This is a genomic window from Aliivibrio fischeri, from assembly GCA_038993745.2.
Classification (GTDB): domain Bacteria; phylum Pseudomonadota; class Gammaproteobacteria; order Enterobacterales; family Vibrionaceae; genus Aliivibrio; species Aliivibrio fischeri_B.
The window spans coordinates 1,958,352-2,016,022 of the sequence record CP160629.1; the positions used below are offsets into that span (position 1 = coordinate 1,958,352).

The 57,671-nt window shown below is 38.9% G+C and carries 51 protein-coding genes and 2 pseudogenes (2 of these 53 cut by a window edge); 16 read left to right on the forward strand and 37 right to left on the reverse strand.

Going from position 1 to position 57,671, the window contains the following annotated elements; all coding sequences use genetic code 11:
* From AAFX60_009500 to fabB, 9 genes and pseudogenes are all read right to left on the reverse strand, one after another.
* On the reverse strand, positions 1 to 468 hold the 5' portion of the coding sequence (locus AAFX60_009500) for an SPOR domain-containing protein (GenBank protein ID XDF76963.1). It extends 90 nt beyond the left edge of the window; the window shows 468 of its 558 coding nt (coding positions 1-468); it begins with the start codon at positions 466 to 468; its stop codon lies beyond the left edge, outside the window.
* Positions 469 to 477: 9 nt separating this feature from the next.
* Positions 478 to 1,758, reverse strand: coding sequence for a bifunctional tetrahydrofolate synthase/dihydrofolate synthase (gene folC, locus AAFX60_009505; protein XDF76964.1), 1,281 nt, complete (start codon positions 1,756 to 1,758; stop codon positions 478 to 480).
* Between the two features lie 100 nt (positions 1,759 to 1,858).
* Positions 1,859 to 2,742 (reverse strand): annotated as a pseudogene (gene accD / locus AAFX60_009510) (acetyl-CoA carboxylase, carboxyltransferase subunit beta).
* Positions 2,743 to 2,894: 152 nt separating this feature from the next.
* Positions 2,895 to 3,683 (reverse strand): tRNA pseudouridine(38-40) synthase TruA, encoded by a 789-nt coding sequence (truA, locus tag AAFX60_009515; protein ID XDF76965.1) that lies wholly within the window; start codon positions 3,681 to 3,683, stop codon positions 2,895 to 2,897.
* Positions 3,684 to 3,769: 86 nt separating this feature from the next.
* Complete coding sequence (locus AAFX60_009520; GenBank protein ID XDF76966.1) at positions 3,770 to 4,441, reverse strand: FimV/HubP family polar landmark protein; 672 nt, start codon at positions 4,439 to 4,441, stop codon at positions 3,770 to 3,772.
* Positions 4,432 to 7,875, reverse strand: a complete 3,444-nt coding sequence (locus AAFX60_009525) for a FimV/HubP family polar landmark protein (GenBank protein XDF76967.1) — start codon at positions 7,873 to 7,875, stop codon at positions 4,432 to 4,434. Before AAFX60_009525 ends, AAFX60_009520 begins: the two co-directional genes overlap by 10 nt.
* Before the next feature lie 190 nt (positions 7,876 to 8,065).
* The gene (locus AAFX60_009530; protein XDF76968.1) at positions 8,066 to 9,079 is read right to left on the reverse strand and encodes an aspartate-semialdehyde dehydrogenase; all 1,014 of its coding nucleotides are present in this window, start codon (positions 9,077 to 9,079) and stop codon (positions 8,066 to 8,068) included.
* A pseudogene (locus AAFX60_009535) lies at positions 9,079 to 10,208 on the reverse strand (4-phosphoerythronate dehydrogenase). The gene AAFX60_009530 and the pseudogene AAFX60_009535 overlap by 1 nt, the downstream one beginning before the upstream one ends.
* A 159-nt stretch (positions 10,209 to 10,367) precedes the next feature.
* Entirely contained in the window at positions 10,368 to 11,579 is a 1,212-nt protein-coding gene (fabB, locus tag AAFX60_009540) for a beta-ketoacyl-ACP synthase I (GenBank protein XDF76969.1), read from the reverse strand.
* 120 nt (positions 11,580 to 11,699) lie between these two features.
* On the opposite strand from fabB, the gene mnmC reads away from it, so the two are divergent.
* A complete protein-coding gene (gene mnmC / locus AAFX60_009545; GenBank protein XDF76970.1) occupies positions 11,700 to 13,742 on the forward strand; it encodes a bifunctional tRNA (5-methylaminomethyl-2-thiouridine)(34)-methyltransferase MnmD/FAD-dependent 5-carboxymethylaminomethyl-2-thiouridine(34) oxidoreductase MnmC in 2,043 nt (680 codons plus the stop codon).
* 128 nt (positions 13,743 to 13,870) lie between these two features.
* Here mnmC and AAFX60_009550 read toward each other — a convergent pair whose 3' ends face one another.
* Both AAFX60_009550 and AAFX60_009555 read right to left on the reverse strand, forming a co-directional pair.
* A complete protein-coding gene (locus tag AAFX60_009550) occupies positions 13,871 to 14,842 on the reverse strand; it encodes a lytic murein transglycosylase (protein XDF76971.1) in 972 nt (323 codons plus the stop codon).
* Positions 14,843 to 14,846: 4 nt separating this feature from the next.
* Positions 14,847 to 15,128, reverse strand: a complete 282-nt coding sequence (locus tag AAFX60_009555; GenBank protein ID XDF76972.1) for a YcgL domain-containing protein — start codon at positions 15,126 to 15,128, stop codon at positions 14,847 to 14,849.
* A gap of 184 nt (positions 15,129 to 15,312) precedes the next feature.
* Between AAFX60_009555 and minC the strand changes: the two genes are divergently transcribed.
* The 3 genes from minC to minE are packed head-to-tail and all read left to right on the forward strand — an operon-like array spanning position 15,313 to position 17,082.
* Positions 15,313 to 15,978, forward strand: coding sequence for a septum site-determining protein MinC (minC, locus tag AAFX60_009560; protein XDF76973.1), 666 nt, complete (start codon positions 15,313 to 15,315; stop codon positions 15,976 to 15,978).
* A gap of 25 nt (positions 15,979 to 16,003) precedes the next feature.
* Positions 16,004 to 16,816 carry a septum site-determining protein MinD gene (gene minD, locus AAFX60_009565; GenBank protein XDF76974.1) on the forward strand — a complete coding sequence of 271 codons (813 nt, stop codon included), beginning with the start codon at positions 16,004 to 16,006 and terminating at the stop codon, positions 16,814 to 16,816.
* A gap of 2 nt (positions 16,817 to 16,818) precedes the next feature.
* Entirely contained in the window at positions 16,819 to 17,082 is a 264-nt protein-coding gene (gene minE / locus AAFX60_009570; GenBank protein ID XDF76975.1) for a cell division topological specificity factor MinE, read from the forward strand.
* A 70-nt stretch (positions 17,083 to 17,152) separates the two neighbouring features.
* Here the strand turns inward: minE and rnd are convergent, their stop codons facing one another.
* The 7 genes from rnd to AAFX60_009605 all read right to left on the reverse strand — a co-directional run bounded on the left by rnd (position 17,153) and on the right by AAFX60_009605 (position 24,796).
* Positions 17,153 to 18,274: a ribonuclease D gene (rnd, locus tag AAFX60_009575; GenBank protein XDF76976.1), complete on the reverse strand. Its 1,122-nt coding sequence runs from the start codon at positions 18,272 to 18,274 to the stop codon at positions 17,153 to 17,155.
* A gap of 128 nt (positions 18,275 to 18,402) precedes the next feature.
* Positions 18,403 to 20,085 carry a long-chain-fatty-acid--CoA ligase FadD gene (gene fadD / locus AAFX60_009580; protein XDF76977.1) on the reverse strand — a complete coding sequence of 561 codons (1,683 nt, stop codon included), beginning with the start codon at positions 20,083 to 20,085 and terminating at the stop codon, positions 18,403 to 18,405.
* A 185-nt stretch (positions 20,086 to 20,270) separates the two neighbouring features.
* Positions 20,271 to 21,140, reverse strand: coding sequence for an alpha/beta hydrolase (locus tag AAFX60_009585; GenBank protein XDF76978.1), 870 nt, complete (start codon positions 21,138 to 21,140; stop codon positions 20,271 to 20,273).
* 6 nt (positions 21,141 to 21,146) lie between these two features.
* The gene (locus AAFX60_009590) at positions 21,147 to 21,698 is read right to left on the reverse strand and encodes a Slp family lipoprotein (GenBank protein ID XDF76979.1); all 552 of its coding nucleotides are present in this window, start codon (positions 21,696 to 21,698) and stop codon (positions 21,147 to 21,149) included.
* A 71-nt stretch (positions 21,699 to 21,769) separates the two neighbouring features.
* Positions 21,770 to 22,069 carry a chromosome partitioning protein ParA gene (locus tag AAFX60_009595; protein XDF76980.1) on the reverse strand — a complete coding sequence of 100 codons (300 nt, stop codon included), beginning with the start codon at positions 22,067 to 22,069 and terminating at the stop codon, positions 21,770 to 21,772.
* Between the two features lie 59 nt (positions 22,070 to 22,128).
* Positions 22,129 to 22,830, reverse strand: a complete 702-nt coding sequence (gene tsaB, locus AAFX60_009600; protein XDF76981.1) for a tRNA (adenosine(37)-N6)-threonylcarbamoyltransferase complex dimerization subunit type 1 TsaB — start codon at positions 22,828 to 22,830, stop codon at positions 22,129 to 22,131.
* 7 nt (positions 22,831 to 22,837) lie between these two features.
* Positions 22,838 to 24,796: an ATP-dependent DNA helicase gene (locus AAFX60_009605; GenBank protein ID XDF76982.1), complete on the reverse strand. Its 1,959-nt coding sequence runs from the start codon at positions 24,794 to 24,796 to the stop codon at positions 22,838 to 22,840.
* A 235-nt stretch (positions 24,797 to 25,031) separates the two neighbouring features.
* On the opposite strand from AAFX60_009605, the gene purU reads away from it, so the two are divergent.
* Positions 25,032 to 25,865 (forward strand): formyltetrahydrofolate deformylase, encoded by an 834-nt coding sequence (gene purU, locus AAFX60_009610; protein ID XDF76983.1) that lies wholly within the window; start codon positions 25,032 to 25,034, stop codon positions 25,863 to 25,865.
* A gap of 57 nt (positions 25,866 to 25,922) precedes the next feature.
* On the opposite strand, the gene AAFX60_009615 is transcribed toward purU, so the two are convergent.
* Both AAFX60_009615 and AAFX60_009620 read right to left on the reverse strand, forming a co-directional pair.
* Complete coding sequence (locus AAFX60_009615; GenBank protein ID XDF76984.1) at positions 25,923 to 26,720, reverse strand: alpha/beta hydrolase; 798 nt, start codon at positions 26,718 to 26,720, stop codon at positions 25,923 to 25,925.
* 164 nt (positions 26,721 to 26,884) lie between these two features.
* The gene (locus tag AAFX60_009620; protein XDF76985.1) at positions 26,885 to 27,670 is read right to left on the reverse strand and encodes a helix-turn-helix transcriptional regulator; all 786 of its coding nucleotides are present in this window, start codon (positions 27,668 to 27,670) and stop codon (positions 26,885 to 26,887) included.
* A gap of 88 nt (positions 27,671 to 27,758) precedes the next feature.
* Here AAFX60_009620 and AAFX60_009625 point away from each other — a divergent pair, with 88 nt between their 5' ends.
* Positions 27,759 to 28,652, forward strand: a complete 894-nt coding sequence (locus AAFX60_009625) for a DMT family transporter (GenBank protein XDF76986.1) — start codon at positions 27,759 to 27,761, stop codon at positions 28,650 to 28,652.
* A 63-nt stretch (positions 28,653 to 28,715) separates the two neighbouring features.
* On the opposite strand, the gene AAFX60_009630 is transcribed toward AAFX60_009625, so the two are convergent.
* Both AAFX60_009630 and malX read right to left on the reverse strand, forming a co-directional pair.
* Complete coding sequence (locus AAFX60_009630; protein ID XDF76987.1) at positions 28,716 to 29,888, reverse strand: MalY/PatB family protein; 1,173 nt, start codon at positions 29,886 to 29,888, stop codon at positions 28,716 to 28,718.
* 122 nt (positions 29,889 to 30,010) lie between these two features.
* Positions 30,011 to 31,588: a maltose/glucose-specific PTS transporter subunit IIBC gene (malX, locus tag AAFX60_009635; protein XDF76988.1), complete on the reverse strand. Its 1,578-nt coding sequence runs from the start codon at positions 31,586 to 31,588 to the stop codon at positions 30,011 to 30,013.
* 248 nt (positions 31,589 to 31,836) lie between these two features.
* Here malX and AAFX60_009640 point away from each other — a divergent pair, with 248 nt between their 5' ends.
* Together AAFX60_009640 and AAFX60_009645 are read left to right on the forward strand one after the other, a co-directional pair.
* A complete protein-coding gene (locus AAFX60_009640) occupies positions 31,837 to 32,859 on the forward strand; it encodes a Mal regulon transcriptional regulator MalI (protein ID XDF76989.1) in 1,023 nt (340 codons plus the stop codon).
* A gap of 118 nt (positions 32,860 to 32,977) precedes the next feature.
* Complete coding sequence (locus tag AAFX60_009645; GenBank protein XDF76990.1) at positions 32,978 to 33,136, forward strand: YqaE/Pmp3 family membrane protein; 159 nt, start codon at positions 32,978 to 32,980, stop codon at positions 33,134 to 33,136.
* A gap of 63 nt (positions 33,137 to 33,199) precedes the next feature.
* On the opposite strand, the gene metE is transcribed toward AAFX60_009645, so the two are convergent.
* On the reverse strand, positions 33,200 to 35,524 hold the full coding sequence (metE, locus tag AAFX60_009650; GenBank protein ID XDF76991.1) for a 5-methyltetrahydropteroyltriglutamate--homocysteine S-methyltransferase: 2,325 nt from the start codon (positions 35,522 to 35,524) through the stop codon (positions 33,200 to 33,202).
* A 220-nt stretch (positions 35,525 to 35,744) separates the two neighbouring features.
* On the opposite strand from metE, the gene AAFX60_009655 reads away from it, so the two are divergent.
* Positions 35,745 to 36,656 carry a LysR substrate-binding domain-containing protein gene (locus tag AAFX60_009655; GenBank protein ID XDF76992.1) on the forward strand — a complete coding sequence of 304 codons (912 nt, stop codon included), beginning with the start codon at positions 35,745 to 35,747 and terminating at the stop codon, positions 36,654 to 36,656.
* On the opposite strand, the gene AAFX60_009660 is transcribed toward AAFX60_009655, so the two are convergent.
* Together AAFX60_009660 and AAFX60_009665 are read right to left on the reverse strand one after the other, a co-directional pair.
* A complete protein-coding gene (locus tag AAFX60_009660) occupies positions 36,643 to 36,837 on the reverse strand; it encodes a DUF4250 domain-containing protein (GenBank protein ID XDF76993.1) in 195 nt (64 codons plus the stop codon). The genes AAFX60_009655 and AAFX60_009660 overlap by 14 nt on opposite strands.
* A gap of 67 nt (positions 36,838 to 36,904) precedes the next feature.
* Positions 36,905 to 37,612, reverse strand: coding sequence for a hypothetical protein (locus tag AAFX60_009665; GenBank protein XDF76994.1), 708 nt, complete (start codon positions 37,610 to 37,612; stop codon positions 36,905 to 36,907).
* Positions 37,613 to 37,942: 330 nt separating this feature from the next.
* On the opposite strand from AAFX60_009665, the gene dcuC reads away from it, so the two are divergent.
* Together dcuC and AAFX60_009675 are read left to right on the forward strand one after the other, a co-directional pair.
* Entirely contained in the window at positions 37,943 to 39,310 is a 1,368-nt protein-coding gene (gene dcuC, locus AAFX60_009670) for an anaerobic C4-dicarboxylate transporter DcuC (protein ID XDF76995.1), read from the forward strand.
* 368 nt (positions 39,311 to 39,678) lie between these two features.
* Positions 39,679 to 42,009, forward strand: a complete 2,331-nt coding sequence (locus AAFX60_009675) for a YgiQ family radical SAM protein (GenBank protein XDF76996.1) — start codon at positions 39,679 to 39,681, stop codon at positions 42,007 to 42,009.
* 128 nt (positions 42,010 to 42,137) lie between these two features.
* Here the strand turns inward: AAFX60_009675 and tyrS are convergent, their stop codons facing one another.
* A complete protein-coding gene (gene tyrS, locus AAFX60_009680; protein XDF76997.1) occupies positions 42,138 to 43,418 on the reverse strand; it encodes a tyrosine--tRNA ligase in 1,281 nt (426 codons plus the stop codon).
* Positions 43,419 to 43,695: 277 nt separating this feature from the next.
* Here tyrS and AAFX60_009685 point away from each other — a divergent pair, with 277 nt between their 5' ends.
* A complete protein-coding gene (locus AAFX60_009685) occupies positions 43,696 to 44,466 on the forward strand; it encodes a phosphoribosylglycinamide formyltransferase (protein XDF76998.1) in 771 nt (256 codons plus the stop codon).
* Positions 44,467 to 44,539: 73 nt separating this feature from the next.
* Here AAFX60_009685 and AAFX60_009690 read toward each other — a convergent pair whose 3' ends face one another.
* A complete protein-coding gene (locus AAFX60_009690) occupies positions 44,540 to 44,620 on the reverse strand; it encodes a YnhF family membrane protein (GenBank protein ID XDF78917.1) in 81 nt (26 codons plus the stop codon).
* 194 nt (positions 44,621 to 44,814) lie between these two features.
* On the opposite strand from AAFX60_009690, the gene AAFX60_009695 reads away from it, so the two are divergent.
* The 4 genes from AAFX60_009695 to AAFX60_009710 all read left to right on the forward strand — a co-directional run bounded on the left by AAFX60_009695 (position 44,815) and on the right by AAFX60_009710 (position 48,098).
* A complete protein-coding gene (locus AAFX60_009695; protein ID XDF76999.1) occupies positions 44,815 to 45,396 on the forward strand; it encodes a porin family protein in 582 nt (193 codons plus the stop codon).
* Positions 45,397 to 45,767: 371 nt separating this feature from the next.
* Positions 45,768 to 47,234, forward strand: coding sequence for a sodium-dependent transporter (locus AAFX60_009700; GenBank protein XDF77000.1), 1,467 nt, complete (start codon positions 45,768 to 45,770; stop codon positions 47,232 to 47,234).
* 1 nt (position 47,235) lies between these two features.
* Positions 47,236 to 47,331, forward strand: a complete 96-nt coding sequence (locus AAFX60_009705) for a MetS family NSS transporter small subunit (GenBank protein ID XDF77001.1) — start codon at positions 47,236 to 47,238, stop codon at positions 47,329 to 47,331.
* 137 nt (positions 47,332 to 47,468) lie between these two features.
* The gene (locus AAFX60_009710) at positions 47,469 to 48,098 is read left to right on the forward strand and encodes a glutathione S-transferase (GenBank protein ID XDF77002.1); all 630 of its coding nucleotides are present in this window, start codon (positions 47,469 to 47,471) and stop codon (positions 48,096 to 48,098) included.
* A 46-nt stretch (positions 48,099 to 48,144) separates the two neighbouring features.
* Here AAFX60_009710 and ptsG read toward each other — a convergent pair whose 3' ends face one another.
* The 10 genes from ptsG to fabD form a co-directional block, all read right to left on the reverse strand.
* Positions 48,145 to 49,572, reverse strand: coding sequence for a PTS glucose transporter subunit IIBC (gene ptsG / locus AAFX60_009715; GenBank protein XDF77003.1), 1,428 nt, complete (start codon positions 49,570 to 49,572; stop codon positions 48,145 to 48,147).
* A gap of 449 nt (positions 49,573 to 50,021) precedes the next feature.
* The gene (locus AAFX60_009720; protein XDF77004.1) at positions 50,022 to 50,792 is read right to left on the reverse strand and encodes a YchF/TatD family DNA exonuclease; all 771 of its coding nucleotides are present in this window, start codon (positions 50,790 to 50,792) and stop codon (positions 50,022 to 50,024) included.
* Positions 50,782 to 51,765 carry a DNA polymerase III subunit delta' gene (holB, locus tag AAFX60_009725; protein ID XDF77005.1) on the reverse strand — a complete coding sequence of 328 codons (984 nt, stop codon included), beginning with the start codon at positions 51,763 to 51,765 and terminating at the stop codon, positions 50,782 to 50,784. The genes AAFX60_009720 and holB overlap by 11 nt, the downstream gene beginning before the upstream one ends.
* Positions 51,755 to 52,387, reverse strand: a complete 633-nt coding sequence (tmk, locus tag AAFX60_009730) for a dTMP kinase (GenBank protein XDF77006.1) — start codon at positions 52,385 to 52,387, stop codon at positions 51,755 to 51,757. Before tmk ends, holB begins: the two co-directional genes overlap by 11 nt.
* A gap of 2 nt (positions 52,388 to 52,389) precedes the next feature.
* A complete protein-coding gene (gene mltG / locus AAFX60_009735; GenBank protein XDF77007.1) occupies positions 52,390 to 53,400 on the reverse strand; it encodes an endolytic transglycosylase MltG in 1,011 nt (336 codons plus the stop codon).
* The gene (gene pabC / locus AAFX60_009740) at positions 53,394 to 54,200 is read right to left on the reverse strand and encodes an aminodeoxychorismate lyase (protein ID XDF77008.1); all 807 of its coding nucleotides are present in this window, start codon (positions 54,198 to 54,200) and stop codon (positions 53,394 to 53,396) included. The genes mltG and pabC overlap by 7 nt, the downstream gene beginning before the upstream one ends.
* 112 nt (positions 54,201 to 54,312) lie before the next feature.
* On the reverse strand, positions 54,313 to 55,557 hold the full coding sequence (fabF, locus tag AAFX60_009745) for a beta-ketoacyl-ACP synthase II (protein ID XDF77009.1): 1,245 nt from the start codon (positions 55,555 to 55,557) through the stop codon (positions 54,313 to 54,315).
* A 91-nt stretch (positions 55,558 to 55,648) separates the two neighbouring features.
* Positions 55,649 to 55,882: an acyl carrier protein gene (gene acpP / locus AAFX60_009750; protein XDF77010.1), complete on the reverse strand. Its 234-nt coding sequence runs from the start codon at positions 55,880 to 55,882 to the stop codon at positions 55,649 to 55,651.
* 169 nt (positions 55,883 to 56,051) lie between these two features.
* Positions 56,052 to 56,786 (reverse strand): 3-oxoacyl-ACP reductase FabG, encoded by a 735-nt coding sequence (gene fabG / locus AAFX60_009755; GenBank protein ID XDF78918.1) that lies wholly within the window; start codon positions 56,784 to 56,786, stop codon positions 56,052 to 56,054.
* A 19-nt stretch (positions 56,787 to 56,805) separates the two neighbouring features.
* Positions 56,806 to 57,671: the 3' portion of an ACP S-malonyltransferase gene (gene fabD, locus AAFX60_009760; GenBank protein XDF77011.1), read on the reverse strand. It continues 58 nt past the right edge of the window; the window shows 866 of its 924 coding nt (coding positions 59-924); its start codon lies off the right edge, out of view; its stop codon occupies positions 56,806 to 56,808.

Here is a 57,671-nt window from a genome sequence, read left to right on the forward strand (position 1 = left end):
AGAAACATCTGGACCAACTGCAACTCGAACTAAATCACCTGGTTTCGGATCTTTAGGGAAAGTATGCGCTTGATAACCTTGTTTACGCAGTTTAAGAGCAAGATTTTTTGCGTTATCTGCGTTTCTAAATACACCTAATTGAATGATCCATGCACTTTTTGCATAATCAACTTTCGAAGGTTGCGGCTGTTTTTTCTCAACAATCGTTAACGTCTCTTTTTCAGGCTCTGCTGGTGACGATTTAATTGTAACTTCAACTGGCTCTCCAGGAAGTTCAGCATCAAAATCCACAGGTTCTTGGATTTCGAATTGCTCTACATCTTTAGAAAGTTCAGGCTTAATTGGAATACTTGCAAACTCTTCTTGATAATGTTTCTTCTTACCATCAAATACATCAGGTAAAACAATTACCCCAATAGCAACCAATATTATGGTTCCGACTAAACGTCGTTGAAATGGACTAGACACTCATGTTCCTCATGCTTCTTTTTTCCAATAATCCCATACTTCACCGACAGTGTGGAATGATCCGAAGACTAAAATTAAATCATCATTTTCAGCCTGCTGTAATGCTACTTTAAAAGCATCAACAGGTGATGAATATTCTGTTATTTCTTTTGATAAAACAGCAGTTAACTCACTTGCGTTAGCCGCTCTTGGACCTGATAACGATGCAGGATACCAAACATCAATCACTCCCGTGAACTCACTCAGGGTCGATTTAATGTCTTTATCATGCAACATACCTACTACCGCATGTATTTTCTTATTTGGGAAACGCTGTCTTACTTGCTGTACAAGATAGTGCGCTGAATGTGGGTTATGCGCAACATCAAGAATAATCGTAGGCTCAAGTTCAGAGTTACCACGAGTTAATCGCTGCATTCTTCCTGGTAACGTTGCTAATGTTAGGCCTTCAACAATATTAACATCACTCAATTCTAATCCAGAAGCCCCTAATGCCATAATCGCTGTTGCTGCATTAGCTAATGGTAGATTTGGTAATGGTAAATTATCTAAATCAAATGCTCCACTCTTCCATGACCATGTTTGAGTTTCTGCATCGACTTTATAATCAAATTGATAACCAACTTGATATAATTCAGCATTAATATCATCAGCATGAGCAGCGACACTTGAAGGAGGATTAGGTTGACCACAAATAGCTGGTTTTTCTGAACGGAAAATGCCAGCCTTTTCAAAACCAATCACTTCAATATCGTCACCCAACCAATCAACGTGATCAACGGCTAGGCTTGTAATAATTGATACATCATGATCAACAACATTAGTTGCATCTAAGCGTCCACCAAGACCAACTTCAAGTAAAACCACGTCAACTTGATGCGCTTTAAAAGCCCAAAGAGCTGAAAGAGTTCCAAATTCGAAAAGGCTAAGTGAAATATCTTTACGCCACGCTTCAATTGCAGCAAAAGATTGAGTGATAAGAGAATCAGATAAATCGTTACCATTAATACGAATACGTTCATTGTAACGAATAAGGTGGGGAGAACTATAGACACCAACGCGGTAGCCGGCATTAATTAAAATAGATTCCATTAATGCACACGTTGAGCCTTTACCGTTTGTTCCTGCAACAGTAATTACCGTAGGTGCTGGTTTAGTTAATTTTGCTCGTTGTGCAACACGCTGAACACGGTCTAAACCCAAATCTATTGCACTAGTATGAATGCTTTCTAAATAACGAAGCCACACCGATAAATCAGATGTGGCTTTCGGAGAATCAAATGTTGTCATAATTCAACTACTTCACTAACGAATATAGTGACAGTATATATGACTTAGGTTGCTGTTTTAAAGTAAGAACTAACAACCTTGGTCCCATTTGATTTAATTCTTAGTGTGAACCATCAACAGGAACAACTAATGGTGACTCTTGATTCGTCATTTTAGCCATTAACCCACCGATACGTTGACGCATTTCACGACGGTCAACAATCATGTCAATCGCACCATGCTCAAGCAAGAATTCACTACGTTGGAAACCTTCAGGAAGATCTTCACGCACAGTTTGCTCAATAACACGACGACCAGCAAAGCCGATTAACGCTTTTGGTTCACCGATATTGATATCACCTAGCATTGCTAAACTTGCTGATACACCACCCATTGTTGGGTCAGTTAGTACAGAGAAAAATGGTAGGCCTTTACGAGACAAACGAGCTAGAGCTGCACTTGTTTTTGCCATTTGCATTAGAGACATAAGCGCCTCTTGCATACGTGCACCACCACTTGCAGAGAAACATACAAGAGGACAATTATTTTCAATTGCTGCATCTACCGCTTTAACAAAGCGAGCGCCAACAACAGAACCCATTGAACCACCATAAATGAGAATTCAAATGCACATGCAACAACCGGTAATTCTAATAGAGTACCTTTCATTACCACTAGAGCATCTGTTTCTTCACTTGATTTTTGTGCAGCAGAGATACGATCTTTATAACGTTTTGAATCTTTAAACTTTAAAACATCTTTTGGTTCTAATTCAGCACCAATTTCAACACGACCTTCTGCATCTAAGAATGTTTCAAGACGCTTACGAGCTTTCATTCGCATATGGTGGTCACATTTTGGACACACTTCTAGGTTACGCTCTAATTCTGCAGAATAAAGAACTTGTTCACATGACGTACATTTCGTCCAAACCCCTTCAGGGATCGATGCTTTACGTGAACTAACAATATTGCTTGTATTAAAAATCTTTTCAAGCCAACTCATGGACGACCTTTCTATTAGTGATCTCTCGCACCATCGCAAGAGAATAAAATTCAATTAAATAGATTAAACCATAAATATCCGCCAGTGTAGATAAAAAACTGGTTGTACCTATTTTCAATATTGAATCCATCTCTACTTTTCGTAGTGATAAATCAATCATTATCCAGAAATAAAGGACCTAGTGGTACTCGCGGTAATTCCCATTCTAGCGGGTAATCTACATCCACAAGATACAAACCTTCGGCTTTAGCCGTAGCTCCAGCCAATTTTCGGTCTTTAGCTTCTAATAACCATTTAATCCATTCTGGTTTTTGCTTTCCTTTGCCTACTTCGATTAAGCTGCCGGTAATATTACGCACCATATGGTGAACAAAAGCGTTTGCTTTAATATCAATAACAATAAAATCACCATGACGAGTGACTTTTAAGTGCGTTAAGTTGCGCCATGGTGAACGTGATTGACAGTGAACGGCACGAAATGACGTAAAATCATTTTCGCCTAATAAATATTGACCAGCTTCATGCATTAAATTCGCATCTAACGCATCATGATAATGGCTTACACCATGCCCTAAAATTGCAGGACGTAAACGGTTATTATAGATGATATAGCGATAACGACGAGCTGTAGCGGTAAAACGAGCATGAAAATCCTCATTTACCTCTTTGGCCCAACGAACGGCGATGTTCTTTGGTAAGTTCGCATTCGCCCCCATCATCCACGCTGCTAATTTGCGAGAACTTGTTGTATCAAAGTGCACGACTTGTCCTGTACCGTGAACACCAGCATCCGTTCGACCTGCACAATGAACTTCAATAGGCTCATTAGCAACAATCGTTAATGCTTTTTCCAGTTCTTCTTGGACACTGTTTACATCTCTTTGACGTTGCCAACCGTAATATTCGGCACCATCATATTCAATACATAGAGCTATTCGCATGATTTCTTTTCTTTTAATTCAATTAGACATCATTATAAAAAAAGGCGGAGCTCACTGCCACCGCCTTTTTAATATTGTTTCTTAAGTTAGCCGATTTGTTTCATTAATTTTTCAGCTTCGATTTTTAAGGAAACATCATCACTACGAAGAACGTCCTCAAGCAACTCTAAAGCGCCTTTATCATCAGACATTTCAATGTATGCTTTTGCTAAATCTAGTTTACTTTGAGCATCGCTGTTTACATCAACATCATGTTCCGCAACGTTGCCTAGCATGTCTGGAAATTCATCCAAACCTACATCTAGATTTAAATCTTCTTCTTCAAAGTCATTTTTATCACCCTTTTCAGTTTCAGCAATCAATGCTTCAATACTTAAAAAACGATTCTCGCCATGAGGGTCATTTTCAACATTAGGTTGCTCTGACCAATCTTCATCTTCAAGAGCTGATTCTGTATTAGAGTGCCCATCAAGACTGAAACCACTCCAATCACTACCACCATCCTCAAGCATACTGTCGATATCTAAGCCAGCGCTATCTAGATGAGTTAATGCTTCTTTCTCTTCATCAGATACTTGCGAAGTAAAATTAAACTCTTCACGAGATGGAGCGATTTCTGTTTCTTCCTCAGTTGAATCAAGGTTAAACGCAGAATCATCGATTTCATTGTCATCATCACCTAGAGCCGCTAATGCATCTTCAATAGATAATCCATCAAACTTTGTATCTTGCTCTTCTTCGTCGCTATCTAAATCCAATTCAGATACAGAACTTTTTCTTCACTCTTTTGGCTAAAGTCCGTTGCGTTTTGTTCTACAAAATCATCTAGAGAGAAATCATTATCATCTTCATCGTCAGTTAATTCTGTAAGTTCAACTGGATCTTCCTCTAAATCAAGCAGGCTTTCATCATCAGCTAGCAGTGAATCAAGATCATCTTCATCAAGCGTAGCTTCTTCAAGAACTTCTGTATTTTCAACGTCAGATGCCACTGCTTCTTCAACAGTATCTTCTGCGGTTACTTCAGATTCTGTTGGCTCTGCAAGTTCAGAAACTTCCGTCTCTTCTGCTTCTGACTCAAGCTCTTCATCAAATGAGAATTCGTCTTCACTGTTTTCATTTAGCGCTTCAAGATCAACTGACTCTTCGTCTAAATCAAGTAGGCTTTCATCACCAGCTAATAGCGAATCAAGCGTTGCTTCATCAAGATCGTCTTCTTCAAGAGCTTCTGTGCTTTCAACTTCAGGAGTTACTGTTTCTTCAGTAACATCTTCTGCCATCACTTCAGGTTCTGTTGGCTCTGCAAGTTCAGAAACGTCTGTTTCTTCTATTTCAGGCTCAAGTTCTTCGTCGAATGAGAATGCATCTTCACTTTCTTCATTCAGCGCTTCATCTTCATTTAATGCGTCAAGATCAGCAGACTCTTCGTCTAAATCAAGTAGGCTTTCATCACCAGCTAATAGCGAATCAAGCGTTGCTTCATCAAGATCGTCTTCTTCAAGAGCTTCTGTGCTTTCAACTTCAGGAGTTACTGTTTCTTCAGTAACATCTTCTGCCATCACTTCAGGTTCTGTTGGCTCTGCAAGTTCAGAAACTTCTGTTTCTTCTATTTCAGGCTCAAGTTCTTCGTCAAATGAGAATGCATCTTCACTTTCTTCATTCAGCGCTTCATCTTCATTTAATGCTTCAAGATCAGCAGACTCTTCCTCTAAATCAAGCAAGCTTTCATCATCACCTAGCAGTGAATCAAGATCGTCTTCTTCAAACTCTTTTAAAATGTCAGATTCAGAAACAGGTTCAACTGATTCCTCTTCCTGCATTTGAGTCTCTGTTGATTCTAATAAATCAGTTTCAGATGTAATTTCATCCTCTTCTGAATCTAGCTCAGAAACGTGCTCATTTTCTGGCTCTGATTCAAACAAAGGAATGTCATCTTCGTCTTCTTCATCATCTTCAATTAACCAATCTTCATCTCTAGGGGTGTCTTCAGAAAGCGCTTCTGATGCTGCTACACCGTCAACTTCAGCATCAACGCCAGTCTTTCCCAGAGTTTCATTTTCCTCATCAGCATCATCACCAATAAGTTCATCTAAAAGAGCTGTACTGTCTTCATCTAACTCAAAGTTATCGTTCTTTTCATCATCATCAGCTAATAACTCATCAAGTAGAGCTGTGCTATCTTCTTCTAATGTGATGTCATCTTCATCATCAAGTTCTTCATCATCTAGCAGCTCATCAAGTAAAGCCGTGCTATCAGCATCAATATCTAGATCATCGTCTTGCTCTTCATCAGATTCATCAATTAACTCATCTAATAAAGCAGTGCTGTTATCTTCTAAATCAAACTCGTCTTCTGTTTCATCATCTGACTCATCTAATAGTTCATCAAGTAATGCCGTACTTTCATCTTCAGAATCTAAATCAAGCTCATCTTCAAGATCTGATTCTTTTTCTGATTCTTCGTCTGCCATACCAGAAAGTAATTCATCAAAATCCAATTCATCTTCAAGTGAATCTGTTTTTGCTTCTACTTCTTCTGTTTCTGGTACAAGCTTAGTCTCTTCATTTTCATCAAGATCCCACCCTTGATCTAGAACGGATTCGTCTTCATCTTCATCGTCAACTGAAGCGAATAGATCATCTAGCATCGATTGATCAAGTTCACCACCTTCCAGCTCTTCAGTTTCTTCAAGTTCTGGAATTGATGATGCTTTTTCTGAATCTGAATCATCAATTAACGATAAGTCAAAATCATCATCTTCTGCTTCTAAATCACTTTCTGAGAATAGGTCACTATCAAAGTCATTCAGTGCTTTTTCCATCTCTTCAAGACCAAGCGCTTTCTCTTCTGCACCTACGGTCAAAGCACTTGATGACATATCTAAATCATCATCAAGATCATCTAATCCGCCAAGTTCTAAATCAAGTTCACTCTCATCTTCTAAACTCAGAGAATCCAAATCAGAATCTGATTCTAACTCAGCAAATGGGTCTTCATCTGTATTGTCGTTATCTGTTTCAAACTCAGCAAATAGGTCATCATTTGAATCTGACTGTTCATCAAAAATGAATTCATCATTATTTAAATCGCTAAGAATATCATCATCGTCATCTAAGCTAATTTCAGGGATATCATCATCCATTTTGAAATTATCTTCAGGCATAACTAGTGGTGCTGGTTGTTGCTCTGCTTGAGCTTCGCCTTCACCTTCTTCTTCCTCTTTTTTACGACGGAATAAGAAGAATGCAATCAAGCCAGCAATAAGAGCTCCTGGGATTAATGCCAAAGAGGCAATTAAACCTGGGCTAGATGCCAACTTATCCATCGCTGTCGGTTCAACTTTTTTCTCAGCGGCTGCAAGTTGTTTTTGTTCATTAATGAATTTTTCTACTTCATTACGAATACGGTCTTCATCACCAAGTTCACTCTTTAAATTATCAACTTCATTTTGAACTTGTGCTAATCGCACTCGTAATTGGTGATTGTTTTCTTGAAGTGCGGTGAACTCTTGCTCAGTGGTATCTAATTCTGACTTTAGAGCAACCACAGTAGAGTTTTGCTCAGCAACTGGCGCAACTGATTTAACCACTTCTTTTTTAACTGGTTTTTTCTCTTGAACCTTAGCTTCAGTCTTAACTGGAGTTACCGCAGGTTTTGGTGTAGGTGCTGGTTTTTCAGTCTTAACAGTTCTTTTAACTTGAGCTTCAGACGCTTTTTGAGCTGCTAGTTTTTTATTATGCGCAAGCAATAACTGTTTTGCATCATCAGTATTTTCACGTCGAACTTGCTCTAGTGTCGGTAAACGTAATCGGCTATTTGGCTCTAACCCATGAATGTTGTTATTTTCAAATGCTTGTGGGTTCAAACGATAAATAGCGAGCAGCGTTTGCTGCACAGATGTTGTATTTGATGGATTTACACGGCTAGCAATTGACCATAATGTTTCGTCTTCTCTAGTCGGCCCATAAATTTTAGTTGATGCTTTTGCTTGTGGTGCTTTTTCAGCGGGTACTGATTTAGTATATACCTTAGCTGGCTGTGGTTCAGTTACAACCTGTGAGCTAACGGTTTGGTCCTTACCTTCAGGACCAACGATTTGAATAGTGCTAGCCTGCGCTTGTGAGCACTGTGCGGCAACGAATAACGCTAAAGGTGTCAGCGTTTTAAATATTTTTTGTGATGCGTCAGACACTAGAGATGCCTCTTAATAAAATGAAAAATCAATACCTGTGTAACTATATCGGATAATAATAAAAAAACTGTAGTTTTTAAGCAAAAACTGTGTGCTTTATGGAAGAAAAAAGCCTTAGTTTTCACTAAGGCTTTTAATTTAAAGTAAATAACGCTCTTTATTTTATAAAAAACAAGTTAACGCATTATTATTAGTAGTAATCACGGATTAACACTTCAGCAATTTGAACTGCGTTTGTTGCAGCGCCTTTACGTACATTATCCGCAACTACCCACATATTTAAGCCCATTGAATGGCTAATATCTTCACGAATACGAGCCACCATTACGTGGTCTTTACCCGTAGCGTCGCTTACTTGTGTTGGGTAATCATTACCGTGGAAGACTTCGATACCATCAGTTTCTTCAAGTAGACGTGTTGCTTCTGCAGCATCGATTGGGGCACGAGTTTCAATATGAACGGCTTCTGCGTGACCGTAGAATACTGGTACACGTACACATGTTGGGTTTACTGTAATCGTATCATCAGCAAAGATTTTTTGCGTTTCCCACACCATTTTCATTTCTTCTTTGGTGTAGCCGTTATCCATAAACTCATCAATGTGAGGTAAACAGTTAAACGCAATTTGCTTATCGTAAGCTTTGTTCTCTGCTGGTAAGCCATTTAGTAATTTAGCTGTTTGACCCGCTAGCTCATCAATACCCGCTTTACCTGAACCAGACACTGATTGGTATGTTGATACGTTGATACGTTCAATACCTACGGCATCGTGAATCGGTTTTAAAGCAACTAGCATTTGAATCGTTGAACAGTTAGGGTTCGCAATGATATTACGATTACGGAAATCAGCTAACGCTTCAGGGTTTACTTCAGGAATCACCAATGGAATATCGTGATCGTAACGGAAGTGTGATGTGTTATCGATAACAACGACACCTGAATCCGCTGCGATTGGCGCCCATTTAGCGGATAATTCACCACCTGCTGAAAATAAACCAATTTGTACTTGGCTCCAATCAAACTCTTCTACGTTCTCAACGGTTAATGTTTTACCATTAAAACGAACTGTTTTACCTTCACTGCGCTCTGACGCTAAAAGGTATAAATTGCGAACCGGAAAGTTACGATCTTGTAATACTTCTACGATTGCTTCGCCAACGGCACCAGTTGCGCCAAGAATGGCAACATCAAATTCTTGAGTCATTAGACTTCCTCGATTGTAAATCCAAGTTGTTGTAACGGAGTAAGATCACAGCATTGAGTCCCTGTGATCGTGATAGCACTGTACTCTCTTCTATCCCAATAGTCTTTGCGCATTTTATCAAATGCTCCGACGGTTGCGATTTCTTTTCGAAATACGGCATCATCTTTTCGCACATCATAGACTAACTGAATCAAATTGTGCAGTGTTGAATGATCCCATTGTTGATTTAATGTCACATTCGGAATGGGTGCTATCGGTAATAATGTTTGAGGGTCAGCTCTTTCACTGCGCTTTAAAAACTCACAATAAAAGTTAAATATCATTGTGGTTCCACGAGCCTTTCCTTCTAATCCATATCCTGCAATATGCGGAGTAGCAAAAGAAAGTAATGGCAATAATTCCATATCAACGTCTGGTTCAAACTCAAAAACATCCAGTACCGCTTTAAAGCCGTCTTGTTTTAGCAAACGTTGTTTTAAGGCTTGATTATCTACCACAGGGCCACGGGCAGCATTAATTAATATTTGGTCATTACGTAATTTTGATAATGTCTTTTGCCCAATGAGATGGTGCGTAGGATATTCACCATCACGAGTAATCGGTGTATGAAGAGTGATTACATCTGATTTTTCCAATAATTCATCTAATGCTACAAATGAGCGAGAGTCGCCCTCTTGCTCTTTAATTGGGTCATTCAAAAGATAAGAAATATTCAAAGCATCTAAACATTGAGCTAAATAAGACCCAACCTGCCCAGCACCAACAATACCAAAGGTTTTATCGAAAATAGAAAAACCATGTTGTTGAGCTAATACCATTAAACAGCTTAGTACATACTCTGCCACCCTACTTTGTTACAACCCGGAGCCGCGGTAAAAAAGATGCCTTTCTCTTTCAACAATGCTTGATCAACATGATCCATACCCGCTGTTGCCGTACCAACAAATTTAAGTTTATTGGCTTTTTCAATCAATTCAGCATTCACTTTCGTTACTGAACGAATCATTAATGCATCAACATCAATCAGATCGTCAGCGGTTAATGTTCTGCCTGATTTAGCAATAACTTCGCCTAATCCACTAAACAGTTCAGCAGCATAAGGCATATTTTCATCAATCAGTATTTTCATCTCTTACTCATCTATCCTTTTGACTTATGGCTTGAGTTTATACCAATGTAACTAATTAATGGAATTGGTATCATCACTTCCATAACAGAAAATAGGTATAAAAAACCCAGTCAATTTAAGTGACTGGGTTTTTACTATTTGTTTTCAGTGATGACGCTATTACGCTTCGTATTTCTTAATAACTAGCGTTGCGTTTGTACCACCAAAACCGAAGCTGTTTGACATTACTGTGTTCAGTGCTTGATCACGTTTTTCAGTTACGATATCAAGACCTTCAGCTGCTGGATCTAGCGTTTCAACGTTGATGCTTGGTGCAATGAAACCGTGCTCTAACATTAATGTTGAGTAAATAGCTTCATGAACACCAGCCGCGCCTAGTGCGTGACCTGTCATTGCTTTAGTTGCAGAAATTGCAGGGCTGTTAGCACCAAATACTTCTTGGATTGCACCTAGCTCTTTTGCATCACCTACAGGTGTTGATGTGCCGTGAGTGTTCACGTAATCAACGCTGTCTACGTTTTGCATTGCCATTTTCATACAACGAACTGCACCTTCGCCTGATGGAGCTACCATGTCGTAACCATCAGATGTTGCACCATAACCTACGATTTCACCGTAAATTTTAGCGCCACGAGCAAGTGCGTGCTCAAGTTCTTCGATAACTAGCATACCGCCACCACCAGAAATTACGAAACCATCGCGGTCTGCATCATAAGTACGTGATGCTTTTTCTGGAGTATCGTTATACTTAGATGATAATGCTCCCATTGCATCAAACATCATAGTAAGAGACCAATCTAGCTCTTCACCACCACCAGCAAACATTACGTCTTGTTTACCTAGTTGGATAAGCTCTACTGCGTGGCCAATACAGTGTGCAGATGTTGCACAAGCTGAACTCATTGAGTAGTTCACGCCTTTAATTTTAAACGGTGTTGCAAGACATGCAGAAACCGTTGACGCCATTGTACGTGGAACCATGTAAGGACCAACACGCTTAACGCCTTTCTCACGCAAGATATCAACTGCGTTTACTTGGTTTAGTGATGATGCACCACCAGAACCCGCAACAATACCTGTACGTTCATTTGAAACTTGATCTTCTGTTAAGCCAGAATCCGCTACTGCTTGCTCCATTGAGATGTAAGCAAATGCAGCCGCATCACCCATGAAACGCATTTTTTTGCGGTCAATGTGATCAGCAGGGTTCATTTTCAAATCGCCCCAAACATTACTGCGCAGACCTTTTTCAGCAAACTGCTCAGAGAAGTTAATGCCTGATTTACCTGCTTTCAGAGACTCTAATACTTCTTCTGCATTGTTACCGATACTTGAAACAATGCCCATGCCTGTAATTACGGCTCTTTTCATGATTCTTTCCTAATAAGTCATAAATCTTGGTAGATAATAGCGAAGATAGCACAACAAAGTGGTCAGCTTTCCTATAAGTCGTTAAAATCCGACGTAGATTATCTTTAATGGTACAAATTTATGTCACAAAACCACATTTTACCACAAAACAGCATCACTAATGCAGTCCTTGAATGGAATGAGTCTGGAACACCCGTCTCAAATGATTTTGATGACGTGTATTTTTCTAACGATAATGGGTTAGAAGAAACACGTTATGTTTTCTTACAACAAAATCATCTTCCACAAAGATGGCAAGAATATGACCAGCGTCGTTTTGTGATTGGTGAAACAGGATTTGGGACTGGATTAAACTTTCTTGCTGTATGGCAATGGTTCAAAGAATTCCGCTCACAATATCCTGATGCTCCTTTAAAAGAGCTTCACTTTGTTAGCTTTGAAAAATTCCCAGTTACTAAATCTGATTTAATTAAAGCTCATCAAGCGTGGCCAGAATTGGCTCAATTTGCTGAACAGTTACAAGAACACTATCCAGCTGCCGTACCTGATTGCCATCGTTTAGTACTAGAAGACGGCATGATAACACTTGATCTCTGGTTTGGTGACATAAAAGATTGCATGCCTCAGATCTGGATGGACGATAAAGGGTTAATTGATGCATGGTTCCTCGATGGTTTTGCACCAAGTAAAAACCCTGAGATGTGGAATCAAACTCTGTTTAATAACATGGCAAGCCTAGCTAAAAAAAGCTGCACCTGTGCAACGTTTACTGCAGCGGGATTTGTTCGTAGAGGCCTAATTGAAGCTGGCTTTGATATGAAGAAAGTCAAAGGCTTTGGGCATAAACGCGAAATGATTGCAGGCACATTAACGGAGCGTACAACCAAAGCAAACCACGAAGTATGGTATGCCCGCTCAACCAAAGAAAACATCACTGACGTTGCTATTATCGGAGGAGGTGTTGCTAGTGCTGCATTAGCGACAACCTTAATTAGACGTGGTGTAAAAGTGAGTGTTTACTGCAAAGATGAGAAATCAGCACAAGGGGCATCAGGTAACAAACAAGGTGCCGTATATCCACTGCTTAATGAGAAATTCAATTCCCTTTCTCGTTTTTTTGCTCCAGGATTTATTTTTGCTCGTCAATTCATCGACCAAGCGGCCAAACACGTAGAATTTGATCATGATTGGTGTGGAGTTACCCAGTTAAAATGGGATGAAAAATCCGCCAATAAGCTAAATAAAATGCTTGAGGGAAATTTCCCTAATGAACTTGTTTCTTCTTTTGATATTGATAAAACCAATCAAATGGTTGGATTACCGATTAATATGGAAAGTGTCCACTACCCATTAGGTGGCTGGTTATGTCCAAAGCAATTAACTCGCGGATTATTTGAACATTTATCAAATAACCCACTGTTCACTCTACATTGTGACTCAGAAATAACCGCATTAACACAGAACGAAGAACAACAATGGCTTCTATCAACAAATAGCAATACTTACCAACATCAAGCCGTTGTGGTTGCAAATGGGCACAGATTTACTGATTTTGAGCAAACTAAAGACATTCCAGCAACGCCTGTTCGTGGACAAGTCAGTCATATTCCAACGACAGAATCACTAAAAAATCTGAAAACCGTATTATGTTATGACGGTTACTTAACGCCTGAAAATAGCAAACATCAGACTCATTGTATTGGTGCTAGTTATGATCGTCGTGATTTGGATCTTGCATTTAAAGAGTCAGATCAAATCGAAAATGGCGAGAGATTACGAAAATGTATTCCAAACGAGGTATGGCCAAACGACGTTGATACTAGCGATAACCAAGCTCGTGTAGGCATTCGATGTGCTAGTCGTGATCACCTACCATTTATCGGAAACGTGGTACGTTTTGAAGAGATGCAAGAAAAATACAAAAACATCTATAAGAAACGCCACTGGTTACGTGAAGCTAAAGATATCCCTGTTTATGAAGGTTTGTTCTGCATGTTAACGCTGGGGTCAAGAGGATTAAGCTCTGCACCATTATTGGCTGAAGCCTTAGCATCACAAATTATGGGTGACCCAATTCCACTACCAAATTCAGTGCTTGAAGGATTGCATCCAGGAAGATTATGGGTGAGAAGATTACTGAAAGGAAAACCGTTGGATATTTAAGGAAAGTAAGAGCAGGGACTAGGCCGGTCGCTAGCTCCCTTTCTGGTTTCAGGGGGCTAGTTGTAAGCGATGAACTCACAGCAAACTCCCCTGAATCCTTTGAGCGAAGCGATCTGAACCCTGCTCTGTTACTTAATCGAATCAGCCAAGTGACTTACCGCTAACGCAAAATAATGCGAACGGTTCCAATCCATTAATACTTGGTAGTTGTTATATACAAGGTACGCTCGACCATCTTTATCATCCGGTTGAACTAGCCATGCTTTAATATCTGCATCAGGTAATGCTTTACCTGTTAAACGACGAACACCTAGCTCTTGCCATTGTGCTAACGTCTTACCTTTTTCTTCAGACAACCCTTTTAGGCTCTCTGCATCCAAAGATTCAGGCAATTGCACTTGACGTCCCCACGTATAAGTATCGTCCCAACCTACTTGTTTTAAGTAATTAGCGGCGGAAGCAAATACATCGGCATGTGTATTCCAAATGTCTTTTTTTCCATCACCATTTCCATCAACAGCATAAGATAAAAATGATGTTGGCATAAATTGGCATTGACCCATTGCACCAGCCCATGAGCCTTTCATGTTTTCAGGTGTAATGTGGCCTTGCTGTAAAATGGTCAATGCAGCCATGGTTTGTTTTTTGAAGAACGCTTCACGACGACCGTCATAAGCCAACGTCGTTAATGCTTCAATAACGTTATAACCACCCGTTAATTTACCAAAGTTACTTTCAACACCCCATAATGCAACAATAAATCGAGGTTGAACGCCATACTCTTCACCAATTCGATTTAACACTTTGTAGTGTTTTTTATATAAATCGTTCGCTTGCTTAATTTTCCATTTTGGCACAGCTCGTGGAATATATTCATCCAGAGTTAACTTCTTCTCTGGTTGATTGCGATCTGATTTTACTGCTTTCTCTTTAAATGCAACGTTTTTAAATGCACGTTCTAAAATCGGTTCTGAGATCCCAATTTCCCGTGCTTCATTTTTCAACCCAACAATGTAATCTTGAAAGTCGCCTTCAGGTGTTGCTGATGCTGATGTTGCCAAAAATAAACTGACTATCCCTAGCAGTAATTTTTTCTTCATATAATTAACTCTCTTCTCTTGCTGCTTTATCTTTTTTGTATTTTTCAAGCAGGTTTTCTGGTGGTGGTGGTAACTGCAAAAAGAATCCATTTTCTTTTATTGTTGCTTTTACTTTTTCTACATCAACTGAAGCCAGTTTTCTGCCTTCTAAATTTACCACCATTACCATGGTTGGTGTACCAAACATCGCCATGAGTTCTTGCGGTACAGGAGCAAAATCATCTTTTTTCTCAATATAAAGATAAGCACCTTGTTTTTTCGTACTTTTATAAATAGAACAGAACATTTTATAACCTATTTTTTGAAAGGGTTGCTCTTGCTCTCAACTTATTTCAAATGATTAATGTCTATTTGGTGAGAGGCTTGCTAAAAAGTAGACTTCTGACAATAAGATAACTTGCTGTACAGTCGAAGTGACTATAACATGGTATCAGATTTGTGGTATTAAAATTATCAAGATACAGAATAGTATGACAAAAACAGCCGATTTAAAGGGCAGTAATTTCACCCTTTCAGTATTACATTTGCCTAATGATGACGTTGCCTTAGCATTAAGTATGCTTGAGCAAAAAGTGGCACAAGCGCCTTCTTTTTTTGCTTCTGCACCCGTTGTCGTTAACATTGAAAATGTATCGAATGAAATTAACTTTGTTGAGCTAAAATCTGGAGTCGAACGTACCGGCATGATTCCTGTTGGAATTACAGGCTGTAAAGATAAACAAAAGCAAGCTCAAGCGACGGCTGCAGGCTTTGCGGTAATGACGTCTTTTACACCTCAACAAGTAACGCAAAAAGCAAATATGCAACCAACGAAAGTCGTAAAAACACCGATTCGTTCAGGTCAGCAAATTTATGCGAAAGATGCCGATCTTGTGATCTTAAATCACGTAAGCCCAGGCGCTGAAGTGATAGCAGATGGCAGTATACATATTCACGGTACATTACGCGGCAGAGCAATCGCTGGTGCGAGTGGCCAAGCAGAAGCAAAAGTCTTCTGTAAAAACTTACAAGCTGAGCTAATTTCCATTGCGGGTAATTATTGGCTAAGCGATCAAATTGACAAAGAGTATTGGCATCAAAATGTCATGATCACTATGGTTGAAGACCGTATTCAGATCGATACCCTAACGTTATAGCACAATAGAAAAAGGAATAATAAAAATGGCACGTATTGTCGTTGTGACTTCAGGCAAAGGTGGCGTAGGTAAAACTACTTCTAGCTCTGCAATTGCATCGGGTCTTGCATTGGCTGGCAAAAAAACTGCGGTAATCGATTTTGATATTGGTTTACGTAACCTTGACCTAATTATGGGTTGTGAGCGTCGTGTTGTTTACGATTTTGTAAACGTTATTAACGGTGAAGCAACTCTAAATCAAGCGTTAATTAAAGATAAGCGTGTAGGGAATTTATTTATCCTTCCAGCTTCTCAAACTCGTGATAAAGATGCATTAACCAAAGATGGTGTTCGTCGTGTTCTTGATGAACTGATCGAAATGAACTTTGATTTCATTATTTGTGATTCTCCTGCGGGTATCGAAGCGGGTGCTTTAATGGCACTTTACTTTGCAGATGAAGCGATTATTACCACGAACCCTGAAGTCTCTTCTGTTCGTGACTCTGACCGTATTCTTGGCATCTTAGATTCAAAATCACGCCGAGCTGAAGACTCACTAGAACCTGTAAAACAACACCTACTACTAACACGCTACTGCCCTGCTCGTGTAAACCAAGGCGAAATGTTAAGTGTGGGTGATGTTGAAGAAATTTTAAACATCCCACTTTTAGGTGTAATTCCAGAGAGTCAATCAGTACTAAACGCATCAAACAAAGGTGTTCCAGTAATTTTTGATGAAGAGTCTAACGCTGGTGCAGCATATCAAGATGCTGTCGATCGCTTATTAGGTAAAGAAGTATCATTCCGTTTCTTAGAAGAAGAGAAAAAAGGCATCTTTAAACGACTATTTGGAGGTTAAGCATGGCATTGCTTGAGTTTTTTAGACCACAGAAAAAAGCCACTGCTAACATAGCTAAGGAAAGGCTACAGATTATTGTTGCAGAACGTCGAAATGGCGGCCCTGCACCATCATATTTACCTCAACTTAAAGAAGATATTCTTAAAGTGATCAGTAAATATGTTGAAGTAAATCCTGATATGGTTACTGTTTCTTTAGAACAAAAAGAAGAAGATTTATCGGTTTTAGAATTGAATGTTACTCTTCCTGACGAAGACGATCATTAAACTGACAATACAGTTTTAAACGTGCATTAAAAAGGTGACTCATGAGTCACCTTTTTTTATTTTTGAACTGCTACTTTTCAATCACAGACATAAAGCGCGCTTCTAATAATTCACCACGCCACCCTTTTAATACATCAGGTTTTAACTCTGGTGCTGCGTTCTTTTTCCATTTCCAAGACAATAATTGATTTAGCTGTTTTTTCGATGCTAAAAACTCAGGCATTAAACCCGATTTATCCGAAGCTATTTTCACTTCATCTTTTAGTAATTTAAAGATTTGCTTATAGCCTGGGTAATCCATTAAACGTGTTACTGGTTCAGGGTATTCATTGGGATTCAAATCATCGGCTAAGTAAGTAAAACGTAATAATTTACCACCATGACGTTGAACTTCTCTTGGATCAAATTCTTCTTTAAGCATTTGATCTTTACTACGAAGCCCAAATCGAGCCAGTTTCCAAAGACTCAGCTCTTTTACAACAAAGTTAACCGCTAAATCACGCTTTCTCGCTTCTTCTAAACGCCACTTTGCAGCCATTTTTAAAATAGCTAACTGTTTAGGGTTGAGCTGCCACGCATTTTTAATATCTAAATAGGCCTTCTCTGCATCAGGTTGCTTTTCACGTTTTTTAACTGCAAGTGTTGATTCCTGATAAGCCGCATCTTCCCATTGAGTTTGAGATAACTCAGCTTGAAGCTTTTCAAATAATGGCAATAAATAATGCACATCTGCCGCTGCATAGTGAAGTTGCTTATCGGATAATGGACGAGCCATCCAATCCGTTCTTGCTTCGCCTTTATCTAATTCAATACCTAAGTAGTCAGAAACCAGCTTAGCGAATCCCGTAGAAAGTCCATAACCTAAAAATGCCGCCATGATTTGTGTATCAATCATAGGTGTTGGCATACAACCAGCGTAATGTTGGAATACCTCTAAATCTTCACCACAAGCATGAAGTACTTTTGTCACTGATTCGTTTTTCAATAAATCCCAAAGAGGCGTTAAATCATCAATCTCAACCGGATCAACAAGCGCTAATGTCTCACCATCAAACATTTGAATTAAACCTAAACGTGCATATAACGTTCGGGTTCTTACAAACTCGGTATCCAACATTAAAAATGGTTTAGTGCTTGCCTGCTGACAGATCTCAGCTAAACGCTGGCTCTGGGTAACGATTTCAAATTCCACAGTATTTCCTTAATAGATGCCAAGGCAAGATAGCTTAATTTCAGTAAAACTAAGCTATCTTGTCTCTATAAATAAAAATAATGCCAGCGATTAGGCTGGCATTATCGTATTTCTATATTGTACCTAAATTATGCGTTTTCTTCTGCTTTATATTCATCACGCAGTTCACGACGCAAAATCTTACCTACGTTTGTTTTTGGTAGATCATCTCTGAACTCAACAATACGAGGGATTTTGTAACCAGTAAGGTGTTTACGACAGTGTGCCACTAACTCATCTTTAGTCAGGCTAGGGTCGCGTTTAACTACACAAATGCGAACCACTTCACCTGAAGTTGGATGCGGTTTACCAACTGCTGCCACTTCTAGAACTTTTCCATGAAGCGCTACAACATCTTCAATTTCATTTGGATAAACGTTAAAGCCAGATACTAAAATCATGTCTTTTTTACGGTCAACAATATGTAAGAAACCTTCATCGTCAAATTTAACGATATCACCAGTACTCACCCAACCGTCTTCACAAATCATATCTTTTGTTGCTTCTGCACGGTTCCAGTAACCTTTCATTACTTGTGGTCCACGAACTTGAAGCTCACCAACTTGATCGTTAGTTAGTACGTTACCTTCATCATCAATCATACGAACTTCTGTTGATGGTACAGGTAGACCAATTGAACCATTGTATGACGTTAAATCATGTGGGTATGCCGCTACCAGTGGTGAACACTCAGTTAAACCGTAGCCTTCTAATAAGTAACAACCTGTGTGTTGTTGCCATTTTTCTGCAACAGCACGTTGCACAGCCATACCACCACCAACAGCCAGACGTAAATTACTAAAGTCTAACTCATGGAAATCTTCATTATTTACTAATGCATTGAATAATGTATTTACACCAGTAATCGCCGTGAATGGGTACTTTTGAAGCTCTTTAATGAAACCTGGGATATCACGAGGGTTAGTGATAAGCAGGTTACGACCACCCATTTCAATAAACAGTAAACAGTTAACCGTTAACGCAAATACATGATAAAGAGGAAGTGCAGTAACAATCAGTTCACGGCCTTCAGTCAATACAGGGCCATAAGCGCCTTTTGCTTGCATTACGTTTGCGATCATATTGCGGTGAGTTAGCATCGCGCCTTTTGCAACGCCCGTAGTACCACCAGTGTATTGTAGGAAGGCTAAGTCTTCACTTTCAATAAATGGCTTAATGTACTGCATTCTACGACCTTTACGCAGAGCATTACGCATAGATGTCGCATGTGGAAGATCGTATTTTGGTACCATCTTCTTCACGTACTTAACAACGAAGTTAACGATAGTGCCTTTCGCTCGAGGAAGTTGCTCACCTAAATTCGTTAAAATAACGTGTTTAACAGGTGTGTTATCAACCACTTCTTCTAGCGTACTAGCGAAGTTTGAAACGATAACAATAGCAGCTGCGCCTGAATCATTCAGTTGATGCTCTAATTCACGTGGTGTGTAAAGTGGGTTAACGTTCACCGCAACCATACCGGCACGAAGTACACCAAATAATGCAATTGGGTATTGCAGTAAGTTTGGCATCATTAACGCAACACGATCACCTTTTTTAAGCTTCAGTTCATTTTGTAAGTAAGCTGCAAAAGCACGGCTACGCTCTTCTAGCTTACGGAATGTCATTACTGAGCCCATATTAATGAATGCTGGTTGATCGGCATATTTATGAACCGACTTTTCAAACATGTCCACTAATGAGGTGTATTCATCTGGGTTAATTTCTGCTGGTACGTCTTTTGGGTAACGTGAAAGCCAAACTTTATCCACGCTTTTCTCCTATTCTTATATGTGACTTATTGCTAGTACGACAATAACTCTATGACAGTGATCACTATCACTTTTGTGGTGTAGACTATTTACTCTACAATTTTAGTCAACTATTTTTATTCACAATTATTCATTCGATGTTTTTTTAAACAAGAATGAGGGCTTTTTTTAAAGATGTGAAGTATTTATGTAGTAATAGTGTTAATTAATGTGGTTAAGTGCTCACTTATTAAATTTGGGTTTTCCAAATGACAATGGTGACCACCTTTAATGTGATAACAGGTAAAATCCGCAATAAATTTATATCTGTGTTCTTTCTGTTTTAAATGACCATAGCCATTCTGCCCAACTACGGCAAACACTGGACATTCAATTTTATCCAATAGTGCTAAAGCGTGTGTTTCCGACATTCGATATAAAGAATCACACTTTACTTTCGCATCTGTGGTCCATTGAACATATTCAGATTCTACTCTTAATGAACGTAAAACCATCGGCTCAATAAGAGACTGAGGTAACTGATTAACTTTAGCTCTTAACTCTAAAGCCGATTGAGCGTCTTTTAATCTTCTTTGCGGTTTATTTCGGTAACGCTGACGACTTAATATACCTTGACGCAATCTATCTGTTATTTGGCTCTCATCTTCACTCAAAGGCCCTAGTGCTTCTATCATCATTAGAGCTGATACTTTCTCTGGAAAAGCAGCACAATAAGCACTAGCAATTAAGCCACCTAAAGAATGTCCAACCAAAATAACGGATTGTTGATTTAAATGTAGGATAACTTGGTGAAGATCATCAATATAATCAAAAAAGTGATAAAAATTATCCCCACCTTTATGAGAGGACAATCCATGCCCAAACCAGTCAAACGCAATCAAATGGTGGGTTGGATTCGTCTTTGCGTACGATTCCATTGTGGTAAGAAACGTCGCCGCATTATCTTGCCAACCATGTAAAAACAGAATCGTTTGATCGACCTGTTCAGGTTTAACTTCAAGTAAGGCTATTTCACCATGGTAAAGAGGCAGTGATCTTTCGTGAAACAATGACATCAGCGTTTACTTCACTTCCTGTACCACTTTGCCACGACGGGTTTCAAGGTGACTTCTTTGATGAAAACAACGAGCACCAGCGCATGGCATATAGTCCATATCCAAATCATTAGTCACTACATACTCTTGTATTTGCCATAGATGAATGGCCGATGCTTGAATGACTGGAAAAGGATAAACAAATTCACCTACGTTGGCCTGCTCAATACCATCAGCCTGACCAATCACCGTAATTAATCGCCCTTTAGCGTAAGTAACAGGATCAATAAATCCATTTACATACACAACAAAACGACCATTAGGTTCTTCGGAAATATCTGGCTTTCCAACAGAAGAAATTGGAAGGTTTACAATTTCAATTCGAGTTTGATCCGACAAGTTATCAAGGCGAGCAATCACACCACCTAATCGTACTTCCACTTTTTCCCCAGCATTTGCAGCATCAGAGAAAGCATTATATTCAACCAGAGTCGTTGCTTGAGTTGATTTAAGTTCTTGAGGAAGAGAGCTACACCCTACAAGTAATAATACAGAAAGAAAATAAATAACTTGTTTCATATTGAACCTCTCACGATTGAAGTCATACCAATTAACATAAGATCTGAGTTACATAAAGGTATGGGCTAGCGTTATATATAGAGATCGACACCGACTAATTGAGCAAGTTCCTCTCTTCGCTTTTGAAGCATGACTTCCATATATTCTTCCATGGCATGACGATTACGCCCTTCAGGTAAGTCATATTGAACACGAGAGTTCGCATATTCAGATGCATTCAGTTGTTTAACTTGTGTCGTTACAGCAGTCGCCACTTTTGATGGCTGCGCAACTAGAGATTTACTTCCAGTCGCCTTTTTAACTTGGCTCTTTTTTCCTACTGCTTGCTGTTTTTGTATCAGCGCAGGCGGCAACCCTTGAATCGATACCATAATGACCTTTTGAATAAACAACTAAGCGAGGTTTTCACTCCTCGCTTGGATATTAAAACCTATTCGCGTCCCGGTAATTTTTTCCACGTCACCGTATCACGAACATAAACAGGACTTGATTCTTCTGCAGGAAGTGCTAATCCTTGTTCAAATTTTTGCTGTGCAAGTAATGCCATATCTTCAGCATCAGGATAAAGCACATCAGAAGCTTTACACTCTAGAGGCAATGTTGCCAATGCTTCTGTATATGCGTCCCAGCCCGTACCAACCGTTAACCATTCACCTGATTGTTCTGGTAAATACGTTGATAATGCCTCTGGTGCAGACACAGTTTCAGCAACGTCATAAGTCCAAGTACCATCTTGATTACGCTGGTACATACCAAAGTACACTTCGCCCATGCGCGCATCAATTGAGGCTGCAACTTGAGTAGCACCATGTAATCGGTAACCCGCTTGTGCCATTGCTTCTAATGTTGAAATGCCTACCATAGGTAAATCGGCACCAAACGCTAAACCTTGAGCAATACCAATACCAATACGTACACCAGTAAAACTACCAGGTCCTTGGCCAAATGCTAATGCATCTAAATCTTGTAAGCGCACACCCGCTTCTTTTAATACTTCATCCACAAAAGGAAGAATTTTAATGGTGTGTTCACGCGGTGCCACTGCACGTCGAGAATAGACTTTTCCGTCAACAATTAGTGCGACAGAACAGTTTTCAGTGGCGGTATCAACCGCTAAAATTTTTGCGCTCATTAATGCCTCAATTTTCTAAAATGGCTTTTTGTTCTACTTGTTCTATTTCTGTCTGATTCGTTTGTGCTAAAAATTCAGACACTTTCTTCAAATCTCGTGTTCTTGGTATTGGTGGCAAACTTTGTAAAAAAGTCGAGCCATAAGGACGAGTCACTAAACGATTGTCACAAATCACCAATACCCCTTTATCTTTGGTGTCTCGAATAAGACGCCCAACACCCTGCTTTAAAGTTATCACTGCATCAGGGATCTGCACTTGAGAAAAGGCATCCCCACCGCTTAATTGACAATCTTCAATACGCGCTTTTAATAGCGGATCGTCAGGTGCCGTAAAAGGTAATTTATCAATGATAACACAGCTTAAGGCATCACCTCTAACATCAATACCTTCCCAGAAAGCTCCAGTTGCAACCAACAATGCATTACCCAATTCCATAAACTCTGTAAGTAACTTTTGCTTAGTGGTTTCACCTTGAACTAATACTGGTAAATCAAGTGTTTGCCTAAAGAGTTCAGCTAAATCTCTCATCATTTGATGTGATGTACATAAAAAGAAACAGCGACCTTGGTTTTGCTTAATAACGGGTTCCAGTAATTCAACCAACTTAGGAGCAACACCATAGCTATTTGGCTCAGGTAAAAATCGAGGTACGCACAATAAAGCCTGAGATTGATAATCAAACGGACTTGGTAGTGAAAACTGTTTTGTCGGCTCTAACCCCAAACGTTGCGTAAAATGCGAGAAATCATCATTAACCGCTAACGTTGCCGACGTAAAAATCCACGCCCCCTCTTTTTCTGCCACTTGCTCTTTAAACTTATCAGCAACCGACAATGGTGTTATATGTAAACTAAAATGTCTTGGAGTACATTCATACCAATATGAGTAACCACTTATTGTCGTATCACATACTCGCTCTAAACGATTTTTCAATAACGTGCATCGCTCAAAAGCGGCATCTAATAATTGACTGCGACCTAAGGCCAATTTTAATACATCATAAGCAAGTTCAAAGGCATCATTGATGCGCAAAATTTCACGTTGAACAGCCTGTGATTTTATCGCCTCTCGCCAATTACCTCTAAAACTGGTATCCCCTAAAATAATACGCAAATCCATTGCGGCACCAGCTAAGCGTTCTGCCACTTTTTGCAATTGACGCATATCTCTTGCTTCAGTGCGATAACCTATTTCAATGTCTTTTGCTAATTCGGTTAATTGGCGACTGGATAAACTTTGCCCAAAATATTGGCTCGCAATATCAGGTAGCTGATGGGCCTCATCAAAAATAAAAATATCGGCCTCAGGGATTAATTCACCAAATCCCGTTTCTTTAATCGCCAAATCAGCAAGAAATAAGTGATGGTTAACAACCACAACATCCGCATCAAGTGCTTTTTTACGCGCCTTAACAACAAAGCACTCTTCAAAGCTTGGGCACTCTTTACCTAAACAATTATCGTTAGTTGATGTGATAGAAGGAATGATTGGACTATCTTCAGCAATCGCTTCACAGTCACCTAAATCTCCCGTTTTGGTTTCAGAAGACCAGGTTCTCACTTTAACTAATTGCGTCAGTAATTCAGGATCCGCTTGAGGGGTATGACTTTCAATTAATTGGCGATTCAATCGTTCAGGACACAAATAATTTGAGCGACCTTTTAGCAAAGCCACTTGGCCATAAAAACCAAGAGATGACACCATTAAGGGTAAATCACGATGGAAAAGTTGTTCTTGAAGGTTTTTGGATCCAGTACTAATGATGGTTTTTTTACCACTAACCAGAGCAGGCGCAAGATAAGCGAACGTTTTACCCGTACCAGTTCCGGCTTCAACGACTAATTGAGTACCATTTTTAATTGCATCATGAACAGCATGAGCCATATCCAACTGGGGTTGACGAGGTTGAAAACCGGGAATGGCTTTACCTAATGCACCTGATGACGAAAAAATCTTGGCAATCATATCAACCGATATCCATCGTGAATAAAAAAGAGAAAGAGATTATGCCAAGAAACCAGAAGAAACTAAACGGGAAGTTTGTACTGAATCGAAGCTAATTTACCCCTCCTAATAATACTAAATTCACTTAGCGTTTTGATTTGATATGGTAAAAACTCCTTTACGCTCCCTTCTTTTATCGGTAAAAGAATAAGGTGAATAAAATTAATAATTACACTATGTAAGCACGAGAGATAAAATGGAAAAGAAAATACTATTAACGGATTGCCCTGATTCTCGTGGGCTAATAGCAAAAATAACCAACATTTGTTACAAACATCAGCTTAACATTGTTCATAACAATGAATACGTTGATAACGTAACAGGTCAGTTTTTTATGAGAACAGAGCTAGAGGGCATTTTTAATGATGTCACTTTCCTAGCAGATATTGATGAAGCACTCCCATCAGGAAGTCATCGTAAATTGGTGACTGAGCCACGAAAAAAAGTGGTTATTCTCGTCACTAAAGAAGCACACTGTATTGGTGATATTCTAATTAAAGCCTATTCTGGTGCGATGAATATCGATATTGCTGCAGTTGTGGGAAATCACGATGTATTAGGCGGCCTCATTGAAAAGTTCGATATCCCTTTTCACTATGTTTCTCATGAAGGGCTATCACGCGAAGAGCATGAAGAGAAAATGCTTGAAGTGATTAACTCTTATGAACCAGAATACGTTGTATTAGCAAAATATATGCGTGTATTAACACCAAACTTTGTTGCTCAATTCCCTAAAAAAATCATTAACATCCATCACAGTTTCTTACCTGCTTTCATTGGAGCAAAACCTTATCAGCAAGCTTATGATCGCGGTGTAAAAATCATTGGTGCCACCGCACACTTTGTGACGAATGATTTAGATGAAGGTCCAATCATTAAACAAGATGTTATCCCTGTGGATCACAACTTTAGTGCTGAAGATATGGCAATGGCTGGTCGTGACGTAGAGAAATCAGTATTGAGTAAAGCGCTAACAAAAGTATTGAACGATCACGTTTTTGTTTACGGCAATAAAACCGTTATTCTTTAAAGACTGAAATAAGAAACGGCGATCATTATGATCGCCGTTTTTATTTTTAATTCATTGTTATTGAGCCGCAATAAACTCTATTGCGTATTTATTAAATTCTTTTGGTCTATCAATATTACACACATGCCCACATTCAGGGATTTGTAATAGCTGACTGTGTTGGTGTACTGCCACCATCTCTTCCACTGGTTTCATAAACAAATAATCATTTGCACCCATCAAGTAAAGCGTTGGAATCGCTAATTCTTTATCTTTAAAGTAACGCATTAACGGATTCACATCAGCAGCTAATTTAAACCAACGCTTAAACTCTTTTTGGCACAATTTTTTAGCCTCACGAGTGAACACGTGTCGAGATTCTTTTTGGCTTTTTTGCGGCATCACCACATAAGAAAACAACTTATAAAGCCACATATAAGGCATGATATTCTTTGTCATATCGCCCATTTTAATCAAAAACTGAGAGCGAAAATTAAAACGAGTAATCGCTCCAGCTAATACCATTGAGCTCACACGATCTTGTGCTAATTCAGCTAAGTTTCGAATAATAATCGTACCAAGAGACATACCAACAAAGTGCGCAGATTTAATATTAAGATGATCAAGTACATCTAAAATATCCTGACTTACTACTTTAAAAGAATACTGTTTATTGATGAATTCTTTGATTTGGGAGAAATGGTTCGAACGTCCATGACCACGTAAATCAATGAGCAATACATTAAAATTCTTTCTAAAAGCAGAGATTTGCTTAAACCATGTTGTTGAGCTTCCACCCGCACCATGGACAAACACTACCCACTTAGAGCTCGATTCATGCTCATAGGTTCTATGGAATAATAAAGACTCAGACATCCTTTCAACTTCATTCAAAATTTACGTTAACATTGACTATAGCATTTCAAATAGAAGATGAATACTTCACACTGCATTTCCCATCACAGCATTAATATATTCATACAAAAATAATCTAACTATCTGATTATAAAAATCAATAAGAGTGATTACTCTATAGTTATCTATTTTCCCTGCTGCTCTTTTCTAAACTGTTCAGGAGTTACTCCCGTATGTTTACGAAACATCTTAATAAAAGAGGAACCTTGGCTATAGCCTAATTGATATGCAATTTCATTGATTGATATAGCATCTTTTAACAACACCATAGCCTTCGCTAATTTAGCCCTCTGACGCCAATCATTAAAACTCATTTTCAACTCTTTTTGAAAGCGCCTTGCCAAAGTTCTTTCAGTACTAAACACCCGCTTTGCCCATATTTCTAAACTTGAATCATCAGCTGGGTTTTCTTGTAGTTGCATTAAAATAGGCGCTAATAATTTATCATCCGTAAAAGGAAGATAGTTTTCTATTGGATTGGTTTTTGATAAACGCTCTATCAGAACATGACTTAAATATTTATCTTCTGTGCTAAGAACTTCTGTGGTTTGACGCTCAACAAGATCATCTACTATAGCCCTTAATAATGGCGTTAAAGGAAACATACAAGCGCTAGTAGGCAACTTCTGACTCAATTCAAATTCAATATTAATCGCACAATATTCAACATCATTATGATTAAACGCACGATGCAATAAATGCGCTGGCGTCCAAATCGCATAATTGGCAGGACAAAACATTTTTTGCTTATCCACTTCCATTTCAAGTCGCCCTTGCTTAATCAAATGTAACTGACCCCAAGGATGTGAATGCGATAACGTTTCTGTTTTTGCCTCAAGAAAAAAATAATGAAAAAACACATCCGTTGGCAGGCTTTCATCTAATTGAGGCAAGAATTTTTTATCTGTCATGTTCGCTATGTTAGGTGTCCTAAATGGCATACAACTCTGCTCGCTATTGATGTGACAATTCTATCAACTATTTCTGATAGAGGTTTTTATGACTATCTTCTTTCCTATTACAGCCGTATTTATCTGGGCAACGAATGCCGTGATAAGTAAACTCGCAACAGAGGCAATCGAACCTGGTGCTATCGCATTCTATCGCTGGTTTTTTGCTATATTTATCTTGCTGCCTTTTTGTATAAAACCTGTATGGCAACAAAGGCAACAGATTAAAGCTCACTTAGGTAAGTTAACCATACTGGCTTCATTAGGTATGGTGCTAAACCAATGCCTTGCTTACTACGCCGCTCATACAACAAGCGCAACCAACATTGCTGTCTTTTTATCACTGATGCCTTTATTTGGATTATTCCTAGCCGTTCCTTTATTAGGTAATAAACTTAAAAAACAAGCGTTAATTGGCGCTATCATTTCGTTTTCAGGGCTTATTTATATGCTAAGTGAAGGAAACCCAATGAGCTTATTATCAAATGGAATAAAACAAGGTGATGGCTTAATGTTTATCTCAAGTTTGGCTTATGCTTTATATTCCGTTTTACTTAATAAATGGAAACTTCCGTTGGCACCTTGGACTTCCGTTTTTTGCCAAGTCGTTATTGGCGCTGCACTTCAGTTACCTTTATTATTAACAAGTGACTCTTATATGATCAACCATACCGCACTACCTATGGTTCTATTTGCTGCCGCTTTTGCTTCTGTTATTGCACCATGGTGTTGGCTGCAAGGCGTCCAAAGAATTGGATCTTCACAAGCTACGCTATTTATGAATTTAGTGCCTGTATTTACTGTAATAGTCAGCTTTATTTTTCTGGGTAAAGTTCCAACTTGGTATCACTTAATTGGAGGAAGTGCTGTACTTATTGGCTTACTCTTGGCTCAAGTAAAAATCACATCAATGCAAACTGCACTCTCAGAAAAAGTTGTTTAATTTCAGGCAGCACAAGCAATTATCAAAGAATATGCACCTCTAATATAAAGAGGTGCATCACTTTTATTCAGTCAACTCTTTAACCGCAGAAATCAGCGCCATAAGCCCTTTTTCTACTTTTTCTCTTGGACAACCTAAATTCAAACGGACAAAATATTTCCCAACCTCACCATAGGTACTCCCTTGCATTATCGCTACCTTATGTTTCTTAATAAGACACTGATTTAGTTTATTCATATCAATAGAAAGCGAAGAGAGATCAATCCAAGCAAGATAAGTTGCATCTGGAATTTGGTAACCAACGCTCGGTAACTGTTCTGCTAAGGTTTGTGCAACATAATGATGATTTTCATAAAGATAGGTTTTTAATTCGTCTAACCAAGGCGCTCCTTTTTGATACGCCGCCATTAAACCAATAACACCAAGGATCGATGGTGATGATAAGCCATCCACTTGCTTAAGATTAAACAGGTAGTTATCTCGTGCAGATTCTTCTGCAATAAATGCATAAGCTCCATTTAGTGCAGGGATATTAAATGATTTTGATGCTGAACTGACTAACGCCCAACGTTCCCCTGTACCAAAACCCTGCCAAGGCGTATGAGGCTTAAATGAAACATCCATGTGGATCTCATCACTAATCACTGCCACATTATGCTTTTGACACAACGAAGCCATACGAGTTAATTCTGCAGATGTCCAAACCCTTCCCGTTGGATTATGCGGGCTACATAGAAGCAAAATCGTATTATTTGGATCCGCTAACTGTGTTTCAAATTGCTCCCAATTAATCTGATAACCAGAGTCCGTTGCTTCTAACTTATTGGCGACGATTGTACGTCCTAACCCTAAAATCATTTTGTCAAAAGCATCATAAGCAGGAGTATGGATAATCACCCCTTGATTCGGTTGACTCCATTCACGTATTAATTGAGAGACTATATAAATAACGGAAGGGCCATACACTAAATGCTCATCATTAAATTCAGCATCAAAACGGCTCTTAAACCAATAGGTAACCGCATTTTTAAAATCACTGTGATTCCATCGACTATAGCCAAACACAGGGTGATTGATACGAGAGTTTAAGGCTTCAATCACAGCAGGTGGTGCTGCAAAATCCATATCCGAAATAGTAAATGGAAGCAAATCCGCCTCCCCAAATCGGTCCTCAACATAGTCCCATTGAGTGCAGTAACTGCCTTTACGATTAATTTGTTCAGAGAAATTGAACATAGATAAATACTCCCAAAAAACAAACCAGAAATAGAAACAAAAAGAAAAAGCGGAGTTAAATAAACTCCGCAATGAATACCAATCTAAACATAGATTAACAACTGATTTAGATTAGCATCGTACTAAGCTGGCGTTGCCATTAATGATTGAATTTCATTTTTAACCATATGAACTTGAGTACCAATAACCACTTGTAAACTGTGTTCATCAAGCTTCACAACACCAAGAGCACCGTAAGCCTTTAGTTCTGCATCATTTACCAGTCTCATATCAGCAACGGTTAAACGTAAACGTGTAATACAGTTATCAAGTGAAGTAATATTTTCTGCACCACCAAGAGCCGAAAGGATTAACGCCCCTTTCCCGCCTTCAGTCGCTAGAATCGTTTCAGCTTCAGCCGATACAGGAACTTCGTTTGTTTCACGTCCAGGTGTTTTCAAGTTGAACTTAAGAATCGCAAACTTAAATACGAAGTAGTAAATAGTAAACCAAACACCAGCAACAACAGGAACCAAGTACCATTTCGTTGCAGTACCTTGAAGCACACCAAAGACTAAGAAATCAATAATGTTGCCATCAGTATTACCGATAGTGACATCTAACATCCCCATTACCATGAAACCTAAACCCGTTAGCATCGCATGAATAAAGTACAGAACAGGAGCAACAAATAGGAATAAGAATTCAAGAGGTTCGGTGATACCACCAACGACACAAGCCACAACACCAGAGATCAATAATGCTTTAATCTTGCTTCGGTTTTCAACTTTAGAACAGTGGTACATAGCCAGAGCTGCACCAGGAAGACCACCTAAGAAAGCAGGCATCTTACCTTGAGATAAGAAGGCAGTCACAGACGGTGTAAAACCTTGTGTGTCTGGACAAGATAATTCTGAGTAGAAAATATTAAGAGCACCAGATACCGTGTCACCACACACTTCCATCGTGCCGCCAGCTTCAGTGAATCGAATCAGCGCAACTAGAATATGATGAAGACCGATAGGAAGCAGTAAACGTTCACCAGCACCAAATAAGAAAGGTCCGAAATCTCCTGCACCTGCTATCGCATAACCAATACCGTTAATGCCAGCTGCAAAATAAGGCCAAATAAAAGGAACAAGCAGACCAACAACGCCAAGTGTAATTGAAGAGATAATTGGAACAAAACGAGCGCCACCAAAGAAAGCTAACGCATCTGGCATCTTAAATGTGTAGAAACGAGTATGCAGTTTCGCAACAATAATACCAACGATAACAGCACCCAAAATACCCGTATCAATGGATTCTGTACCCAAAATAGAAGTTACACCATATGACTGACGCAGAGCTTCACTATCTAGTGCACCTGTTACGGTTAAATAGAAATTGATTGAAAGGTTAAGCGCGGCGTAACCAACTAAACCTGAAAATGCTGCAACCCCTTTTTCTTCACGAGCTAATCCCATTGGAATCGCAATCGCAAACATCACTGGTAAGTAGATAAAGGCCACTAAACCAATTTTTGTCATCCAGATGAAGATATATTGAAGAATCACATTATCAAAAAAAGGCATTGCCTCTTTTAAGGCTGCACTAGAAAAAGAGCTCCCGATACCAAGAAGAATACCCGAAAAAGCGAGCAAAGCGACAGGAACCATAAAGGTTTTACCTAAGCTCTGTAAGAACTCCCACAGAGTAGTTTTATTAGCTTTTTGTTGCATAGGATTTCTCCATTAAATAAATCAAATAGACAACAGGAGGTAATTCAACAGCTTTAAATTTGTTGAGTACGCTTTCGTATTTATCGACACAATACACATGATAAAGACATGGTAAAACGTTTTACCACTTTTCCTGTGATCACGATCGATATAATTTTTCAATTTATATATAAATGCTATAGAATGGGGAATATAAAGAAGGTTTTGTTAGGTGAAACGTTTTATCAAAGACAACTAAAAGAAGAATCATGATAAATAAAAAAGCAAATATAAAGGATGTCGCTGAACGTGCTGGGGTTTCTGTAACCACGGTTTCGATGGTGCTAAGCGAAAAAGGACGTATATCTTCTGATACGATTGATAAAGTGAATCAAGCCGTACAAGATTTGGGTTATATAAAAAACCGCACAGCCTCTAACCTACGCTCACAAAAGTCGACTTTAATAGGCTTAATCTTACGCGACATCAGTGACCCTTATTATGCTGAAGTTGCCGCTGGAATAAGTGAAGTATTAGAAGAAAAAGGCTATATGCTTTTTCTTGCTCAATCAGGCACAAGCCAAGAAAAATTTGACCAATGTTTAGCAACCATGATTGCTCAAGATATTGGTGGGATCATTTTCTGTCCTATTCGTGATTCAGAGCTCCCTAACCTTGATAAAGTGAAAAACGTAGGCCTTCCCATTGTTTGTGTTGCTCGAGCCAAAATAAATCAACCCATCGATTTTGTTGGTCCTGATAACATGCAAGCAGCTAAAATTGCCACTGAATATCTCATTAAACAAGGACATCGACAAATTGCTTATGTTGGTGGACAAAGTGACTCTTTAAGTCGAGCTGAGCGTTTAGGCGGCTATTGCAGCACCCTAATGCAGTTTGGCTTGCCATTTAAATCTGAATGGGTTGTTGAGTGCGACAAAAACCAAACTGCATCGGCAGAAGCGGTAAGTCAATTAATTAATAAAAACCCTAAGATTACTGCGATTCTTTGTCACTATTCATCGACAGCTTTTGGTGCAGTATACGGCGTAAATCGAGCTAATCGCAGTGTAGGTAAAGATAACTACATTGGCCAACAAGTTGCTATTATTGGATTTGATGATGTACCTGAGGCTGAACTTATTCAACCATCACTTACTTTTGTATCTTCACCGATACGAGACATTGGTCGCCAAGCAGGTCATCGATTAATAAATCAAATCAATGATAAAGGCAGTGTGCCTCAAAGCTTAATCTTAAGCCCTGAGCTAATTGCTCGTAATTCTGCATAAATAAAAAAGATAACTGAGTTATTAGTGGGAATAATATTAATAACCAAACAAATACATTGATATTAATCTAATAACAAACTAACGTGAAATCTCAACTTCATTTTATTAAGGATAATATATGAACAAGCTGGTTTTAATTATTTTATGTGTGTTACTGCCACCACTTGGGGTTTTCTTTGCCAAAGGTGTAGGTAAAGATCTACTCATCAATATCATATTGACACTTTTATTTTGGATCCCAGGAATGGTCCACGCTCTTTGGGTTACGACTCGATAGCAGAAATAAAAAAGCGAAGCTGATGACGGGCTTCGCTCTTGTTTAAAAATATATTATTGCAAATTAAGCCGCGTTTGATTGCCACTTCTTACGCAGTGCCTTTGCTGCTTTTACCATATTTTCAAGCGCCGCTTCTGTTTCTTTCCAATTTCGAGTTTTCAGACCACAATCTGGATTCACCCATAAACGCTCTACTGGCACTCTTGCTGCTGCCGTTTCAATGAGGTCAACAATCCACTCTTGGCTTGGAATATTCGGGGAGTGGATATCATACACACCCGGTCCAATTTCATTTGGATAGTTGAAGTCTTCAAACGCTTTCAATAACTCCATATTTGAACGAGACGTTTCAATGGTAATCACATCTGCATCTAGGGCTGCCACCGATTCAATAATTTCATTAAACTCGCTATAACACATATGAGTATGAATTTGTGTTTCCGATTTAGCACTTGCCGCTGAAATCTTAAAGGCCTCAACTGCCCAATCTAAATACGCTTTTTGATCGCTCTTTTTAATTGGTAGTCCTTCACGAATAGCTGGCTCATCAATTTGAATAATATTAATGCCCGCTTGCTGAAGATCTGAAACCTCATCACGCAATACCAAAGCTAACTGCTGTGCGATTTCTTTACGTGTAATGTCTTCACGTGGGAACGTCCATCCAAGAATAGTGACAGGCCCTGTTAGCATTCCTTTCATTTGTTTGGTTGTTAACGACTGAGCGTATTGTGTCCAGCTCACTGTAATAGGTGCTTCACGTTCAATATCAGCCACTACAATTGCCGGTTTTACACAACGAGAGCCATAACTTTGTACCCAGCCAAATCGTGTTGCTTGAAATCCATTTAGATTTTCCGCAAAGTATTCAACCATGTCATTACGCTCTGCCTCACCATGCACGAGTACATCCAAATCTAAACGTTCTTGACGCTCTACTGCATCAGCAATATGCCCTTTCATTGCAGTAACATAATCTTGCTCGTTCAATTTACCTGTACGGTAGGCACTGCGTTGTTGACGAATATCAGAGGTTTGTGGGAATGAACCAATTGTTGTTGTTGGTAATAATGGTAAGCCCAACTTTTCAGCTTGATGCTGTGCTCGAACAGAATACGCTTCTGCACGCTCTGCTAATGCTGGCGTAATAGCAGCTAAACGTTGCTGTACTGCTGGCTTATTAATATGCTCCGCACTCTCACGCTCACGCAGTGGTTGACTGTATTGATGACATGCTAAAATCGCATTTTGATTACCATCTAAAGCATCAGCTAGCAGCGTCACCTCTCTTAATTTTTGCTTAGCAAACGCAAACCATTGCAGCGTTTCTTTTGATAGTTCCGTCTCTTGTTCTAAATCGACTGGACTATGTAGCAATGAACATGAACTTGCGATCCATAATTTATCACCCAACGCTTCTTTTACTGGTTGCAGCCTTTCATGCAAACGTTCTAAATCGGCACGCCATACATTACGGCCATTAACGGCACCAACGGATAATACCCACTCTTTTGGTAACGCACTCACAATCGCATCTAACTGGTCAGGGGCCGCAGAAACATCAATATGTAAACCATTTACTGCAAGTTTTGTAATTTTATCTAAATGATGCTCTACGCCATCAAAATAGGTGGTTAAGAGTAATTTCACATCACTTTGAATCACTTGATAAGCTAATTTAAAAGAATCCGCCCATGCTTTTGGTAATTCTAATGCGAGAATTGGCTCATCAATTTGAACCCATTCAACACCTAACGCACTAAGCTTAGAGAAAATAGCTTGATAAGCGGTCAATAGACGAGGCAATAATGATAAACGATCAAACCCTTGTTCAACCTCTTCATCATTCACTTCTTTACCTAACCAAAGGTAGCTAAGTGGGCCTAATAAAACAGGCTTAACATTATGTCCTTGCTTTTGTGCCTCTGCAATCTCATCAAAAAGTTGTGACCAACTGACATTAAATTTATCGTTTTTAGAAAATTCCGGCACGATGTAGTGATAATTGGTATTAAACCACTTGGTCATATCCGATGCGGCTTCACCACAACCACAGCTGTTTTGAGATTGACCACGCCCTACTTTAAATAACGTATCTAAATCAGGGAAACCGTTATTATGACGAGCTGGCACATGTCCTAAGAGTAAACTTGTGGTTAATACATGATCGTACCAAGCAAAATCACCTGCAGTCACAAAATCCAGTCCTGAAGCGGATTGATCTTTCCAGTGACGTTGGCGTAATTCACTGCCTACAGCCAATAGTTCTTTCTGTTCTATCTCACCGCGCCAATATTTTTCCTGAGCAAATTTTAATTCTCTCTGAGCACCAACGCGCGGATAACCTAAAATATGAGTTACTGTCTTTGTCTTCGATTCTGTCGTCATTTGTCTAATTCCTTTAGCCGTTTGGATGGCTAAACAATGACGTTTTTTTTCTCACTGTACAATTTCTAATCTTTCACTTTGATTATGAATTATATTCAACTAAACCAAATTTCATTTAAATCGATTAACTTCATTTAGCCGTCTAGATGTTTACTTTGTTGTCTTTTCACTTTACTGTGAAGATAATTAAACTTACTCAAACGGAACTTGAGGATCAGTAATGATTGAATTAAAACATCTAAAAACCTTAACTACGCTGCGTGATACGGGATCGTTAACCGCAACAGCAAACGCACTTCATCTCACTCAATCGGCGTTATCGCATCAACTTAAAGATTTTGAAACACGTTTAGGCAGCAGCGTATTTTTACGAAAAACACGCCCAGTAAAGTTCACCTCTGAAGGTGAGATCCTATTAAAACTCGCCGATGATCTTTTACCTAAGTTAGCAAAAGCGGAATACGAAATTGCCAGTTTGAAAGAAGATCTACATGGAAGATTACACATGGCGATTGAATGCCACTCCTGCTTTCAATGGCTAATGCCAGCAATTAAAGAATATCAAATCAGTTGGCCTGAAGTGGAATTAGATTTCTCATCGGGTTTTGGGTTTGAGCCTTTACCTGCTTTGGTTAATGGTGATTTAGATCTTGTTATTACCTCTGATATTCAGCCACGCAGTGAAGTGCATTATGAACCTCTCTTTGATTTTGAAATGCGCTTAATCATGGCAACCAATCACCCACTTGCTAATAAAGACAGCATTGAACCAAAAGACTTATTAGATCAAACCATGTTGACTTATCCGGTACAAAAGCAACGATTGGATGTCGTTAAGCATTTCTTATCACCGAATCATGTAGAGCCAGCAAAATGGAAACAAGCCGAAAACACATTGATGTTAGTACAAATGGTATCAGCAGGTTTAGGAGTAGCAGCTCTACCAAATTGGGCTATCAGTGAGTTTTCACGACAAGGACTAATTGAGAGTAAACCGTTAGGGAAAGGATTGTGGCGAAGATTGTTCGCTGCCGTTAGAGACAGCGAACATGATAAAAAATATTTACAAGCATTTTTCTCTACTGCGAAACAGCAGAGCCAGAGTCATTTAGTTGGGATTAAAATGACTTAAATTGATTTGTTAATGGGTCATATTGGTAACCCAAACTACTGAGCTTGTCTTGAACTCCTTGTGTATCAAGCTCATACATGCTGGATAACTCTTCTAGACTGTGGCATTCCAAGCGCAATTTTTCATTTATGATGCCGAGTAGAATTCCACTTTCTAGGCCATGTGCATTGCTTAAATCCAATCTATACCCTCCATGTTGCTTAAGAGACAAACTTAGAGTAGACCAATTTTCGAACAGAATGTTTGCTCTATCTCACAAAAAACAACTGAAACTGATAATAACCAGAAATAGCCATAATAACGTTCGCTATTAGCAAAAATTGCCACTTGATCGCCTGTTGTTTAAATAAGTGATAAGTCCAAAAACCAATACTTAATAGCATCAAACCTAAAGCAATCGCTAACTTCACTGCCATACGATCTAGAAAGATCTCATGAACACTTAATGTTTGGCAAAGTAAAATCACAGCCATAATGATACCGCCAACGATACCACTAATTGGTAAAATCTTATGGAAGGCTTGCAGACGAGTACGAGCAAGAGTTAAGAGCAAATGAGCAAGTAGAGCACCAAAAATAAATGGACCAATCAACGCATAAAATAATTGAGTAAAGGAACCTGAACCAAGCGCTAAATTAACAAAACTTGCTGCTGCAAAACCATTGGCCAATGCCAAAACAATTAATGGTCCTTTATCTCGTGTTTTACCCGTTTTTACACTTAAATAAAAGCCAGTAATTGCGATTGCAGGAATAAAATTCATTGCAAATATCGGCGCGTAAGTCATACCAAAACCAGCAATCGCACACCAACCTAAAATTAGTGCAGGCAACCACTTATGTACGCGACCACGTTGACCTGGGCAAATATCCCCTTTATGCAAAATGATGGTCAAAATAATTTGAGCACCAAGCAAAGCAGGAATAAGGATATATTGCATAGTTTGAAATAACATAATGAAGTTCTATTTACGGAATTTGAATCAGGCTAGTATAAACGCTATTTTCCCTTCGTCTAGTCACGGTTAAAAAACAACCTATTCTTATTAAGATCTCAAAAATACCTTGCTTAATTTCAAGTTCTTATCCTTTTTTAACAATAAAAATAACAATTATTCATCGCGCTATTAACAGAATTGTTTTTTGTTTGTTTTAGATCATATAGATGCAAAGTATCAGATGTGCCACAGATAAAACTTAGGTAAATTTGTGTGATGAAATGTGTAAGAAGATGTTTGTAAATTATACAATTTTTGAATATTTGAAATTTAATAGAGGGAAATTCCATGTTGGAGTTATTAATTGGTTTAGTAATCACCATATTTGTTGGTTACTTTATCGTAAAAGGATATAAAGCTGCAGGCGTATTACTGACAGCGGGTTTAGCACTGCTAATTATTGCAGGTCTTTTAGGCCATTCAGTTCTTCCTGCAAAAGTAACGGCTACAGGTAGCCTACTAACAGATGCGCTTGAGTATGTAAAATACATGCTTCAATACCGTGGCGGCGGCTTAGGTATGCAAATCATGCTACTTTGTGGTTTTGCCTCTTACATGACTCACATCGGTGCAAACAATGTGGTTGTTAAGCAATTTTCAAAACCACTGGCATTCATTAAGTCACCTTACATTCTATTAGTTGCTGCTTATATCGTAGCATGTCTAATGTCTCTTGCTGTAAGTTCAGCTACGGGCCTTGGTGTTCTATTAATGGCAACCCTATTCCCGATGATGACGGCAATGGGTATCTCACGCCCTGCAGCGGTTGCAGTGTGTGCATCACCAGCAGCAATCATTCTTTCACCTACATCAGGTGACGTCATTGTTGCTGCAGAGAAATCAGGTTTACCTCTTCATGTTTTCGCCGTTGAAACCGTACTTCCTGTATCAATTTGTGCAATCATCGTTATGGCAGCAGCCGCGTTCTTCTGGAATAAATACCTTGATAAGAAAGAAAACACACCAATGGAGAAAGTCGATATTTCTGCAATGGAGGTGAACGCACCATCTTACTATGCGATTCTTCCTTTCTTACCAATCGTAGGTGTTTTCCTGTTTAACGGCGAGACAATCCCTGGTCTATCTTTAGATATTTACACTATCGTTGTTGGTTCTATCTTTATTGGTGCGTTAGTTAACTTTACGACTAATAAACTGAACGGTAAAAAAACATTAGAAGATTTAGAATCTTGTTATGAAGGTATGGCTGATGCATTTAAAGGCGTAGTTATGCTATTAGTTGCTGCGGGTGTATTTGCTCAAGGCCTAATGTCTGTTGGTGCAATTGATAACCTACTTCACTTAGCTGATAAAGCGGGTGCGGGTGGTATGGCTCTAATGCTTCTACTAACCGGTTTAACCGTTGCGGCTGCTATCGCAACAGGTTCTGGTAATGCGCCTTTCTACGCATTTGTAGAGCTTGCTCCTCAGCTTGCTGGTAAAATGGGTCTTAGCCCAGCATTCCTTATCATTCCAATGCTGCAAGCATCTAACCTTGGTCGTACTATTTCACCAGTATCTGGCGTTATCGTTGCGACATCTGGTATGGCAAAAATCAGCCCATTTGAAGTGGTAAAACGTACATCTGTTCCAGTTATCTGTGGCTTAATTACAGTAATCATCGGTACTATGGTTCTTGTTCCAATGTACACGTAATACGTTAAATCGATAACTTATTGAAACGCCAGTAATTCAACGTTACTGGCGTTTTTTATCTTTAAGAATAAATAGGCTGGTAGGCATTTTCCTTACAAACAATTTACCTAATGCTCACGCAAATCTTATAAATTAACGATACATTTAGCTTATCAATATTTATAACCATACGGACACATACTAATGATTAAAGATACGGCTATCATTTTCGCACTTTCCTTTTTAGCCATTTCTATCACCTATTTATGTCGTTTATATATGTAGTTCAACGACCACGAGAACTCCCTTACTCATAATGAGGGCTTTCTTTTCTGGTTAATCCCACCTCAAATCGGTATAATTCGGCCTCCAAATTCTGAGGTGAACTAATGCACAACGTAACTCCAATTAATCAATACCCGAAATTCTGGGCAGAATGCTATGGAACGGCTCCGTTTCTACCAACCTCTCGTAAAGAGATGGAACAATTAGGATGGGATAGCTGCGACATCATTATTGTTACCGGAGATGCGTATGTTGACCATCCAAGTTTTGGTATGGCGATTATTGGACGTTTACTTGAATCTCAAGGTTTCCGTGTTGGTATTATTGCTCAGCCTAAATGGGACAATAAAGATGCGTTCATGAAGCTAGGAAAACCAAATTTATTTTTTGGTATTACTGCTGGAAACATGGATTCAATGATCAACCGCTATACATCAGATAAAAAACTTCGCCACGATGACGCCTATACGCCAAATAATGAAGGCGGAAAGCGGCCTGATCGTGCTGTTCTTGTGTACTCGCAGCGTTGTCGTGAAGCTTTCAAAGACACACCGATTGTTTTAGGTGGTATTGAAGCAAGCTTACGCCGTTTAGCACACTACGATTACTGGTCTGATAAAGTTCGCCGCTCAGTATTATTTGATGCAAAGGGTGACATCCTTCTTTTTGGTAATGCTGAACGTGCATTAGTGGAAGTTGCTCATCGTCTTGCTAATGGCGAAGACGTAAAAACAATGACAAACATTCGTGGTACCGCAGTGAATTTACCTGCTGAACCTGAAGGCTTTAAGATCATTGATTCATCCCGCATTGAAAAACCGAGCCAAGCCGTCTTTATTCCTCAAAACCCTTACGAAACTGAAGAACAATGTGAGAGCAATAAAGCGGATGCTAAAGAAGACAAGCCGCAAGTTATTACCGTTCGTCCATCACGACATGACGCAAAAACGACGGCAGTTCGACTTCCTCCATTTGAGAAGTTAAATAATGACCGTATTCTTTATGCTCATGCTAGCCGTGTTATGCATTTAGAAACCAATCCATACTCTGGACGTGCGCTAATTCAACGCCACGGTGACCGTGAATTATGGGTAAACCAAGCGCCTATTCCACTCACGACAGAAGAAATGGATTTTGTGTTTGATTTACCTTTTGCTCGTGTTCCTCATCCAATGTACGGCAAAGCGAAAATCCCTGCATATGACATGATTAAAACATCGGTCAATATTATGCGTGGCTGTTTTGGTGGTTGTTCATTCTGTAGTATCACAGAACACGAAGGTCGCATCATTCAAAACCGTTCAAAAGAATCAATTTTGAACGAGTTAGAAGAAATTCGCGACAAAGTACCAGGATTTACCGGTACGATTTCAGATCTTGGTGGTCCAACAGCCAACATGTATCGTTTAGGTTGCTCAGTACCTAAAGCAGAGGCGACATGTCGTCGTCCATCATGCGTATTCCCTAAGATCTGTGAAAAGCTAAATACTGATCATAAACATACGATTGATTTATATCGTGAAGCACGAAAAGTAAAAGGCGTGAAAAAAGTCCTAATCGCATCAGGTGTACGTTATGATTTAGCAATTGAATCTCCTGAATACGTTCGTGAATTAGTGACGCATCACGTTGGTGGTTATTTAAAAATTGCCCCAGAACATACTGAAAAAGGCCCATTAGATTTAATGATGAAGCCGGGTATGGGGACGTACGATCGCTTCAAGTCTATGTTTGAAAAATACAGCCAAGAAGCAGGCAAAAAACAATATTTAATTCCTTACTTCATCTCAGCGCACCCGGGAACAGAAGATGAGGATATGCTTAATCTTGCTCTTTGGCTTAAGAAGAATAATTTTGAATGTGACCAAGTTCAGAACTTCTATCCATCGCCTATGTGTAATGCAACATCCATGTATTATTCAGAAACGAACCCATTAAAACGCGTAAAATACAAAAAGCGTGAAGATGTACCAGTAGCTAAAGGTGAACGTCAACGCCGATTACATAAAGCGTTACTTCGTTATCATGATCCTAAAAACTGGAAGTTGATCCGTGAAGCGCTTATCAACATGGGTAAGAAACATTTAATTGGCGATAAGCCGAACTGTCTTGTTCCTGAAGAAGATTTAGATGCTCAAACACCAGCAGAACGTCGTCAAACTGGACGTCATGGTGCCAAACGCTTTGCGACTAAACATACGAAAGGCCAATTTGATGGTGATCCGCGTACGAGCAATAATAACCATCGTAACGGAAATAATAATCGTAACGGGAATGCACATTCAGAAAAGCCGACATCAAGTGGTAAGAAAAATGGCGTTCGCAACGGTTACTCTAATGGAAAGCCTAATAATAATGGCAAACCAAACGGCAATAAACCGTCAGCAAATAAGCCTTCAGGTTCAGGTCCTAAACGTAAGCCAAAACATCGTTAACGGATAATACCAATCGTAGTAAATATAAAAAAAGCGAACCCAATAATGAGGTTCGCTTTTTATTATCTCAAATAATCATACTATGATGGACTAGAGAATTATTTCCCTACTCCACCACAATGGAATGATTATTTCCAGATGTATAGGTTAAATAGCTTCTTACCGCGTTTGATTACGCTGTATTTACCAAAAAGTGCATCTTCTTTCTTAAGTACCGCTTCGGTATCAGCAACTTTCTCGCCGTTTACCGATACTGCACCGTTACCGATGAATTCACGCGCCATTTTGTTTGATTTAGCTAATTCAGATTGAGTTAGAACTTCAACAATCGTTTGTTCAGATGCTTCTAATTCTGTTGATGGCAGGCCATCTAAAGCAAGTTGTGCTAAGTCAGTTTCTGTTAATGAAGAAAGATCACCAGAGAAAAGCGCTTTCGTGATACGTTCAGCAGACGCTAAACCTTCTTCACCGTGAACTAAACGAGTTACTTCACGAGCTAGGATGCCTTGACCTTCAGGACGGCCCTGAACACTCTTATCACTCTCTTCAACAGCTGCAATCTCTTCTACTGTTAAGAAAGTGAAGAAACGTAGGAAGTTATATACGTCAGCATCCGCAGTACCTAACCAGAATTGGTAGAAAGCGTATGGTGATGTTTTATTTGAATCTAACCAAATTGTACCTGATTCAGTTTTACCAAACTTAGTACCATCTGATTTTGTAACTAGAGGAAGTGTTAAACCAAATACTTTATTGCGGTTCATACGACGAGTAAGGTCGATACCACCAGTGATGTTACCCCACTGATCTGAGCCACCAATTTGTAATGTACACTCTTTTGCTTTGTTCAATGCTGCAAAATCGTATGATTGAAGTAGCATGTAGCTGAATTCAGTAAATGAAATACCAGAACCTTCACGATCGATACGTTGTTTTACTGATTCTTTTTGGATCATTGCATTTACGCTGAAGTGTTTACCCACATCACGCATAAATTCAATTACGTTAATTTGACCGATCCAATCTAAGTTGTTTACTACTTCAGCACCATTTTTCTCTTCTGTAAAATCAACAAAAGCTGAAACTTGTGCTTTAATTTTGTTAACCCAATCGCCAACCACTTCATTCGTGTTTAGTTGACGCTCAGCAGCTTTAAAACTTGGGTCACCGATTAAGCCTGTAGCACCACCAACAAGAGCTAATGGTTTATGACCAGCTTGTTGGAAACGCTTAAGAACTAATAGTGGTACTAGGCTACCAATATGTAAGCTGTCTGCTGTCGGATCGAAGCCACAATAGAGAGTACGACAGTCAGTTGAAAGGTGCTCAGCTAATTCTTCGTCTGCTGTGCACTGTGCAATAAGCCCACGAGCTTTTAAGTCTTGCAATAATTCGTTTGTTGCTGTCATAGATAACCTACTTGTACTCTAAATTTAGGTATAAAAAAGAATACTCGATTTTACACATTTAGCGGCTAAATAACAGAGTTTACGAGTAAAAATACTTCAATAAGTAAATTATCAAATTATTGTCAGGAAAACGCCTTTTGTGACCGTTAGCGCAAACTCGAACAACATTAAATTTCCTCACTTGAAACTGCTATCTATGCCCATATTTCTTAAGTAGGTGTTGCTAAGATATAGTTCTCTTAGTTGCTATTTCTTTCTACTTCATAAAGGAAACAGAATGAAAAAGTTTGCCCGTGCTGCAGTCTTAATGGTTTTAGTCTTTGGACGACCTCAAGCACAAGCGGCCTCTTTACTTGAACATATAGAGCCAGATTACCAAGAATCCAATCAATCTGAGATCGATCACCACCATGTACTTCACAGCTTAAATGGTCTTCTGTCCATTGATAGCTGGAACCATTTCTCGCATCAACCTTACAATGACTTTGATATTTTAAGCTCTAAAGCACACCAAGCTCAGCATGAGTTAGAAAATATCTGTAAACAAACTGCTCTTATTTCCAATAGCCAGACTCAATTTGCGGGAGTAAAAAATAACGAACGAGCAAAAATTAAAATTGAGCAAGAATTAAGTGGTCAGGTTAATCAACTGACTGATATCGCAAGAGCGACTGTCGTAGCTGACTCAATTCCTGATTTAGTTACCGCATATGAAGCATTAAATAGAGAAACAACCGTTGTTAGTGTTACTAACCGCTTTTCTCAACCGGCTAAATCTGGGTACAGAGACATAAAATTATTGGTTGAATTACCTAAAACAAAACTCATTGCAGAAATACAACTTCATTTAAAAGACATTGCAGATGTTAAGAATGGTGTTGAACATAAGATTTATGAAGAAATTCAAAGTATGGAACGTCTTGCTTTTGTCGAAAATCGTACATTTACTGAATTTGAAGAAGCTCGATTCACTAAACTAAGAGGTCTTTCTCAATCTCTATATACCAATGCATGGCAGTCATACCTTCCAGCACAAGCTTTTGCATAGAATAAATACTAAAAAGAGCAATAGGATTTAATCTTATTGCTCTTCCTTTCATACTCTCTCATCGCTTACGCCATTAATACCAAAGCCCCAAAAAAGCTAATCCTGAAAAAACAGCAATTGTAGTAATAAGAGCAAATTTAAAATCGTGATCCATAACGACTCCTTATTATTTCCATATACAGACAACGAATAAACAACTGCATTATCTGTTTACAAAAAATTAACAGTAATTTGAAGTATCTTCAAGGAATTGATCTTATTCAATCAGCAAGTTGGTATAAGCATCACAATGTCATCATAATAGATGCAGATTTGTGGTTTTTATGAAAAGGAATTCTAGGAGAAAACATGAAGCGTCTATCACTATTAGGGTTGTTAATATTAACCCCTTTGCCCTCTCTCGCCCAAATACATATAACTCCTTCAGTTGGGTATGCTTCAGGTGGTGAAATTGAAGATACCGAAGGAGAAGTATACGAATTAAAAGGAAATACCGCCTATTCATTAGCGATCGAAACGGATTACGATGCTGGCCGTATCGGCTTATTTTATAGCAATCAGACAAATGATATTGAAGGCATTAATCAAAGTTCCAATATGCACTATCTTCACTTTCAAAGTGCACTAGATTACCAATTAACTAAGAATATCAGTTCGTTTTTCGGATTAAGTATTGGTGGTACGTATGCGGATGTTGATTGGATAGATGAAAACATTCGATTTTCAGGTGGTGCTTTTGGTGGTTTTCAATACCATTTTACGGACAATTTCGCATTGCAATTAGAAGGGCGCTGGCTAGGCACTTCTGTTGATAGTAATTTTGACAGCAGTTGTGTTTCTACACCAGATAAAAACTCTTGTACGATTAAATATGAAGGAAGCTGGGTCAATCAATTTCAGGCTAATCTAGGGCTCAGGTTCAGTTTTTAATCGCCCCTTATTTATGAAAAGAAAGATTAGGCATTTTCAAAACAGTGAAAGTGCCTAAATTTACACCACTTAATTATGGTTTTATAAATAACACGATTGATTATGTAACCTTTATTTAACAACAAATAACCCCATACAACCACTTATTATCAAGAACCATACCTAAAAATGCCCCATTAACTAGCACAAAACACTGCCTGAAACATATTAACCTACCTTTTTGTCATATTGCGTTAACATATATAAATAGGTAATCTGACTCTAATGCTTAGGAAATACATCCAATTTAAGCAAAATCAATTTGAACTTATTAGAAAATGATACCAATTAAGCTTCAATTCTCAGGGAAAAGTTTTTTAAAGGAGTAATTTATGAAGCGTGAACAATGGGGTTCTCGTGCAGGATTTATTCTTGCAGCAGTAGGATCTGCTATCGGTCTAGGTAATATCTGGCGTTTTCCTTATATGGCATATGAAAATGGTGGTGGTGCTTTTTTCATTCCTTATTTATTTGCCATGATCACTGCTGGTATTCCATTTATGATCATGGAATTTGGCATGGGTCATAAATATAGAGGATCGGCACCACGCACCTTCGCTAAACTCAACCAAAAATATGAATGGTTAGGTTGGTTTCAGGTAATGATCGCAGCCGTTATCGCCGTTTATTATGTTGCAGTTATTGGCTGGGCAATCTCTTATTTCAGCATGTCTTTCTCACAAAGTTGGGGACAAGATACTAATGCTTACTTTTTCAGTGAATATCTACAATTAGGTGACAACTCACCAAGTAAGCTAGGTAGTATTCAATGGCATATAGCTATACCTATGCTTCTTGCTTGGGCAATTACTTTTGCAGCCATTTTTGGTGGGGTGAAAAGTGGTATTGAACGAGCAAGTAAAATTATGATGCCTTTACTGTTTATTATGGTTATTGCTCTTATTGGTCGTATGGTTTTCTTACCTGGCGCATTGGATGGCCTGAACTACTTATTCCAGCCAGATTTTAGCAAAATTACAGATCCAAAAGTTTGGTCTGCGGCATACGGACAAATCTTCTTTACCCTAAGTGTTGGCTTCGCCATCATGCTTGCTTATTCAAGCTACCTTCCTGAAAAATCAGATGTTAATAACAACGCCTTTATGACGGTACTAATTAACTGTGGCTTTTCTATTATTGCAGGTATTCTTATCTTCTCTGTTCTTGGTTACATGGCTCAAGAACAAGGAAAGCCATTAACTGAAGTCGTTAGTGCAGGCGTTGGTTTGGCATTTGTTACTATTCCTGCGGCAATTAACTTACTGCCAATACCTTATATTTTAGGTCCATTATTCTTCTTAGCACTTGTTGTGGCAGGTTTAAGCTCTCACATATCTATTATTGAAGCCGTTACCTCTGCATTTATCGATAAGCTAAATTGGTCACGTAGAAAAGCGGCATCTGTTGTTTGTGGTTCTGGTTTAATTATTTCAATGGCATTTGCAACAAATGGCGGTCTACTGCTGTTGGATCTTGTTGATTATTTCATTAACAACATCGCTCTACTTGCAAGCTGCTTGATTGAACTACTTATTATGGGTTGGCTAGTAAAACTTGCAGATATTCGCTCACACGTAAACGCTGTATCAGAATTTACAGTTGGTAAATGGTTTGAAATTTGCCTACGATTCGTAAGCCCTGCTTTCTTAGTCGTTATCCTAGGCACCAATATTATTAATACGCTAACTGATGGTTATGGTGGTTACGCACAATCAGATTTACTGCTACTTGGCTGGGGCTTAATTGCAGCAATGCTAGTTGTCGGTATTATTATTAATAAATCAAGCAAGGAGGCTTAATATGGAAACGGGTGCAATCATTATGATGATTATTGGTTTAGGGATCACTTGGGGTGGCGCAGCCTTCTGTATTCGTAAAGCAATGAACAGTAACTAGAAACTAGAAACTAGAAACTAGAAACTAGAAACTAGAAACTAGAAACTAGAAACTAGAAACTAGAAACTAGAAAATGCTAACCTTAAAGCAGATCTTCGGATCTGCTTTTTTATACCGTTCTGATAATGGATTAAATCATGACTACACTCTACTCTTTTCGACGTTGCCCCTATGCCATGCGTGCACGACTTGGCATAGTTCAATCAAACAAAACCGTGCATCTTCGTGAGATTATATTAAAAAACAAACCTGAAGCGATGCTTCAAGCCTCACCTAAAGGCACTGTACCTGTGTTAATTACCAATAAGGGTAAAGTTATCGATGAGAGCTTAGATATTATGAAATGGGCGCTAGAAGGCTCTGAGCTATTGCTATCAGCAACAAACGAGATGTTTCAATTGATTCGAGAGAACGATGATATTTTCAAAAGTTGGTTAGATAAATATAAGTACGCTGATCGCTACCCTGAATACTCTGAAATTTACTACCGAGAACAAGGTGAGCTGTTTTTAAATAAATTAGAACAAAGACTAACGACTTCACCGATGCTTTTCTCTAAACAATACAGTTTTGCAGATTTAGCTATTCTTCCATTTATTCGTCAATTTGCTTTTGTTGATATCCACTGGTTTCGCCAAAGTAAATACAAAAATTTACAGCGTTGGTTATTTCAGTTTATAGAATCAGAACTGTTTAATTCAATAATGAATAAATACCCTACATGGTTAGATTCACACCAAGAATTTATCTTCCCAGAACAAAAATAAAAAAAGGAGACCAATTGGCCTCCTTTTTTATTCTTTCAATGATAAATTAGTTGTTGCTAATCCACTCATTCATGTCTGTTTTAAGGTTATCAGACTTAGTACCGAAGATAGCTTGAACACCAGAACCAGCTACAACAACACCAGCAGCACCAAGTTGTTTTAGTTTATCTTGGTTTACAGCTTCAACATTCGCTACAGAAACACGTAGACGAGTGATACAAGCATCAAGGTTAGTGATGTTCTCTTTACCACCGAATGCAGCAACTAGTTCACCAGCTAGTTCAGAACCTGTTACTTTAGTAGCAGAGTCATCTTCATCTTCACGACCAGGTGTTTTTAGGTTCATTGCTTTGATTACAGCGCGGAATACTACGTAGTAAACAACAGCGTAAACAAGACCAAGACCAACAAGAAGAAGCATATTCTCAGCTCGTGGAGATTGAACAACGAAGTCAATGAAACCATTTGAGAATGTGTGACCGTGAACGATACCTAATGCGTTAGTTAGCATGTATGCAACACCAGCTAATACAGCGTGGATAGCGTACAGTACAGGAGCAACGAATAGGAATGCGAATTCGATTGGTTCAGTAATACCTGTTAGGAATGAAGTTAACGCAGCAGATGCCATGATACCCATTACTTTAGCGCGGTTTTCAGGTTTTGCTGAGTGTGCAATTGCGATTGCAGCAGCAGGAAGACCGAACATTTTGAATAAGTAACCACCAGCTAGTTGACCGAAACCGTTACCTGCTGCACGAGATGCATCATCAGCAGTTAGGAAACAAGTCATGATACCATTTACGTGTTCACCAGCATTGTTCACACAAGAACCAGCTTCGTAGAAGAACGGTACGTTCCAGATATGGTGTAGACCAAAAGGAATTAGAGAACGTTCAATAACACCGTAGATACCGAATGCAGCTACTGGGTTTTGATGTGCAGCCCAGTCAGAGAATGCTGCAATAGCACCACCGATTGGAGGCCATACAACAGATAGGATAAGACCTAGAGCAATAGATGCAAAACCAGTTACGATTGGCACAGCACGCTTACCAGCGAAGAAACCTAGGTATTCAGGAAGTTGAATACGGTAGAACTTGTTGAATGCCCAACCAGCAACTCCACCAGCTAGGATACCACCAAGAACACCAGTCTCAATGCCATCAACACCCATTACAGTTGCCATTACTTTTAATGTAGCAACCATGATGCCGTAACCAACAACAGCAGCTAGACCAGCAACGCCATCATTGTTTGTAAAACCAAGTGCAGTACCAACAGCAAATAGCAGAGCCATTTGACCAAATACTGAACCACCAGCTTGTTCCATTAAGTGAGAAACCACTTCTGGAAGGAAACTAAAGTTGGCTGCACCAACCCCTAAAAGAATACCAGCAACAGGAAGAACTGATACAGGCAGCATTAGCGCCTTACCAACTTTCTGTAGGCTAGCAAAAAGGTGTTTAAACATGTTTTGCTCCTAATATTTATAACTACAATTTGGATTTAATTATTTACTTATTAATTACGGCAATATCCCCCTTGCCTTTGATGCAATCAATAAATTGTAAATAATCGTATCTCAAATCAAACTGCGCTAAATATAGACCTATGCAAAACCAGTTTCTAGCATGTTTTCATTTATTGTTTTAAAACCCTGCAGTGATCACAAAAGCAAGGCTTAGAAATTTCTTCCATAAAAAACAAATTTAAACTCAAGATATTGATTTAAAAGGTATTACATTGAAAAAATCAAAAACTGAAATGTTATTTTTAGCAACAAAAATAGATAGTACAAATATAATACAAACGTAAACGTTTACGTATCGTGATCGGTATAAAAAACAGGGTTAAATCCGTAAAATAAAAAAAAAGGAGACCTAAGCCTCCTTTATCGATTACTTTACAACCAATATCTAATTATTTGTTCAAAAAAAGATTTTTGAAATTAGTGGTGGTAGTTTGTGCTACTTCTTCGACACTTTTCCCTTTAAGTAAAGCAATATAAGCAGCGACTTCTTTAACGTAAGCCGGTTGATTTTCTTTGCCTCGAAATGGTACAGGTGCTAAATAAGGAGAATCCGTTTCTACCAATAAGCGTTCAAGAGGAAGACGACGAACCACATCCTTCAACTCAGATGCTTTATTAAAAGTCACAATTCCAGAAATTGAAATGTAAAAACCAAGTTCCATTGCAGCTTCTGCAAATGCCCAATCTTCTGTAAAGCAATGAATTACTCCACCACATTTATCTGCTTTACCATTTTTTAGGATGGCTAGAGTATCTTCTCTTGCTTGTCTGGTATGAATAATTAAAGGCTTATTATACTCAACAGCAACCTCAACTTGTTGCTCAAATAGCTCTCTCTGACGCGGCGCACTTTCTGGTTGATAAAAATAATCTAACCCCGTTTCACCAATGGCTACCACACGTTCATGTGCTGCATATTGACGAAAAAGTGATAAATCAAATGCAGAATCCACATCCAATGGATGAATACCACAAGATGCATGAACTTCTGGGTGTTCTGCTATCATGTTCATCATATTTGGAAAAGCATCTAAGGTAACACCTACAGTTAAAAACTGCTCAACTCCTTGTTTCTTCGCTTTATCAAGTACATCAGCAACATTTACATGTAAGTCATCATAATTTAATTTATCTAAATGACAGTGTGAATCAATTAACACTCAACTCTCCAGTAAACTCAAACATCCATTGAGTTAGTAGTAATTCTTTATTTAAACCAGGGAAACTATCCAATTGCTCTTGTAACGAATTCAGTGCAATGTATTGCTTATAGACCACATTACTCGATAATGTTTTCGCTAAGCTTTCTATGAGCTTTATTTCGTCACAATGAACCCAAGGCTGCATTACTCCCATCTGTCTCTTCTGAATATCAGCAAGTAAGTAACTTAGCCAAGTTAAGCCTTCACTTTCAAGTTTTAGAACAGTTTTAACTACATCAGCAGTCTGGCAAAAATCACTTTTCACACAGGATTCAAAGTCTGAAAGTAGCTGTTTATGTAATGCTTGTTTCTTATCTTGATAAAAGCTTTTCACTGCTAATGGGAGTGAGTCATTCAAAGCAATAGACTGCATTGATACTGAAAGGTTTTCAGTTTCTTTAAGCCAGATTGTAATAGATTCAGCATCAATTTTCGATTGATGCCATACCTGACAACGACTACGTATTGTTGGTAATAACTGATGAGGTGAATCGGCCAACAATACAAATTGACAATTTTTCGGTGGTGCCTCTAATGTCTTAAGTAATGCATTAGCTGCAGATTCTGTCATTTTTTCTGCAGGATCAATGATGATCACACGCTTAGCGTTGAATTGTGAGGACTCTAAAGCCCATGAATTACATTGGCGTATTTGTTCCACTGAAATAGATTTACCTTCAGTTTCTGGTTTTATCCAATGCAGATCAGGGTGCGTTTGTGATTTAATTAACTCGCAACTATGACAAAAACCACAAGGTTCAATACCTTGCGTTAAACACAATAGCGTATCAGCAAAATACTGAACTAATGCTTCTCGTCCTGCCCCAACAGGCATAGCACACAATATGGCATGAGGAAGCCGATCTGTCTGAATCAACTGCTGCCATTGTTGCCACAAATTTTCCTGCCATGGATAAAATTTAGTTGCCATTCTTAACTAGCCAAGCTTCTAAAGCGGTAATAATTGAATTTGTCACGGTTTCTAAATCTTGCCCTGCATCAATAGTAATAATACTTTCATCACTATTTGCAAATTCTAAATAACGTTCACGACTTCTCTCAAAAAAATCTAACTTCATTTGTTCAATTCTATCAAGCTCACCGCGAGCAGATGCTCTCTGCAAGCCTAGTTTAGGATCAATATCCATGTAAATAGTTAAATCAGGCTTAAAATCACCTAATACTGTATTTCTCATGGTCATCATTAACTCACGATCAAATCCACGGCCACCACCTTGGTATGCTTGTGAAGATAAATCATGACGATCACCAACAACCCATTCACCTCTTGCAAGAGCAGGCTTAATCACGTTGCCTACTAACTGAGCACGTGCAGCATAAAGAAGAAGCAATTCAGCCATATCCGTTAGTGGCTCATCAGGATGACCTTGTTTAACCAGTTCACGCATTTTCTCAGCAAGAGGCGTTCCTCCTGGCTCACGAGTTGTGACTGGTGACGCAATACCATGTTTTGCTAATGTTGCTAACACATTCTTAATTGCAGTGCTTTTTCCTGCGCCTTCTAGGCCTTCGATTACAATAAATTTAGACATGATTAATTTCTTAAGGTTCTTAAGTAAGCTCTAACCGCTTTGTTATGCTCAACTAATGATTTAGTGAATTTATGACCGCCAGTACCATCAGCGACAAAATATAAGTATCGGCTTGTTTCAGGGTGAAGAGCTGCTTTTATTGAAGCAGGACCGGCCATAGCAATCGGCGTTGGCGGTAATCCATTAATTGTATAAGTATTATAAGCCGTAGGTGTTCGTAGATCTTTCTTACGAATATTACCGTCGTATTTGTCACCCATACCATAGATAACTGTCGGATCAGTTTGTAAACGCATACCACGCTTTAAACGGTTAACAAACACAGATGAAACTCGCTCTCTCTCAGAGTCAATTGCCGTCTCTTTTTCGATAATAGACGCTAGAATTAATGCTTCATAAGAAGATTTTAACGGTAAATTAGCTGACTTTGTTTTCCATTCTGCATCTAATAATGTTGTTAATGCTTTATGAGAACGCTCTAAAATATCAAAATCACTCATACCTGCGGTGTAATGATATGTTTCAGCTAAAAATAAGCCTTCCAATTTAGTTCGTTCAATACCCAACTTGTTCGCAATTTCTTTTTCTGACATTCCTTCAAGCTCGTGATCTAGGTAAGGAGCTTGTTCCAGCTGTTGTTGCCATTCAGAAAAACGACTTCCTTCTACAAAAGTAATTGAGAATTGATGTTCTTTACCTGTTTTTAGCTGAGTTAATACATCTGCAAGTGTTTGGTTTGGTTCAACCCAATAAGTACCGGCTTTAATATTTGTTAGCTGAGGCGATACTTTATGAGTAAACCGTGCCCATTTAGCATCAGATATCCATTTATTTTCTTCAAATTGACGGATGAGTTTTCGATAACTTGTCCCTGGTTTTACTTCAACAAGTTGAGCGTTCTCTAGCATTACAGGTTGTTGTGTAAAATTGATTGCCTGCTGATAAGCCCAAAAGCCCGCACCAAGTGCAGCAACTGCTAAAAATAAAATAATGATAATTAGTTTTTTCAACACGAGTACAGTTTCTCCTGAAACCAATGAGTTAATGTATGTTTGGTAAAATGAATTTCTTTGATCTTATTTATCGGTACAACTTCAAATAAGGAGTTAGTGATAAAAACTTCATCTGCATTTGCAAGCGTATCAATATTACAATGTACTGATTCTATGTCGATATGATGACTCTTAGCAATTTCACTAATGTGCGTCTTCATCACCCCTTCAACACCAGCTAATGACAAATTAGGGGTAAATATTCTATCACCCTTAACCCAAAAAATGTTTCCTATCGACGTCTCAACGATGTTGTTATTAATATCGAGAACAATGACATCTAAGTAATCTGTTTTCTTCACTGATTGTTTTATTAGCACTTGCTCTAGGCGGTTTAGATGCTTCATTCCAGCTAAAAGTGGATTGAGTCCTAGATGAATATCGGATATCCCTAAATCTATGCCTTTTTGTTGCCATTCTTGATAATCAACAGGCAGTGTAAAAGTAGACACAATCACTTGCGTGTTTGTACATCCTTCTGGAGAGTAACCTCGCCCACCACTTCCTCTTGTTATTAAGATTTTAATGCCACCATTCATTACTTTAGAAGCAAGTCCAATCATTTGCTCTTCAAGTACACACCAATCAGGCTCCGTTATACCTAAACGTTCTGCTGAGGTTTTAAGTCGAGTTAAGTGCAGTTTCCACAAACAAATCTTCTTATTTAATACCTTCATGGTAGTAAAAAAACCATCACCATACTGAGTTGCTCGATCACTGATTGGAAGTGATTCAGATTCCATTCCATTAACCCAAAACATGACAACTCCTAACCAACAGACTAATAAATAAAAAGGCGGTTTGATATAATATCAAACCGCCTTTAAAGTGTAACTGACTCTTGGAAACTAGTTAAGCTTCACAAACAAGTTATTACATTTTCTTGAAGATTAGTGAACCGTTTGTACCACCAAAACCGAATGAGTTACAGATTGCGTATTCCATATCTGTTACTTTACGAGCTGTGTGTGGAACAAGGTCAATATCTAAACCTTCTTCAGGATCATCAAGGTTGATTGTTGGTGGAACGATTTGATCAACCAAAGACATCGCTGTGATGATTGCTTCAACAGAACCTGCAGCACCTAAAAGGTGACCAGTCATTGATTTTGTTGAAGATACTAAAACTTGCTTAGAGCCAGCTTCACCAAGAGCACGTTTAATACCTTTAATTTCAGCTACATCACCAGCAGGAGTAGACGTACCGTGTGCATTTACGTAACCGATTTGTTCACCAGTTACGCCAGCATCACGCATCGCAGCTTCCATCGCTAACGCACCACCAGAACCATCTGGCGTTGGCGAAGTCATATGGTAAGCATCACCACTCATACCAAAACCTACAAGTTCACAGTAGATCTTAGCACCACGAGCTTTAGCGTGTTCATACTCTTCAAGAACCATCATGCCAGCACCATCACCTAGAACAAAACCATCACGGTTTTTGTCCCAAGGACGAGATGCGCCTTGAGGGTTTTCATTATTTGTAGATAGTGCTTTTGCTGCACCAAAACCACCCATACCTAGCTCTGTAGATGCTTTCTCAGCACCACCAGCTAGCATTGCATCAGCATCACCATAAGCGATCATACGTGCAGCATGACCAATATTATGAAGACCTGTAGTACAAGCAGTTGAAATTGCGATATTTGGACCACGTAAACCACGAATAATCGACATATGACCTGCGATCATATTAACGATTGTAGAAGGCACGAAAAACGGGCTGATCTTACGAGGACCTTTTTCACTGAATGCTTTGTAGCCAGCTTCAATTAAGCCAAGGCCACCAATACCTGAACCAATTGCTGCACCGATACGGTGAGCATTTTCTTCAGTAACTTTAAAACCCGAGTCATCTAATGCCTGAATGCCAGCAGCTACGCCGTATTGGATAAATAAATCCATCTTACGAGCGTCTTTCTTAGACATGTACTCTTCAGCATTAAAGTCTTGAACTAGACCTGCAAAACGAGTAGTAAACTCAGTGGTGTCAAAGTGTTCGATATTAACGATACCGCTTTGGCCTGCTAACAGCGCTTTCCAAGATGCTTCAACAGTGTTACCCACCGGTGTTAGCATACCCATGCCTGTAACAACTACACGACGTTTGGACACGATATATTTCTCCGGAATTAATTGAAATTAGATAGGGATTTGTTGCGTATAAAAACTCAGGCGGTCAAGATGACCGCCTGGAGGGTATTTCTTACTGTGCGCTAGTTACGTAGTCGATAGCAGCTTGAACAGTAGTGATCTTCTCAGCTTCTTCATCTGGAATCTCAGTATCAAACTCTTCTTCTAGAGCCATTACTAGCTCAACTGTGTCTAGTGAGTCTGCACCTAGGTCATCAACAAATGATGCTTCGTTTTTAACTTCAGCTTCATCCACACCTAGTTGTTCAACGATGATTTTCTTTACGCGTTCTTCAAGATTACTCATTTTTTATTTTCCTAATTACAGATTCGCTGATTTGCGATACTTGCTGTATTTTATTCATTAATAAGAAAGTTGCAAGGCCAACATTGCTGGTCAAACCACGATTTTCGTGATTTTTAGTGCAATTTTGACTCAGAATTGACCTAAGTCACCCTTAAATCAATTCTATGAATTAAACCATGTACATGCCGCCATTTACGTGCAGTGTTTCGCCCGTAATGTATGCCGCTTCCGGAGAGGCCAAAAATACCACCGCTGATGCGATTTCTTTTGGATCACCTAGACGTCCAGCTGGTACCGCTGATAGTGTTGCAGCTCGTTGGTCATCATTCAAGGCTTTTGTCATATCTGTTTCAATAAAACCTGGTGCAACAGTATTTACTGTTACGCCACGTGAAGCAACTTCACGAGCCATAGACTTAGTAAAACCAATTACGCCTGCTTTTGCAGCTGCATAGTTAGTTTGACCAGCGTTACCCATTGTACCAACAACAGAACCAACGTTAATGATACGACCGTTACGCTTCTTCATCATGCCACGAAGAACCGCTTTTGATAAACGGAAAATAGACGTTAAGTTAGTATCCATGATATCTGTCCACTCATCGTCTTTCATACGCATAAGTAGGTTATCACGAGTAATACCCGCATTATTTACCAAGATATCAATCGCACCAAACTCATCGTTAATGCTTTTTAGTACAGACTCAATCGACTCTACATCAGTTACATTTAAAGCAAGACCTTTACCGTTCTCACCTAGGTATTCACTGATTGCTGCAGCGCCACCTTCAGACGTCGCTGTACCAATCACTGTTGCGCCACGAGATACAAGTAGTTCAGCGATTGAACGACCAATACCACGGCTTGCACCAGTAACTAAGGCAATTTTGCCTTCTAGATTCATCATTTTATTTTCCCTTTAATTACTTAGCAGCTTCAAGTGAAGCAGCATCATTTACCGCTGCTGCGCTAAGTGACTTAACGATGCGTTTCGTTAGACCAGTTAATACTTTACCTGGACCAACTTCGTATAACGTTTCAACGCCTTGTTCTGCCATTTTTTCAACAACTTCAGTCCAACGAACTGGGCCGTATAATTGACGAACTAGTGCATCTTTGATTTTTGCAGGATCAGTTTCTGCAATAACATCAACATTATTAATTACTGGTAATGTTGGTGTGTTGAATTCAATATTTTCTAATGCAACAGCCAATTTATCTGCTGCTGGTTTCATTAGTGCACAGTGTGAAGGTACTGATACAGGTAAAGGAAGAGCACGTTTTGCACCCGCTTCTTTACATAATACGCCTGCACGATCAACTGCATCTTTGTTACCAGCGATAACCACTTGGCCTGGAGAGTTAAAGTTTACAGGTGAAACTACTTCACCTTGTGCCGCTTCTTCACATGCTTTAGCAATTGATTCATTATCTAAACCAATAATTGCATACATTGCACCAACATCTGCAGGAACCGCTTCTTGCATTAATTGGCCACGCAATTCTACTAATTTAATCGCTTCTTTAAAGTCAATGACACCCGCACAAACAAGCGCTGAATATTCACCAAGGCTATGACCAGCTAATACTGATGGTTGAGCCAAACCTTGTTCTTGCCATACACGCCATAATGCAACAGATGTTGCTAACAATGCAGGCTGCGTACGGAAAGTTTGATTTAAATCTTCTGCTGGTCCATTTTGAACTAAAGACCATAAGTCATAACCTAATGCGTCAGATGCTTCTGCAAATGTTTGAGTTACCACTTCGTGTTGCTCACCTAATTCAG

Excerpts from the sequence above, each read along its gene's own strand:
- folC (XDF76964.1), bottom strand. The coding sequence starts at position 1,758 with ATGACAACATTTGATTCTCCGAAAGCCACATCTGATTTATCGGTGTGG.
- truA (XDF76965.1), bottom strand. The coding sequence starts at position 3,683 with ATGCGAATAGCTCTATGTATTGAATATGATGGTGCCGAATATTACGGT.
- AAFX60_009530 (XDF76968.1), bottom strand. The coding sequence starts at position 9,079 with ATGACTCAAGAATTTGATGTTGCCATTCTTGGCGCAACTGGTGCCGTT.
- fabB (XDF76969.1), bottom strand. The coding sequence starts at position 11,579 with ATGAAAAGAGCCGTAATTACAGGCATGGGCATTGTTTCAAGTATCGGT.
- mnmC (XDF76970.1), top strand. The coding sequence starts at position 11,700 with ATGTCACAAAACCACATTTTACCACAAAACAGCATCACTAATGCAGTC.
- AAFX60_009550 (XDF76971.1), bottom strand. The coding sequence starts at position 14,842 with ATGAAGAAAAAATTACTGCTAGGGATAGTCAGTTTATTTTTGGCAACA.
- AAFX60_009555 (XDF76972.1), bottom strand. The coding sequence starts at position 15,128 with ATGTTCTGTTCTATTTATAAAAGTACGAAAAAACAAGGTGCTTATCTT.
- minC (XDF76973.1), top strand. The coding sequence starts at position 15,313 with ATGACAAAAACAGCCGATTTAAAGGGCAGTAATTTCACCCTTTCAGTA.
- minD (XDF76974.1), top strand. The coding sequence starts at position 16,004 with ATGGCACGTATTGTCGTTGTGACTTCAGGCAAAGGTGGCGTAGGTAAA.
- minE (XDF76975.1), top strand. The coding sequence starts at position 16,819 with ATGGCATTGCTTGAGTTTTTTAGACCACAGAAAAAAGCCACTGCTAAC.
- AAFX60_009585 (XDF76978.1), bottom strand. The coding sequence starts at position 21,140 with ATGTCATTGTTTCACGAAAGATCACTGCCTCTTTACCATGGTGAAATA.
- AAFX60_009590 (XDF76979.1), bottom strand. The coding sequence starts at position 21,698 with ATGAAACAAGTTATTTATTTTCTTTCTGTATTATTACTTGTAGGGTGT.
- AAFX60_009595 (XDF76980.1), bottom strand. The coding sequence starts at position 22,069 with ATGGTATCGATTCAAGGGTTGCCGCCTGCGCTGATACAAAAACAGCAA.
- tsaB (XDF76981.1), bottom strand. The coding sequence starts at position 22,830 with ATGAGCGCAAAAATTTTAGCGGTTGATACCGCCACTGAAAACTGTTCT.
- AAFX60_009605 (XDF76982.1), bottom strand. The coding sequence starts at position 24,796 with ATGATTGCCAAGATTTTTTCGTCATCAGGTGCATTAGGTAAAGCCATT.
- purU (XDF76983.1), top strand. The coding sequence starts at position 25,032 with ATGGAAAAGAAAATACTATTAACGGATTGCCCTGATTCTCGTGGGCTA.
- AAFX60_009615 (XDF76984.1), bottom strand. The coding sequence starts at position 26,720 with ATGTCTGAGTCTTTATTATTCCATAGAACCTATGAGCATGAATCGAGC.
- AAFX60_009620 (XDF76985.1), bottom strand. The coding sequence starts at position 27,670 with ATGACAGATAAAAAATTCTTGCCTCAATTAGATGAAAGCCTGCCAACG.
- AAFX60_009625 (XDF76986.1), top strand. The coding sequence starts at position 27,759 with ATGACTATCTTCTTTCCTATTACAGCCGTATTTATCTGGGCAACGAAT.
- AAFX60_009630 (XDF76987.1), bottom strand. The coding sequence starts at position 29,888 with ATGTTCAATTTCTCTGAACAAATTAATCGTAAAGGCAGTTACTGCACT.
- malX (XDF76988.1), bottom strand. The coding sequence starts at position 31,588 with ATGCAACAAAAAGCTAATAAAACTACTCTGTGGGAGTTCTTACAGAGC.
- AAFX60_009640 (XDF76989.1), top strand. The coding sequence starts at position 31,837 with ATGATAAATAAAAAAGCAAATATAAAGGATGTCGCTGAACGTGCTGGG.
- AAFX60_009645 (XDF76990.1), top strand. The coding sequence starts at position 32,978 with ATGAACAAGCTGGTTTTAATTATTTTATGTGTGTTACTGCCACCACTT.
- metE (XDF76991.1), bottom strand. The coding sequence starts at position 35,524 with ATGACGACAGAATCGAAGACAAAGACAGTAACTCATATTTTAGGTTAT.
- AAFX60_009655 (XDF76992.1), top strand. The coding sequence starts at position 35,745 with ATGATTGAATTAAAACATCTAAAAACCTTAACTACGCTGCGTGATACG.
- AAFX60_009665 (XDF76994.1), bottom strand. The coding sequence starts at position 37,612 with ATGTTATTTCAAACTATGCAATATATCCTTATTCCTGCTTTGCTTGGT.
- dcuC (XDF76995.1), top strand. The coding sequence starts at position 37,943 with ATGTTGGAGTTATTAATTGGTTTAGTAATCACCATATTTGTTGGTTAC.
- AAFX60_009675 (XDF76996.1), top strand. The coding sequence starts at position 39,679 with ATGCACAACGTAACTCCAATTAATCAATACCCGAAATTCTGGGCAGAA.
- tyrS (XDF76997.1), bottom strand. The coding sequence starts at position 43,418 with ATGACAGCAACAAACGAATTATTGCAAGACTTAAAAGCTCGTGGGCTT.
- AAFX60_009685 (XDF76998.1), top strand. The coding sequence starts at position 43,696 with ATGAAAAAGTTTGCCCGTGCTGCAGTCTTAATGGTTTTAGTCTTTGGA.
- AAFX60_009690 (XDF78917.1), bottom strand. The coding sequence starts at position 44,620 with ATGGATCACGATTTTAAATTTGCTCTTATTACTACAATTGCTGTTTTT.
- AAFX60_009695 (XDF76999.1), top strand. The coding sequence starts at position 44,815 with ATGAAGCGTCTATCACTATTAGGGTTGTTAATATTAACCCCTTTGCCC.
- AAFX60_009700 (XDF77000.1), top strand. The coding sequence starts at position 45,768 with ATGAAGCGTGAACAATGGGGTTCTCGTGCAGGATTTATTCTTGCAGCA.
- AAFX60_009705 (XDF77001.1), top strand. The coding sequence starts at position 47,236 with ATGGAAACGGGTGCAATCATTATGATGATTATTGGTTTAGGGATCACT.
- AAFX60_009710 (XDF77002.1), top strand. The coding sequence starts at position 47,469 with ATGACTACACTCTACTCTTTTCGACGTTGCCCCTATGCCATGCGTGCA.
- ptsG (XDF77003.1), bottom strand. The coding sequence starts at position 49,572 with ATGTTTAAACACCTTTTTGCTAGCCTACAGAAAGTTGGTAAGGCGCTA.
- holB (XDF77005.1), bottom strand. The coding sequence starts at position 51,765 with ATGGCAACTAAATTTTATCCATGGCAGGAAAATTTGTGGCAACAATGG.
- tmk (XDF77006.1), bottom strand. The coding sequence starts at position 52,387 with ATGTCTAAATTTATTGTAATCGAAGGCCTAGAAGGCGCAGGAAAAAGC.
- pabC (XDF77008.1), bottom strand. The coding sequence starts at position 54,200 with ATGTTTTGGGTTAATGGAATGGAATCTGAATCACTTCCAATCAGTGAT.
- acpP (XDF77010.1), bottom strand. The coding sequence starts at position 55,882 with ATGAGTAATCTTGAAGAACGCGTAAAGAAAATCATCGTTGAACAACTA.
- fabG (XDF78918.1), bottom strand. The coding sequence starts at position 56,786 with ATGAATCTAGAAGGCAAAATTGCCTTAGTTACTGGTGCAAGCCGTGGT.